The 56,479-nt window shown below is 70.3% G+C and carries 52 protein-coding genes and 2 pseudogenes (2 of these 54 running past the window's edge); 34 read left to right on the plus strand and 20 right to left on the minus strand.

Annotated elements, in window-relative coordinates; translation table 11 throughout:
* On the minus strand, positions 1-783 hold the 5' portion of the coding sequence (locus MOTC310_RS06895; RefSeq protein WP_331290736.1) for an ABC transporter substrate-binding protein. It extends 459 nt beyond the left edge of the window; only the first 783 of its 1,242 coding nucleotides appear in the window; the start codon lies at positions 781-783; the stop codon falls past the left edge of the window.
* Between the two features lie 119 nt (positions 784-902).
* Positions 903-1,529 carry a DUF938 domain-containing protein gene (locus MOTC310_RS06900; protein ID WP_331301250.1) on the minus strand — a complete coding sequence of 209 codons (627 nt, stop codon included), beginning with the start codon at positions 1,527-1,529 and terminating at the stop codon, positions 903-905.
* 245 nt (positions 1,530-1,774) lie between these two features.
* Between MOTC310_RS06900 and kaiC the strand changes: the two genes are divergently transcribed.
* The 4 genes from kaiC to MOTC310_RS06920 are packed head-to-tail and all read left to right on the plus strand — an operon-like array spanning position 1,775 to position 5,884.
* Positions 1,775-3,463: a circadian clock protein KaiC gene (gene kaiC / locus MOTC310_RS06905; protein ID WP_331290738.1), complete on the plus strand. Its 1,689-nt coding sequence runs from the start codon at positions 1,775-1,777 to the stop codon at positions 3,461-3,463.
* Positions 3,460-3,813: a circadian clock KaiB family protein gene (locus MOTC310_RS06910; RefSeq protein ID WP_331290739.1), complete on the plus strand. Its 354-nt coding sequence runs from the start codon at positions 3,460-3,462 to the stop codon at positions 3,811-3,813. Before kaiC ends, MOTC310_RS06910 begins: the two co-directional genes overlap by 4 nt.
* Complete coding sequence (locus MOTC310_RS06915) at positions 3,810-4,127, plus strand: circadian clock KaiB family protein (protein ID WP_331301251.1); 318 nt, start codon at positions 3,810-3,812, stop codon at positions 4,125-4,127. The genes MOTC310_RS06910 and MOTC310_RS06915 overlap by 4 nt, the downstream gene beginning before the upstream one ends.
* Entirely contained in the window at positions 4,127-5,884 is a 1,758-nt protein-coding gene (locus tag MOTC310_RS06920) for an ATP-binding protein (protein WP_331301252.1), read from the plus strand. Before MOTC310_RS06915 ends, MOTC310_RS06920 begins: the two co-directional genes overlap by 1 nt.
* Before the next feature lie 22 nt (positions 5,885-5,906).
* Here MOTC310_RS06920 and upp read toward each other — a convergent pair whose 3' ends face one another.
* Positions 5,907-6,542 (minus strand): uracil phosphoribosyltransferase, encoded by a 636-nt coding sequence (gene upp / locus MOTC310_RS06925; RefSeq protein WP_331290742.1) that lies wholly within the window; start codon positions 6,540-6,542, stop codon positions 5,907-5,909.
* 470 nt (positions 6,543-7,012) lie between these two features.
* Here upp and MOTC310_RS06930 point away from each other — a divergent pair, with 470 nt between their 5' ends.
* Positions 7,013-8,704, plus strand: coding sequence for a methyl-accepting chemotaxis protein (locus MOTC310_RS06930; RefSeq protein WP_331301253.1), 1,692 nt, complete (start codon positions 7,013-7,015; stop codon positions 8,702-8,704).
* A gap of 70 nt (positions 8,705-8,774) precedes the next feature.
* On the opposite strand, the gene MOTC310_RS06935 is transcribed toward MOTC310_RS06930, so the two are convergent.
* Together MOTC310_RS06935 and MOTC310_RS06940 are read right to left on the minus strand one after the other, a co-directional pair.
* On the minus strand, positions 8,775-9,236 hold the full coding sequence (locus tag MOTC310_RS06935; protein ID WP_331301254.1) for a DUF2852 domain-containing protein: 462 nt from the start codon (positions 9,234-9,236) through the stop codon (positions 8,775-8,777).
* A gap of 57 nt (positions 9,237-9,293) precedes the next feature.
* Positions 9,294-9,971: a TetR/AcrR family transcriptional regulator gene (locus MOTC310_RS06940; RefSeq protein ID WP_331301255.1), complete on the minus strand. Its 678-nt coding sequence runs from the start codon at positions 9,969-9,971 to the stop codon at positions 9,294-9,296.
* Between the two features lie 221 nt (positions 9,972-10,192).
* Here MOTC310_RS06940 and MOTC310_RS06945 point away from each other — a divergent pair, with 221 nt between their 5' ends.
* The 3 genes from MOTC310_RS06945 to MOTC310_RS06955 all read left to right on the plus strand — a co-directional run bounded on the left by MOTC310_RS06945 (position 10,193) and on the right by MOTC310_RS06955 (position 12,312).
* The gene (locus MOTC310_RS06945) at positions 10,193-10,507 is read left to right on the plus strand and encodes a hypothetical protein (protein WP_331301256.1); all 315 of its coding nucleotides are present in this window, start codon (positions 10,193-10,195) and stop codon (positions 10,505-10,507) included.
* Between the two features lie 121 nt (positions 10,508-10,628).
* Positions 10,629-11,036 carry a thioredoxin family protein gene (locus tag MOTC310_RS06950; RefSeq protein WP_331290747.1) on the plus strand — a complete coding sequence of 136 codons (408 nt, stop codon included), beginning with the start codon at positions 10,629-10,631 and terminating at the stop codon, positions 11,034-11,036.
* A gap of 94 nt (positions 11,037-11,130) precedes the next feature.
* Positions 11,131-12,312 (plus strand): glycosyltransferase family 2 protein, encoded by a 1,182-nt coding sequence (locus tag MOTC310_RS06955; protein ID WP_419539864.1) that lies wholly within the window; start codon positions 11,131-11,133, stop codon positions 12,310-12,312.
* 136 nt (positions 12,313-12,448) lie between these two features.
* Here MOTC310_RS06955 and MOTC310_RS06960 read toward each other — a convergent pair whose 3' ends face one another.
* Entirely contained in the window at positions 12,449-13,222 is a 774-nt protein-coding gene (locus tag MOTC310_RS06960; protein WP_331301474.1) for a zinc-ribbon domain-containing protein, read from the minus strand.
* Between the two features lie 181 nt (positions 13,223-13,403).
* On the opposite strand from MOTC310_RS06960, the gene ftsE reads away from it, so the two are divergent.
* From ftsE to MOTC310_RS06975, 3 genes are all read left to right on the plus strand, one after another.
* Positions 13,404-14,096 (plus strand): cell division ATP-binding protein FtsE, encoded by a 693-nt coding sequence (gene ftsE / locus MOTC310_RS06965; protein WP_020093599.1) that lies wholly within the window; start codon positions 13,404-13,406, stop codon positions 14,094-14,096.
* On the plus strand, positions 14,093-15,061 hold the full coding sequence (locus tag MOTC310_RS06970; RefSeq protein WP_331290749.1) for a cell division protein FtsX: 969 nt from the start codon (positions 14,093-14,095) through the stop codon (positions 15,059-15,061). Before ftsE ends, MOTC310_RS06970 begins: the two co-directional genes overlap by 4 nt.
* 149 nt (positions 15,062-15,210) lie before the next feature.
* The gene (locus tag MOTC310_RS06975; protein WP_331301258.1) at positions 15,211-15,987 is read left to right on the plus strand and encodes a YdcF family protein; all 777 of its coding nucleotides are present in this window, start codon (positions 15,211-15,213) and stop codon (positions 15,985-15,987) included.
* Positions 15,988-16,054: 67 nt separating this feature from the next.
* Here MOTC310_RS06975 and MOTC310_RS06980 read toward each other — a convergent pair whose 3' ends face one another.
* The 3 genes from MOTC310_RS06980 to MOTC310_RS06990 all read right to left on the minus strand — a co-directional run bounded on the left by MOTC310_RS06980 (position 16,055) and on the right by MOTC310_RS06990 (position 17,589).
* Entirely contained in the window at positions 16,055-16,366 is a 312-nt protein-coding gene (locus MOTC310_RS06980; RefSeq protein ID WP_331301259.1) for a hypothetical protein, read from the minus strand.
* A 17-nt stretch (positions 16,367-16,383) separates the two neighbouring features.
* Positions 16,384-16,851, minus strand: coding sequence for a PTS IIA-like nitrogen regulatory protein PtsN (gene ptsN, locus MOTC310_RS06985; protein ID WP_331301260.1), 468 nt, complete (start codon positions 16,849-16,851; stop codon positions 16,384-16,386).
* Between the two features lie 144 nt (positions 16,852-16,995).
* On the minus strand, positions 16,996-17,589 hold the full coding sequence (locus MOTC310_RS06990; protein WP_331290754.1) for a ribosome hibernation promotion factor: 594 nt from the start codon (positions 17,587-17,589) through the stop codon (positions 16,996-16,998).
* A gap of 167 nt (positions 17,590-17,756) precedes the next feature.
* Between MOTC310_RS06990 and MOTC310_RS06995 the strand changes: the two genes are divergently transcribed.
* The 3 genes from MOTC310_RS06995 (at position 17,757) to MOTC310_RS07005 (ending at position 21,915) form a co-directional block, all read left to right on the plus strand.
* Positions 17,757-19,325 (plus strand): glucan biosynthesis protein D, encoded by a 1,569-nt coding sequence (locus tag MOTC310_RS06995; protein ID WP_331301261.1) that lies wholly within the window; start codon positions 17,757-17,759, stop codon positions 19,323-19,325.
* A gap of 58 nt (positions 19,326-19,383) precedes the next feature.
* A complete protein-coding gene (gene mdoH / locus MOTC310_RS07000) occupies positions 19,384-21,537 on the plus strand; it encodes a glucans biosynthesis glucosyltransferase MdoH (RefSeq protein ID WP_419539876.1) in 2,154 nt (717 codons plus the stop codon).
* Between the two features lie 210 nt (positions 21,538-21,747).
* The gene (locus MOTC310_RS07005) at positions 21,748-21,915 is read left to right on the plus strand and encodes a hypothetical protein (protein WP_331290756.1); all 168 of its coding nucleotides are present in this window, start codon (positions 21,748-21,750) and stop codon (positions 21,913-21,915) included.
* Between the two features lie 23 nt (positions 21,916-21,938).
* Here the strand turns inward: MOTC310_RS07005 and MOTC310_RS07010 are convergent, their stop codons facing one another.
* A complete protein-coding gene (locus MOTC310_RS07010; RefSeq protein WP_331290757.1) occupies positions 21,939-22,139 on the minus strand; it encodes a hypothetical protein in 201 nt (66 codons plus the stop codon).
* Between the two features lie 306 nt (positions 22,140-22,445).
* Between MOTC310_RS07010 and MOTC310_RS07015 the strand changes: the two genes are divergently transcribed.
* The 3 genes from MOTC310_RS07015 to MOTC310_RS07025 all read left to right on the plus strand — a co-directional run bounded on the left by MOTC310_RS07015 (position 22,446) and on the right by MOTC310_RS07025 (position 26,608).
* Positions 22,446-22,802, plus strand: a complete 357-nt coding sequence (locus tag MOTC310_RS07015) for a hypothetical protein (RefSeq protein WP_331301262.1) — start codon at positions 22,446-22,448, stop codon at positions 22,800-22,802.
* A gap of 76 nt (positions 22,803-22,878) precedes the next feature.
* Positions 22,879-25,281, plus strand: a complete 2,403-nt coding sequence (locus MOTC310_RS07020; protein ID WP_331301263.1) for a Tex family protein — start codon at positions 22,879-22,881, stop codon at positions 25,279-25,281.
* A gap of 115 nt (positions 25,282-25,396) precedes the next feature.
* Complete coding sequence (locus MOTC310_RS07025) at positions 25,397-26,608, plus strand: ATP-grasp domain-containing protein (protein ID WP_331301264.1); 1,212 nt, start codon at positions 25,397-25,399, stop codon at positions 26,606-26,608.
* Positions 26,609-26,662: 54 nt separating this feature from the next.
* On the opposite strand, the gene MOTC310_RS07030 is transcribed toward MOTC310_RS07025, so the two are convergent.
* Both MOTC310_RS07030 and MOTC310_RS07035 read right to left on the minus strand, forming a co-directional pair.
* Positions 26,663-27,460, minus strand: a complete 798-nt coding sequence (locus tag MOTC310_RS07030; RefSeq protein ID WP_331301265.1) for a glycosyltransferase family 2 protein — start codon at positions 27,458-27,460, stop codon at positions 26,663-26,665.
* Between the two features lie 49 nt (positions 27,461-27,509).
* A complete protein-coding gene (locus tag MOTC310_RS07035) occupies positions 27,510-28,079 on the minus strand; it encodes a glycosyltransferase family 2 protein (protein ID WP_331290762.1) in 570 nt (189 codons plus the stop codon).
* 360 nt (positions 28,080-28,439) lie between these two features.
* On the opposite strand from MOTC310_RS07035, the gene MOTC310_RS07040 reads away from it, so the two are divergent.
* The 3 genes from MOTC310_RS07040 (at position 28,440) to MOTC310_RS07050 (ending at position 30,351) form a co-directional block, all read left to right on the plus strand.
* Positions 28,440-29,657: a flagellin N-terminal helical domain-containing protein gene (locus MOTC310_RS07040; RefSeq protein ID WP_331290763.1), complete on the plus strand. Its 1,218-nt coding sequence runs from the start codon at positions 28,440-28,442 to the stop codon at positions 29,655-29,657.
* 308 nt (positions 29,658-29,965) lie between these two features.
* Positions 29,966-30,211 carry a hypothetical protein gene (locus MOTC310_RS07045; RefSeq protein WP_331301266.1) on the plus strand — a complete coding sequence of 82 codons (246 nt, stop codon included), beginning with the start codon at positions 29,966-29,968 and terminating at the stop codon, positions 30,209-30,211.
* Positions 30,211-30,351 carry a hypothetical protein gene (locus MOTC310_RS07050; protein WP_331290765.1) on the plus strand — a complete coding sequence of 47 codons (141 nt, stop codon included), beginning with the start codon at positions 30,211-30,213 and terminating at the stop codon, positions 30,349-30,351. The genes MOTC310_RS07045 and MOTC310_RS07050 overlap by 1 nt, the downstream gene beginning before the upstream one ends.
* Before the next feature lie 60 nt (positions 30,352-30,411).
* On the opposite strand, the gene MOTC310_RS07055 is transcribed toward MOTC310_RS07050, so the two are convergent.
* On the minus strand, positions 30,412-30,642 hold the full coding sequence (locus MOTC310_RS07055; protein WP_331290767.1) for a hypothetical protein: 231 nt from the start codon (positions 30,640-30,642) through the stop codon (positions 30,412-30,414).
* 202 nt (positions 30,643-30,844) lie between these two features.
* Between MOTC310_RS07055 and MOTC310_RS07060 the strand changes: the two genes are divergently transcribed.
* The 8 genes from MOTC310_RS07060 to MOTC310_RS07095 all read left to right on the plus strand — a co-directional run bounded on the left by MOTC310_RS07060 (position 30,845) and on the right by MOTC310_RS07095 (position 38,453).
* Positions 30,845-31,135 (plus strand): hypothetical protein, encoded by a 291-nt coding sequence (locus MOTC310_RS07060; protein WP_331301267.1) that lies wholly within the window; start codon positions 30,845-30,847, stop codon positions 31,133-31,135.
* Positions 31,136-31,215: 80 nt separating this feature from the next.
* Positions 31,216-31,503, plus strand: coding sequence for a hypothetical protein (locus MOTC310_RS07065; RefSeq protein ID WP_331301268.1), 288 nt, complete (start codon positions 31,216-31,218; stop codon positions 31,501-31,503).
* 78 nt (positions 31,504-31,581) lie between these two features.
* The gene (locus MOTC310_RS07070; RefSeq protein WP_331301269.1) at positions 31,582-32,478 is read left to right on the plus strand and encodes a LysR substrate-binding domain-containing protein; all 897 of its coding nucleotides are present in this window, start codon (positions 31,582-31,584) and stop codon (positions 32,476-32,478) included.
* 224 nt (positions 32,479-32,702) lie between these two features.
* Positions 32,703-33,452 carry an SDR family NAD(P)-dependent oxidoreductase gene (locus MOTC310_RS07075; RefSeq protein ID WP_331301270.1) on the plus strand — a complete coding sequence of 250 codons (750 nt, stop codon included), beginning with the start codon at positions 32,703-32,705 and terminating at the stop codon, positions 33,450-33,452.
* A gap of 11 nt (positions 33,453-33,463) precedes the next feature.
* Positions 33,464-34,327 (plus strand): transketolase, encoded by an 864-nt coding sequence (locus MOTC310_RS07080; RefSeq protein WP_331301271.1) that lies wholly within the window; start codon positions 33,464-33,466, stop codon positions 34,325-34,327.
* Complete coding sequence (locus MOTC310_RS07085; protein ID WP_331301272.1) at positions 34,324-35,346, plus strand: transketolase family protein; 1,023 nt, start codon at positions 34,324-34,326, stop codon at positions 35,344-35,346. The genes MOTC310_RS07080 and MOTC310_RS07085 overlap by 4 nt, the downstream gene beginning before the upstream one ends.
* A complete protein-coding gene (locus tag MOTC310_RS07090) occupies positions 35,337-36,224 on the plus strand; it encodes an NAD(P)-dependent oxidoreductase (RefSeq protein ID WP_331301273.1) in 888 nt (295 codons plus the stop codon). The genes MOTC310_RS07085 and MOTC310_RS07090 overlap by 10 nt, the downstream gene beginning before the upstream one ends.
* 336 nt (positions 36,225-36,560) lie before the next feature.
* Complete coding sequence (locus MOTC310_RS07095; protein WP_331301274.1) at positions 36,561-38,453, plus strand: TRAP transporter large permease; 1,893 nt, start codon at positions 36,561-36,563, stop codon at positions 38,451-38,453.
* Between the two features lie 520 nt (positions 38,454-38,973).
* On the opposite strand, the gene MOTC310_RS07100 is transcribed toward MOTC310_RS07095, so the two are convergent.
* From MOTC310_RS07100 to MOTC310_RS07120, 5 genes are all read right to left on the minus strand, one after another.
* Positions 38,974-40,611 carry an acyl-CoA synthetase gene (locus MOTC310_RS07100; protein ID WP_331301275.1) on the minus strand — a complete coding sequence of 546 codons (1,638 nt, stop codon included), beginning with the start codon at positions 40,609-40,611 and terminating at the stop codon, positions 38,974-38,976.
* The gene (locus MOTC310_RS07105) at positions 40,611-41,645 is read right to left on the minus strand and encodes a TRAP transporter substrate-binding protein (RefSeq protein WP_331301276.1); all 1,035 of its coding nucleotides are present in this window, start codon (positions 41,643-41,645) and stop codon (positions 40,611-40,613) included. The genes MOTC310_RS07100 and MOTC310_RS07105 overlap by 1 nt, the downstream gene beginning before the upstream one ends.
* 263 nt (positions 41,646-41,908) lie before the next feature.
* Positions 41,909-42,421, minus strand: a complete 513-nt coding sequence (locus MOTC310_RS07110; protein WP_331301277.1) for an ureidoglycolate lyase — start codon at positions 42,419-42,421, stop codon at positions 41,909-41,911.
* Positions 42,418-43,257, minus strand: coding sequence for a bifunctional allantoicase/(S)-ureidoglycine aminohydrolase (locus MOTC310_RS07115; RefSeq protein WP_331301278.1), 840 nt, complete (start codon positions 43,255-43,257; stop codon positions 42,418-42,420). The genes MOTC310_RS07110 and MOTC310_RS07115 overlap by 4 nt, the downstream gene beginning before the upstream one ends.
* Positions 43,258-43,309: 52 nt before the next feature.
* Positions 43,310-44,620 carry a dicarboxylate/amino acid:cation symporter gene (locus MOTC310_RS07120; protein WP_331301279.1) on the minus strand — a complete coding sequence of 437 codons (1,311 nt, stop codon included), beginning with the start codon at positions 44,618-44,620 and terminating at the stop codon, positions 43,310-43,312.
* 208 nt (positions 44,621-44,828) lie between these two features.
* Between MOTC310_RS07120 and MOTC310_RS07125 the strand changes: the two genes are divergently transcribed.
* Together MOTC310_RS07125 and MOTC310_RS07130 are read left to right on the plus strand one after the other, a co-directional pair.
* Positions 44,829-45,710, plus strand: a complete 882-nt coding sequence (locus MOTC310_RS07125) for a LysR family transcriptional regulator (RefSeq protein WP_331301476.1) — start codon at positions 44,829-44,831, stop codon at positions 45,708-45,710.
* 193 nt (positions 45,711-45,903) lie between these two features.
* Positions 45,904-47,715: an acyl-CoA thioesterase gene (locus tag MOTC310_RS07130; protein WP_331301280.1), complete on the plus strand. Its 1,812-nt coding sequence runs from the start codon at positions 45,904-45,906 to the stop codon at positions 47,713-47,715.
* Positions 47,716-47,722: 7 nt separating this feature from the next.
* Here the strand turns inward: MOTC310_RS07130 and MOTC310_RS07135 are convergent, their stop codons facing one another.
* Entirely contained in the window at positions 47,723-49,933 is a 2,211-nt protein-coding gene (locus MOTC310_RS07135; protein WP_331301281.1) for a putative bifunctional diguanylate cyclase/phosphodiesterase, read from the minus strand.
* 429 nt (positions 49,934-50,362) lie between these two features.
* On the opposite strand from MOTC310_RS07135, the pseudogene MOTC310_RS07140 reads away from it, so the two are divergent.
* Both MOTC310_RS07140 and MOTC310_RS07145 read left to right on the plus strand, forming a co-directional pair.
* Positions 50,363-51,409, plus strand: a pseudogene (locus MOTC310_RS07140) (CHASE3 domain-containing protein); the annotation flags it as partial.
* Positions 51,409-52,199, plus strand: a pseudogene (locus MOTC310_RS07145) (methyl-accepting chemotaxis protein); the annotation flags it as partial. The pseudogenes MOTC310_RS07140 and MOTC310_RS07145, both read left to right, overlap by 1 nt.
* Before the next feature lie 536 nt (positions 52,200-52,735).
* Here the strand turns inward: MOTC310_RS07145 and MOTC310_RS07150 are convergent.
* Complete coding sequence (locus tag MOTC310_RS07150; RefSeq protein WP_331301282.1) at positions 52,736-53,536, minus strand: SGNH/GDSL hydrolase family protein; 801 nt, start codon at positions 53,534-53,536, stop codon at positions 52,736-52,738.
* 9 nt (positions 53,537-53,545) lie between these two features.
* Between MOTC310_RS07150 and MOTC310_RS07155 the strand changes: the two genes are divergently transcribed.
* A complete protein-coding gene (locus tag MOTC310_RS07155) occupies positions 53,546-55,270 on the plus strand; it encodes a lipase family protein (protein ID WP_331301283.1) in 1,725 nt (574 codons plus the stop codon).
* Between the two features lie 118 nt (positions 55,271-55,388).
* Positions 55,389-56,479, plus strand: the 5' portion of a protein-coding gene (locus MOTC310_RS07160; RefSeq protein WP_331301284.1) for a hypothetical protein. It continues 349 nt past the right edge of the window; the window shows 1,091 of its 1,440 coding nt (coding positions 1-1,091); the start codon lies at positions 55,389-55,391; its stop codon lies beyond the right edge, outside the window.

Genomic DNA, 56,479 nt, shown 5'->3' on the forward strand with positions numbered 1-56,479 from the left:
CATGCCGGTCATGGCGAGCGGCACCTGCTGGTTCTGCCACTGCACGGTCGGCTGCACGCCGACATGCGAGATGCCGGTGACGATCAGGTCCGGCTTGGCCGCCTCGATCTTGTTGTAGATCGGCGTGAAGTCGCCCGTGTCCGGCGAGAAGCGGATGTGGTCGACGACCTTCACGCCGATCTCGGGGAGGCATTTCTCGTAGCCGACGTCGAGCGGCCGGGTCCAGGCCGCGTCTTCGCTCATGATCGCGGCGGTCTTCACCTTCATCAGGTCGATCAGCATGTCCTTGGTCGAGTCGCAGATCGACTGGGCCAGGGCCGCCGAGGTCAGGTAGCCGTGGAAGGTGTACTTGTTGCGCGCGTAGTCCTTGTGGACCGCGAGGCTGATCTCGTTCGAGGCCGCGCCCGGCGTGATCATCGGCGTCTTCAGCCGGGCCGCCCAGGGCATCAGCGCCAGCACGACCTCCGAGATGTAGCTGGCGATGACGAGGTTGACCTTGTCCTCGGAGACCGCCCGCTGGAAGGCGCGGACCGCGTCGGAGGCGGAGGACTTGTCGTCGTAGGTGACGACCTGGATCTGGCGCCCGTCGATCCCGCCCTGGGCGTTGATCTCGTCGGCGGCGAGCTGCACCGCCTGCGGGATCGAGGCCCCGACCACGGACTGCGCCTCGGCGATCACCCCGATCCGGATCGGATCGGCGGCTCGCGCCTGGGTCGATCCCAACAATCCGGCCACTGCGAGCAGGGCCAGGGCCCGACTCGAAACGCTGCGTTCCATCGGCATGGGCTTCCTCCTGCGGCCCGTGCGGCTTTTGCCGTCGCATCGGGTCCAGGGCAGGATTGTGCAACAGGCGGGTGGCTGAATACAGTGTGCAGATGCGGAAAAACGTGACAGACGGCGGCTCACCTGTCCCGACGCTCGAAGATCACGCTCAGATTGTTGGCCGGCATGGCCACGCGCCGGACCAGGGTCAGACCGTGCCGCGCCGCTTCCGCCGCGACCGTCTCGAGGTCCCGCACGCCCCAGGCCGGGTCTCGTCCGCGCAGGGAGGCGTCGAAGGCGGCGTTGCTCTCCGCGAACGGCCGGCCGGCCTCGCGGAACGGGCCGTACAGGAACAGGATGCCCCCCTCTCCCAGGACGCGGCCGGCGCCGGCCATCAGCCCCTCGGTGGCGGCCCAGGGCGCGATGTGGATCATGTTGATGCAGACGATCCCGTCGACACGCGTCACCGGCCAGGGCGCGGCCGCGGCGTCGAGGTCCAGCGGCGGCCGGAGGTTGGCGAGCCCCGCTCGCCGCGCGTGCGCCGCGATGCTGCGCCGGGCGGCGGGTTCCGGGTCGCTCGGCAGCCAGTCGAGGCCCGGCAGGGCCGCGGCGACGTGCACCGCGTGCTCGCCGGAGCCGCTGGCGATCTCCAGAACGGTGCCGCTGCCGGGCAGGACCTCCCGCAGAACGGCCAGGATCGCGTCGCGATTGCGCGCGACCGCCGGCGCCGTCAGGGCGTCGTGGATGTCGGTCTCCCAGCCGAGCATGGATGCGCTCCGTCGATCCGCGCCCGCCCTCCGAACAACGCGTGGCGCGCGCGCAGCGCACCCATATTGCGCGGGCGGACCCATTGCCATACCGCATCCCAGCGGTGTTCTGCCCGTCCAACGCGCTGTGCGCGTCAGCCCCCGTGTCCGCGACGTAAGAACCGCGCCGACCGGCCCCTCGCGGGGCGGGCGTCGCCGCACTTCCGGACCCGCCTTTACCCGAGACGTCCAGGATTTCGCCCATCGTGCCTGACCCGCAAGCCGCCCCGACACTGCCCAAGGTCGCGACGGGCATCACCGGTTTCGACGATCTGACCTATGGCGGCCTGCCGGCCGGGCGGCCGACGCTCGTCTGCGGCGCGGCGGGCTGCGGCAAGACGCTGTTCGCCACGACGTTCCTGGTCAACGGCGCGACGCGCTACGGCGAGCCCGGCGTGTTCATGAGCTTCGAGGAACGCGCCGAGGATCTCGCGGCCAACGTCGCGTCGCTCGGCTACGACCTCGACGGCCTCGTCGCCGCCGGCCACCTCGCCATCGACCACGTGCGCGTGGAGCGGAGCGAGATCGAGGAGACCGGCGAGTACGACCTCGAGGGCCTGTTCATCCGCCTCGGCTTCGCGGTGGACTCGATCGGGGCCAAGCGCGTCGTCCTCGACACGATCGAGACCCTGTTCGCGGGCTTCACGGATCCGACCCTGCTCCGCGCCGAGCTGCGCCGCCTGTTCGGCTGGATCAAGGATCGCGGCCTGACCGCGATCATCACGGGCGAGCGCGGCGACGGGCCGCTCACCCGGCAGGGTCTGGAAGAGTACGTCTCCGACTGCGTCGTCCTGCTCGACAACCGCGTCGAGGACCAGATCACCACGCGGCGGCTGCGCGTCGTCAAGTATCGCGGCTCGGCCCACGGCACCAACGAGTACCCGTTCCTGATCGACCAGGCGGGACTCAGCGTCCTGCCGGTCACCTCGGCGGATCTCGACTACGCGGTGCCCGACGGCCTGCTCTCCACGGGGATCGCGGGACTCGATGGCATGCTGGGGCCGCGGGGCTTCCATCGCGGCTCCGGGATCCTGATCTCCGGCGAGGCGGGGACCGGGAAGAGCATGCTCGCCGCCTCGATTCTCGACGCGGCCTGCCGGCGCGGCGAGCGCTGCATGGCCTTCGTGTTCGAGGAGAGCGGCGCCCAGATCATCCGCAACGCGCGCTCCATCGGGCTCGACCTCGGCGCGCACGTGGCGAGCGGCCGCCTCCGCTTCGAGGCCGCGCGGCCCAGCCTGTTCGGGCTGGAGACGCATCTCGCGCGGATGCACCGCGATCTCGACCAGTTCCGCCCGGACGTGGTGGTGATCGACCCGATCTCGGCGCTGCGCGGGCCGTCGGGCGAGCTGCAGGCGACGCTCCTGCGCATGATCGACCTGATCAAGGTCCGCGGCATCACGGCGATCTTCACCACGCTGCGCGGCGACGGCTCCCTGATCGAGGACAACGATCTCGGCGTGTCCTCGCTGATGGACGCCTGGATCAAGCTCCAGAACATGGAGGCGAACGGCGAGCGGACCCGGACCCTCTACGTCATCAAGGCGCGGGGCATGAGCCACTCCAACCAGATCCGCGAATTTCTCATGTCGTCGGGCGGGATCCAGTTGGTGGATGCCTATATTGGTCCATCGGGCGTCCTCACCGGGACGGCACGCCTGGTTCAGGAGGCGCAGGAACGCGCTGCCGCGCAGCAGCACCGGGACGCGACCGAGCGCCGGCTCCGGGACATGGCGCGCCGGCGGTCAGCCCTGGAGCGCCAGATCGAGGAGCTGAGAGCGGGTCTGGAGGCGGCCGTGGACGAAGAGGAGAGCCTCCGCGCGGAGGATACGGCCCGCGGCGTCACGCTCGAGGCTGAGCAACAGGCGTTGATCGCACGACGGAGTGCCGCGGAATGAGCGATACGACCTCGGACGGCCAAGCACCCGAAGCGGATCCGGACCGCGATCCCGACCGCGATGCCGGCCACTATCATCTGCGCCTCTACGTCGCCGGACAGACGGCCAAGTCCGTCGCCGCCCTGACCAACCTGAAGCGGTTCTGCGAGGAGCATCTGGCGGGCCATTACGACATCGAGGTCATCGACCTCATGCAGAATCCGCAGCTCGCCGCCGGCGATCAGATCCTGGCGATCCCGACCCTCGTGCGCCGCCTGCCGTCGCCGCTGAAGCGGATCATCGGTGACCTGTCGAACACCGAGAAGGTGCTGGTCGGGCTCGATATCCGACCGAAGGCCGACCGACCTTGAACGCGGCCGCGCCCCCTCCGCCGGACGCGGATCGCGTCCGGTTGCGTCTGTTCGTGGCCGGAACCGCGCCCCGTTCGCTGCGGACCGTCGAAGTCCTGCGCCGCATCTGCGAGGCCCACGTCCTGGGCCGCTACGAGTTGGAGATCGTGGACATCTATCAGCAACCCGACCTCGCCGAACGTGACGGAATCCTCGCCGCTCCCACGCTCCTGAGACTCGCTCCGGGGCCGGAACGGCGCATCTCGGGCGATCTGCTCGACGAGGGCCGCGTGCTGCGAGGCCTGGAGATCGCGTCCGCCGCGGAGCCGCATTGATGGGCGTGGACGCATTGCTGCCCGACGACGAGCCCGGGCTCGACGCCTATCGCGCCCATATCCGCGAACTCGAGGCTCGGCTCGAGGAGAGCGAGGAGACCCTCGCGGCCATCCGCCGGGGCGATTTCGACGCCGTCGTGGTGGAGGGACCGAACCACGAACGCCTCGTCTACACGCTCGAGAACGCGGACCTCCCCTACCGGGCCCTGATCGAGCAGATGCAGGAGGGCGCCTTCACGTTGGCGCTGGACGGGACCCTGCTCTACTGCAACCGGCGTCTGGCCGAGATGGTCGGCGAGCCGCAGGAGCGCCTGACCGGCCGCCCGCTCCAGGCTTACGTGCACGCGGATGTCGAGCTCGACCGGCTGATCCGCCAGGCGATGGACGCCCCAGTCCGCGAGGAGATCGAGCTCCACGCGGCGGCGGGGGCGGAGAGCGCCACCTTCCTGTCGCTGAGCCGCTTCGCCTGCCAGGGCGACCAGCCGCTCCTCTGCGGGGTGCTGACGGATCTCACCGAGCAGAGACGCAACATGCTGGCCCTCGCGGAGGCGCATGCCCGCCTCCAGTCCGAGAGCGCCGAGCGCGAGCGCGTGGAGGAGGCGCTGCGTCAGTCGCAGAAGCTCGAGGCAGTGGGCCAGCTGACCGGCGGCGTCGCCCACGACTTCAACAACCTCCTGACCGTGATCAAGTCCTCCACGGACCTGCTCAAGCGACCGGAGCTGCCGGAGGAGCGCCGCCGTCGCTACGTCGAGGCGATCTCGGATACGGTCGACCGCGCCGCCAAGCTGACCGGCCAGCTCCTGGCCTTCGCGCGGCGCCAAGCCCTGCGCCCCGAGGTGTTCGAGTTGGGCGCGTCGCTGCGGGCCGTGGCCGAGATGCTGGACTCGGTGACGGGCGCGCGCATCAGCGTGGTGGCCGAGCTTCCCGACACGCCCTGCCACATCCGCGCCGATCTCAGCCAGTTCGAGACGGCGCTGATCAACATGGCAGTGAACGCCCGCGACGCCATGGGCGGTGAAGGCACCCTGACGCTGACGCTCTCGGGCGACCGGCCCATGCCGGCGATCCGCGGCCACGCGGGATCGCGCAGCACCTTCGCGGCGGTGTCGCTGTCCGATACCGGGATCGGGATTCCGCCCGAGGTGCTGCCGCGCATCTTCGAGCCGTTCTTCACCACCAAGGATATCGGCAAGGGGACCGGGCTCGGGCTGTCGCAGGTCTTCGGTTTCGCCAAGCAGTCCGGGGGCGACGTCGACGTGTCGAGCAGCCCCGGACAGGGCACGACCTTCACCCTCTACCTGCCGCAGGCCGAGGAGGCGCCGGACGTGTCCGACGCGCCGCGGAGCGAGGAGCACGGGCTCGAAGGCGCCAGCCTCTGCGTGCTGGTGGTCGAGGACAATATCGAGGTCGGCCGCTTCGCCACGCAGATCCTGGAGGATCTCGGCCACAAGACCGTCTGGGCGACCAACGCCGAGGAGGCGCTCGTCGAGATCGAGCGGATTCCCTTCCGCTTCGACGCCGTATTCTCCGACGTGGTGATGCCCGGCATGGGCGGCATCGCGCTCGCCCGCGAATTGCAGCGGCGCCTGCCCGAACTGCCCGTGGTCCTCACCTCGGGCTACAGCCACGTGCTGGCGCAGGAGGGCGTTCACGGTTTCGACCTGATCCAGAAGCCCTACTCGGTGGACCAGCTCGCGCGGACCCTGCGCCAGGTCGTCGGCAAGGGCCGCGCCAAATCGCGCCGGGCCGGGCGGTGAGGCCGGATCGCGGGGCTGGGTCCTAGCGGGTGCCGTACATCCGGTCCCCGGCATCGCCGAGGCCGGGGACGATGTAGCCGTGATCGTTCAGGTGGCTGTCGATGGCCGCGGTCCAGACCGGCACGTCGGGATGGGCGTCCTGGAACTTGGCGAGTCCCTCGGGCGCCGCCAGCAGGCAGACGAAGCGAAGATCCGAGGCGCCGCGGGCCTTGAGGCGGTCGAGGGCAGCGATGGCCGAGTTGGCGGTCGCCAGCATCGGGTCCAGGACCAGCACCGTCCGGTCGGCGAGATCGGACGGCGCCTTGAAGTAATATTCCACAGCTTCCAGCGTCTCGGGATCCCGATAGAGCCCGATATGCGCGACGCGGGCGGACGGGACCAAGGACAGCATGCCGTCGAGAAAGCCGACCCCGGCCCGCAGGATCGGCGCCAGGACCAGCTTCTTGCCCTGGATCTGCTGGCACTCCATCGGTTGGAGCGGCGTCTCGATCGTCACGGGCTCCAGCGGCAGGTCCCGCGTCACCTCGTAGGCGAGGAGCATCCCGATCTCGTTGAGGATCTGCCGGAAACCCTTGGTCGAGCGGTTCTTGTCCCGCAGCTGCGTGAGCTTGTGCTGCACGAGCGGGTGATCGACCACGATGACCCGAGCCGTCGACATGCCGAACCCCTCCCCTTGCGGTCGAGCAGCAATGCCGGACGGGAGGCCGAGGCGCAACTCGTCCCGTCGGCCCGCGCGGGAGGCTGAAGGGCGTGACCGGAGCAGGGAGGCGGAGCGGGCGCCGCGATCCCCTCGGACCATGTGAAGGGTCCGGTCGAGGCGCGGAGCGCGGCCATCGGGACCCACACGTGGCGCAATTCTCTTATTGTTGAAAACGGTTTCATTCGGATAAGAAAATTTTTTATCCGGATTAGATAGCTCTATTCGCAACAGGTAATATCGAGATATACGCGGTCACCGAATTATCTTCCGACATTCAGACGCCTATTTTGACCTCATCTATAGGTTCACTTTGTTAGAAAGTGATCGTCGAACTGACTTGCCACCGGATTTGGGGGCTATAAATGCAGTCGTCCGCGTCGGTCAGCCCGATGCGAACGTCCTGCCCTCCGACTTGGCCGACCGATTTCATGCGCCTGTCCCTCCCTCTCAAGGCAATACTGGCAGTTCTCTTCGCGGGACTCGCACTCATCTCGGCCGCACAAGGCGGCATGTCTCTCCGTCAGCTTGCCGCGATCGGCGAGGCGGCGACGGCACTCGCCAGGGATTGGGTGCCCTCCCTCGAGAAGGTCGGCGCGATCGAGGTGGCGGCCTCCGAGGTGCGCATCAAGCAGTATCGGCTCATCCTGCTCTCGGACACACCGGAGCATCGTGCGGTCAACGAGGCCGCCCTCGCCAGGACGCACGCGCATCTGCGCGAGGCGCGCAGCGCTTACGAGCCGCTGATCACCACGCCCGACGAACGGAGGCACTACGAGGCCTTCGACGCGTCCTGGGCCCGGTTCGAGAAGGCGGATCAAGAGGTGCGCCGCCTGATGGCCGCGGGCCAGCAGGCGGATGCCACCGCCCTGCTGATCAAACCCGACATCGTGGCCCTGTACGACACCGCCCGCGCGGCCCTGGCACGGCTGGTGGCCTATGACGAGAAGGCCGCGGCGCAGGATGCCGACACCGCGATGAACAGGGTCGACACCGCGTCCGTCGCGGCCGTCACCGGCATCGTCCTCGCGCTGGTGTCGGCTCTCGCCGCGGCGATCTTCGGCCTGTTCTACATCTCGCGGCCGATCGCCGCGATGACCGACGCGATGACGCGGCTGGCGCGGGGTGAGGTCGGAACCGACATTCCGTTCCAGCGTCGCCGCGACGAGATCGGCGCCATGGCCGCGGCCGTGCAGGTGTTCAAGGACAACCTGCTCCGCACCCAGCAGCTCGAGGCCGAGGCCGAAGCGGCCCGGCAGGATGCGGAGCGTCAGCGCAGCCTCGGGATGCGGCAGATCGCCGACCGGTTCGCCGACACCATCGGCGGGATCATCGCGCAGGTCTCGACCGCGGCCACGGCGCTGCAGGCGACCGCCCGGAGCATGACCGAGACCGCGGCCGAGACCGCCGGGCAGTCCACCACCGTCGCGGCCGCGGCCGAGGAGGCGGCCAGCAACGTCAGCACCGTGGCGGCCGCCGCCGAGGAGCTCGGCACGTCGGTCCAGGAGATCGGTCGTCAGGTCGACGGCTCGGCCAACCTCGCCCGGGCGGCCGTCGCGGAGGCCGATCAGACCGGCGCGCTGGTCCAGGAGCTGAGCGAGGCGGTGACGCGGATCGGCGACGTCGTCGGGCTGATCTCGACCATCGCGGGCCAGACCAACCTGCTGGCGCTCAACGTCACGATCGAGGCCGCGCGTGCCGGTGCGGCCGGTCGCGGCTTCGCGGTCGTGGCCACCGAGGTGAAGGCGCTGGCCGAGCAGACCGCCCGGGCCACGCAGGAGATCGCGGGCCAGATCGGGCGGGTCCAGGCCTCGACCGGCCAGGCCGTGGCGGCGATCGGGACCATCACGGCCCGGATTCGCGACATCGACGGCGTGGCGACGTCGATCGCGGCGGCGGTGGAGCAGCAGGGCGCGGCCACCCACGAGATCGTCCGCAACGTCGGGCAGGCCGCGGCCGGCACCGGCGAGGTCACCAGCAACATCGTCAGCGTCGCGAGCGCCGCCGAGAAGACCGGGACCGCCGCCGGGCTGGTTCTGACCGAGGCGTCGCGGCTCTCGGAGCAGTCCGAGCACCTGAACGCCGAAGTGGCGCGCTTCCTCGACAGGGTCCGCGCGGCCTGACACCGTGCCGGCAGCGCCCGCGCGGGGCGCGTCCGGGCGGACCCGCCCGGACGCCGTTGCTACGGAATGTTCAGACCGGGCGGCTGCCGCCCTCGGACCGGCGCTTGGCCATGAAGGCGTCGAACTGCTCCCGATCCCGGGCGCGCTTCAACTCCTCGACGAACTCCGAGAACGCGCGGCTCTCCTCTTCCAGGGCGCGGCGCTGCGCCTCCAGGCGGTCGAGCTCGGCCCGGCGGTACTCGTCGAAGGCGGCGTTCCCGCTGCTGTCACGGCGGTTGGCGGCCTCGAAGGCGCGGGCGAACCGGGACGCGGGACGCCCGCCCTCGAACTCGGAGACCGTCCAGCGCGCGGCGTCGCGCATCTCGGCGAAAGCCGGGTAGCCGGCGAGCTTCCAGGCGACCAGCGCGAGGCCGACCGGCCACCAGTAGATGAAGCCGACGACGATCGCGCCGATTTCGAGGGACCGGCGCGGGAACGGGCCGGACCGGCAGAGCCTGCCGGTCGCCCAGGGAGAGGAAGATTGAGAGGTCACGGCTGTGCTCCGCTGTTCATGTGAACGCGGTTAACATGCGGGTCCGGCGGGGGCCTTTCAAGGCCGCCCGGCACCGCCGTCGCGCTCGCCGGGGCGCCCCGCGCCGTGGACGAGAGCGAGCACGCCGGCCCGCAGCAGCTCGTACTTGTCGGGAAATCCGGGGCCGCGCGGCAGGTGTCCGGCGGCCGAGAGCGTCGCGAGGCCGTGGGCCAGGGCCCAGACCTCCAGGGCGATGAAGCGCGGCGCCACGCCCCCGAAACCGTCCGCGAAGGTCGCCTGAAGCGCCTCGACCAGGAGGTCGAAGGGGCTCGGCCGCGCGCCCGCCTCGGCGGCCGCGGGCGGCGTGCCGGACCCGGCCTCGCCGGCGGGCGCGCCGCGGGTCTCGAAAATCGCCGCGTAGTAGGCCGGCTCCTCCTCGGCGAAGGCGAGGTAGGTCTCGCCCATCCGCGTGAATCGCTCGAGCGGCGTGCCGCGCGACGTCAGGGCGCGCGCGAGGCGCGCGGCGAGCTCCGCGAATCCGCGCCCGGCGAGTTCCTCCAGAAGCGCCTCGCGGCCGCGGAAATGGCGGTACAGCGCGGCCGGCGTCACGCCGACGAGGCGCGCGGCGTCGACCAGGGTGAAGCCGCCGATCCCGCGCTCGGCGATGAACCGGCGCGCGGCCTCCAGGAGGGCCTCTTTCAGATTGCCGTGATGGTAGCTCCGCCGGTCGTCCGGTCCGTCCCGCCAGGGTCGCAAGATCTCACATCCTTCGCGCGCCGATGACACCTCACCGAACCCCTGCCCCGCTGTCGAGTCCGCAGACCGACGAAGTCGGGTTTTCGAGGTCGGCCTCTACATGACCGCCGAACACGACGGTTGTTTCAGGCGCATGGGGCGACGCTTGACCGCTCCGGGCGAGCGTAACATTATTACACCTGCGGCCCCGGACTTCCATCCCAGGACAACGAGCTTCGCGCATGGCCTTCGTGAGCCTCAAGGCGTGGCGCGCCCGCTCGGCGGAGCGGGCCGCGATCGCGGCGCGCCTGAAGGAGGATCTGCGGACGGCCCTCGGCCTCGGGGAGGCCGACGCGCTGGCGATCAACGAGATCGCCTGCGCCGATCCGGGCTGCCCCGACATGGAGACCATCGTGCTGGTGATGCGCGCCGGCGCGCCCACGCGCGCCCTGCGGATCAGGCGCCCCCTCGACGCGGTCGATCCCGCCGACGTCGCGGCGCTCGCCGACGAGGACCGGTCGGCCGGCGCGCCGCCCGGCGGCGTCTCGACAACGTGATCCGGCGCCGGGGCTCTCGGCAGGCCGGGGCGTTCAGGTCACAGGGACGCGCCGGCGCGCGCGACGTAGCATCCCTCCAACAGCGCGCCCCGCTCCGACGGGGTCGCGGGAGGAAAGCCCCATGAAGAGCCGCCGTCACGTCCTCGCGCTCATCGGCCTCGCCCTCGCCGGCCCGGTCCTGCTCGGGGCGCCCGTCACGGCGCGGGCGGGCGAGACCCGGCCGTTCTCGGACGCGGCCTTCGAGGCCGCGCAGAAGGGCGGCAAGCCGGTGCTGATCGCGGTCAGCGCCCCCTGGTGCCCGATCTGCCGCACGCAGAAGCCGGTCCTTGCGAAACTCTCGGCCGAGCCGCGTTTCAAGGATCTCCAGATCTTCGACATCGATTTCGACAGCCAGAAGGACCTGCTCCGGCGCCTGAACGTGCGGATGCAGAGCACGCTGATCGCCTACAAGGGCGCGACCGAGGTCGGCCGCTCGGTCGGCGAGACGCAGCCGGAATGGATCGAGGGCCTCGTCGAGAAGACTCTCTGATCGGGCAGGCTTCGCCCGGCCCGCCGGTCCGGTCCCGTTCAGGGAAGCTCCGGCATAAGCCCGGGCGCGGCCCCCGCGACGGGGCCGGCGGAGATTGTCACCGGTGTCGAGCACCCCTTTGTCAGACGTCCCGGGTCCCGATGCGATCGTGGCCGTGCCCGTGCGCAACGAGGAGGAGCGGATCGTCGCCTGCCTGAAGGCGATCGATGGCCAGGAGGGTCCGGGAGCGGAGCGGATTGGGGTCGTGCTGTTCCTGAACAACTGCACGGACGGCACGGAGGCCCTCGTGTCCGCGCTGGTTCCGACGCTGTCGATCCCGGTCCGGGTACGCATCGAGAATTTCTCCGGCGCCCATGCCGGATGGGCCCGGCGCAGGGCGATGGACGCCGCCGCCGCCTGGCTGGGTGATGCGGGGAATGCGGGGATCATCCTGTCGACCGACGCAGACAGCCGGGTCCCGCCCGACTGGGTGGCGCGCAACCGCGCGGCGATCGAGGCGGGGGCCGACGCGGTGGCCGGCCGGGTCGAGCTCGACGCGGCGGAGGCGGCGCTGCTGCCGCCGTCGCTCCCCGCCCGGGGCCGGCTGGAGGACACCTACGACGCCCTGATCACCGAGGCCGAGGCGCGGATCGATCCCGACCCGCACGATCCCTGGCCCTGCCACCGGACCGCGATCGGCGCGACCCTCGCGGTCACGCGCCGCGCCTACTGCGCGGTCGGCGGCATGCCGGAGATCCCGCTCGGGGAGGACGGCGCCTTCATCGCCCGGCTGCTGGAGCACGGCCTGCGGGTGCGGCACGCCACCGACGTGTGCGTGACCATCTCGGCCCGCCTCGCCGGGCGGGCCCCGGGCGGCGTCGCCGACACGATCCGCTCGCGCTGCGAGGAGCCCGACGCGCTCTGCGACGCCCGGATGGAGACCTTTCCGCGGTCCGTGCGGCGTTACCTCTGGCGCCGGCGTTTCCGCCGGATGCACGGGCTCGGGGCGCTCGCGGGGAGCGACGGCTGGGCGCGGGCGATCGGCATCGCGCCCGCCGAGGCGCGGCGCATCGCCTCCCTCCCCCTCGGGCAGGCCATCGCGGAGGCGGAGCGCGCCAGCCCGCGCCTGGCCTATCGCCCCATCGGCCCGCGCCAGCTGCCCGGGCAGATCCGGATCGCGCGGGTCGGCGTGGTCGCGATCCGTCTCGGCCTCGGGCTTGTCGGCATCGCGCAGCGGGTCGCGGGCGCGGCGGCGTCCGGCCGGGCTGTCTCCGACCCGCGCGGCAGCCGCATCTGACCTCGTCAGGAACGGCGCTCCGGCACGTCCCGCGGCGCCGCGCCGAACCGGCGGCGGAAGGCGCGGCTGAAGCTGGCCGAATCGGTGAAGCCGCGGCGGGTCATTACCGGACCGAGTCGGGCGTCGCGGATCCGCCTCAACGGTCCGCAGTCGCCAGCTTCGCGTCGGAGCGGGTCGCGGACCCGTCGGCGAAACGCAGCACCACGGCGCGCCCGGCGGCCGGCGGCGACGGGAGGCTCGCGCGGAACCGCGCGGTCTCGGACGCGGCGAGGACAGCCCGGGGCGGCGAGACCGAGAACGTCCTGATCGTCCGACCGCCGGCGTCGCGGATCTCGACACTCAGTGGCGCGACCGGCGCGTCCGAGCGCGCGACGCCGACGAGGTCGCCCTCGATGACGAGTTCCGCAGGGCTGTCGTCCTCCGGCGGGTTGCTGAAGGCGACGACGTCGCGGATCTCGATGCCGCGCACGTTCACCGGCAGGCCGATGCGGGCGAACAGGGAGGCGGTCTGCGGGACGGCCCGGACCACGCTGGTGCGGGCGAGGCAGACGAGCGGGATCGCCGCCAGGATCGTGAGGCCGAAAGCCAGCGAGGGTGTTAGGCCCGGGATCGCGCGGCGGGCCTTCCCGGCAGGCTTCCTGGGCTTGGCGGATTGTCGGGCCTTGGGGGCCGGGACGTCGGTGGCATTCCGCACCGCGGCGGTCGCCTCCTCCCAGGCGGCGTCCGCGAGGGGGTCGGTCTCGGTCTCGGTCTGCGCGGCCAGTTCCGCCTCGTGACCGGCGAGGACGTCGGCCGGCGTGATGAACCACGTCTCACGGCAGGCCGCACAGCGGACCGAGCGGCCCTCCATGCCGACCTTGCTGGCGTCGATGCGATATTCGCTCGCGCAGCTCGGGCAGGCGATCAGCATCGGCGCCATACTCGCATCGATCGGCCGCGACCGGGCCGGACAGTGAAGTTCTTGAAGAAGTGTCGCCGAACAGGGTTAAGGGCCGGTGAAATCCCCGAGGCCTTGAAAACGCCCGCCGCTCCGGCGATTCCCGAGGAATGGACAGACGAGACACGGCACGGCCTTGAACCAACAGGCGAGCATGAAGAGCCTGCTGCCCGGCGCGGAGCGGCCGGTGGTGCAGTTCGAGAATGTCGGCATGCGCTACGGCCTCGGGCCGGAAGTGCTGTCCGACGTGAGCTTCCGCATCGCGCCGCGCTCCTTCCAGTTCCTGACCGGCCCGTCCGGGGCCGGCAAGACGACGCTGCTGCGCCTGATCCTGCTGTCGGTGCGGCCGACCCGCGGGCTCGTCTCGATCTTCGGCGAGGAGGTCAGCGACATCTCCGCGAAGGCGCTGACCGGACTCCGGCGCCGGATGGGCGTGGTGTTCCAGGATTTCCGCCTCCTCGACCACCTGACCACCTACGAGAACGTCGCCCTCCCCCTGCGCGTCCAGGGCCGGGCCGAGGCCAGCTACCGGGCCGAGGTGGTGGAGCTGCTCCGCTGGGTCGGCCTCGGCGAGCGCATGCATGCCCTGCCGCCGCTGCTCTCGGGCGGTGAGAAGCAGCGCGCCGCCATCGCCCGGGCGCTGATCGCGCGGCCCGACCTGCTGCTCGCGGACGAGCCCACCGGCAACGTCGATCCGGGCCTCGGGCGACGGCTGCTCCGCCTGTTCCTGGAGCTGAACAAGCTCGGGACCTCCGTCATCATCGCCACCCACGATTTCGGCATCATGGACGCCGTCGATGCCCGCCGGATGGTCCTGGGCGAAGGCCGGCTGCGGATCGAGGAATGAGCACTCAGGCGATGCCGCGGACGAGGCCCGGTGGATCGGCCGCGCCGCCCGACCCGTCGATGCCGGCCAACCTGCGCCGCAACGCGCCGCTGGTCCCCACCGACACGGCGGCCGGCCGCTCCCTGGCGGCGGTGATCGCGATCCTCACCTTCCTGGCCGGCCTGTGCGCGGGCGCGGCCGAGATGGTCGCGACGAACGCCGCGCAGTGGCAGGGCGACGTGGCGCGGGAGGTCACGATCCAGGTTCGGCCCGGTCCCGGACGCGACGTCGACGCGGACGTCGCCCGCGCCGACGGCATCGCCAAGGCCGAACCGGGGATCGCGGAGACGCGGGTGTTCAGCAAGGCCGAGGCCGAGCGCCTGCTCGAGCCTTGGCTCGGGAGCGGGCTCGATCTCTCCGACCTCCCGGTGCCGCGGCTGATCGCCCTCAAGCTCGCGGGCGGTCAGGCCGCCGACCTCAGGCGCCTGCGATCACGCCTCGTCGAGGCGCTGCCAGGCGTCGCAAGCCTGGACGACCACGCCCTCTGGCTCCAGCGGCTCTCCACCGCCGCCAACGCCTTCGTGGGGATCGGGATCGGGCTGGTGCTGCTCGTGCTGATCGCGACCGGCCTCGCGGTGACCTTCGCGACCCGCGGTGCCATGGCGAGCAACCGCGAGGTCGTGGAGGTGCTGCATTTCGTCGGCGCCGACGACGACTACATCGCCCGGGCCTTCCAGCGACGGTTCTTCGGCCTGGGCCTGCGCGGCGGCGCGATCGGGGCGGGGCTGGCCCTCGTGGCCTTCGTGATCGCCGGGCTCCTGGCCCGGGCCGCGCGCTCGGGACCGGCGGGCCAAGAGGTCGAGGCGCTGTTCGGCGCGTTCCATATCGGGCTGCGCGGCTATGCCAGCGTGATCCTGATCGGCGTGATCGCCTCCCTCGTCACGGGCGTCGTCTCGCGCGTCACCGTGCGGCGCTTCCTGGCTTGACGGTCTGCTGGGTAATGAAAACGTGGAAATAGGGGGTCTTCCTAGCGCGTTTACCATCTGGAAACTTTATGGTTGCGGTGTGGAAACAGCCGACAGCGGCCTCCGAGCCGCCGCAATCGGCGCCGATTCTCCGGAGGATGACCACGCGTATGCTACGCGCATCGGATCCGCCCACGACCGACGCTGTCGGCTGGGCCTGGCACGAGTGGGGTTCCCCGCGCCGCGCCGTCATGCGCCCGCGCGGCCGGCGGCGGCTCGTTCTCTGGACCTGCAGCCTCGGTGCCGGGCTCGGGATGCTGGCCCTGTTCGCCGGATTCCTGATCTTCGTCAGCGCCCTCGCCCGACACGAGCGGACGCCGACCGACCGGGCCGACGGGATCGTGGCGCTCACCGGCGGTGCCCAGCGGATCGGCGACGCGATCGACCTGCTCGCGGGCGGCTACGGGCGGCGTCTCCTCATCACGGGCGTCAACGAGAAGACCAGCCGCGACGAGATCGCCCGTCTGAACCCGACCCAACGCGCCCTGATCGCCTGCTGCGTGGATCTCGATTACCGGGCGCGCAACACGATCGGGAACGCCATCGAGACGCGCCGGTGGATGCGCGCGCACCGGTTCAGCACCGTCGCGGTGGTGACCTCGAACTACCACATGCCGCGGACGCTGGTCGAACTCGACCATGCCCTGCAGGACAGCGACCGCGTCCTGCCGCACCCCGTCGTGACTGAATCCTTCGACGCCGGCCGCTGGTGGCAGAACCCGCCGGCCGCGCGCCTCCTGGCCTCCGAGTACATGAAGTTCCTGGTCAGCTGGGTCCGCACGCGCTTCGAGGCCGATCCCGAGCGCTCCCGCGCCGCGATCCTGATCGGGCGCGGCAAGCCGGTGAAGATGGTGGCCGAGCCGCTCATGCTGCGCGGCGTGGATTGAAGGCGCTCCCGAAACGTTGCGACGCACGCGGTCCCGGGGCAGCGCGCCGGGCGCACCCTGCCGGCTCCTACTGACCCTTGCAGCGGGCCTTGATCGCCGCCGAGAACTCGCGGTCCGATCCCTGGACCTGGGCGAGGCGCTCGCTGCGCTCCGAGCCTGACAGGCAGCGGCCGTAGACGCTCGCCACGCGGCGCATCGTCTCCACGTGACGGCGCCAGACGCGGCAATTCTTGGCGTCGTCGCCGTCGGCCTGCTCCAGCTGATCGAGGGCCTGGCGCTGCATCGACTGCGCCACCAGGACGTCGCGCGCGCAGGTGGTCTCGCTCTGCGCCGCGGCGGCACTCGACAAACCGGCCGCGAGCGTCACAGCGGCGGCCATTCGGAACCACGGGATCATCAGGCGGCCTGCGGCGCCGTCGAGCGCGTCAGCAGCGCGTAGAGCGCGCCGGCATCGCGGGCAGCGCGGATATGCGCGAGCATCCCGGGCTCGCGCAGGATGCGGGCCACCTGCGCGAGGGCCTTCAGATGGTCGGCGCCGGCGCCTTCGGGCGCGAGCAGCAGGAAGGCGATGTCCACGGGCTGGCCGTCCAGGGCCTCGAAATCGACCGGGCGGTCGAAGCGTGCGAACAGCCCGAAGAGACGATCGAGGCAGGGCAGCTTGCCGTGCGGGATCGCCACGCCGTCGCCGATGCCGGTCGACCCGAGCCGCTCGCGCTGGAGAAGGGTGTCGAAGACGGGACGCTCGCCGAGGGCGGGCAGCCGCCGCGCCGCCTGCGCGGCGAGATCCTGCAGCACCTGCTTCTTGGCGCGGGCGCGCAGGGCCGGCACGACCGACTCGGGGTCGAGGAATTCCAGAACTGGCATCGATCGACCGTTGCCCCGTCGCCCGCTCGCGAGGAGGCGGGCCTCGTCGCGAGGGCGTCGACGACCGATCCGGCCGCGCCCCCGCTGGATTCAATGGGCGGTGAAACCGGCCGGTTCCGGCTCCGTTCCTCCCGACCCGCAGCGTCACTCGGTGGCGTTCGGCGGGTCCACCCAGCCGATCGCTCCGTCGCTCCGCCGGTATACGACGTTGACGCGGCCGGTGCCAGCGTGGACGAACACAACCACTGGGGATCCCGTCATATCGAGGGCCGTCACCGCCTCGCCGATGGTGCGGCGCTGGAGGGTCTTGGTGCTCTCGGCGACGATCGGCGGGTGGGCGTCGCCGTCGGCGGCATCGTCCTCCTCCTCCTCGGGGGCGGCGAACACCGCGTAGGCGGCCTCCATCGCCGCGTCGTCGCCCGGGCCGGTCGCGTGCTGCTTCAGCTTGTGCTTGTAGCGCCGCAGGCGGGTCTCCAGGCGCTCGGCGGTCTGCTCGAAGCTCGACCGCGCGTCGTGCGCGAAGCCGTTCGCCTCGATCGTGAGCCCCGAGACGAGGTGCAGCACGCAATCCGTCCGGAACGCGGCGCCGTCCCGCCGGAGCGTGACGTGGCCGTTGCAGGAATCGTGCATGTGCGAGTCGAGATACTTGGCCTGGATCGCGGACATCCGTTCCTCGACGCGGCCGCGCAGACTCTCGCCGAGATCCACGCCGTGGCCAGTGACTCGCAACGATCCCATGCTGCCTCCCCCGTTCTGATGCAGTCGGCCGAATTAGAGAGCCGGCTCGGGTTAAGTCAACGGAGCGCCTTGCGGTTCAAGCAGTTGCTTAACCCTGGGTTCAGCCGGCCTGTCCGTATACACGGAGCCTCCCGCACCCCGACCCGCGACGCGAGACGACCGCCCGCATGACGATCGAGACCGGATTCACAGCCACCGCGACGCGCCGCGCCGTCCTGGGGGGCGCGCTGGGCGCTGCCGCGGGACTGCTCCCGGCGGCCGCGCGGGCGGCCGAGCCGGACAAGGTCATGGCCCTGCCGGGCAGCGGCGAGGCGTTCGGGGCGAACACGCTGATCGACCTCGCCCGCGCCCGGGCCGCCGCCCTCTACGCCGCACCGAAGCTCGGCGACGTTCCGGCCGTTCTCAAGACCCTGTCCCGCGAGGCCTACGAGGCGATCCGTCCCGCGGAAGGCCGCGCGACCTGGGCCGACCGCGATGCCGGCTACGTCCTGGAGCCGCTGCTGCGCGGCTCGATCTTCGAGACGCCGGTCTCGCTCTTCGTCGTGGAGAACGGGTTGGTGCAGCCGGTCGGGTACGACAAGGCCGCCTTCGCGGCCCCGGGCCTCGATTTGCCCGACCTGACCGCCGACACGGCCTTCTCGGGCTTCCGCCTGCGCGCCCGGTTCGAGGGCGCCGACGGGCTGTCGAACTTCGCCCTGTTCCAGGGCGCCTCGTTCTTCCGGCTCGTCGCCGAGGGCCAGGATTTCGGCATCAACGCCCGGGCGCTCGCCCTTCGGCCGGCCGATTCCCGCGGCGAGGAGTTCCCGCTGTTCCGGGCCCTGTTCGTCGAGACGCCGCGGGCGGGTCAGCCGGTGGTCGTCCACGCCCTCGCGGAGTCGGAATCGGCGACCGCGGCGTTCAGGATCACCCTGATCCCGGGCCGCGACGTCTCCACGGCGCAGATCGACGGGACGGTCTTCGCCCGCGCCGAACTCGACCATATCGGGCTCGGCGGCATGCAGGGCAGCTACCTGTTCGGTGCCCTCGACCGGAACCGCGTGGACGATCTGCGCGCCGCGGCCTTCTCGGTGGAGGGCCTGGCGATCCACAACGGCTACGGCGAGCCGATCTGGCGCCCCGTGCACAATCCCGAGGCGCTGCAGGTCTCGGCCTTCGTGGATCGCGGCCCCAAGGGCTTCGGTCTGATGCAGCGCGCCCGCGCCTACGATGATTTCGAGGACGACCGCCGCCACTGGGAGCAGCGCCCGTCCCTCTGGCTGGAGCCGCTCGACGACTGGAACGAGGGCGCGGTGACGCTGCTGGAGATCCCGAGCGATTCCGAGCTGAACGAGAACGTGTTCGCCTACTGGCGGCCCAAGGCGAAGCTGGCGAAGGGCGCGGAGATGCGCTTCCAGTGCCGCCAGCACTGGTCCAAGGGCTGGCCGGACCCGTTGCCGCCGGCGATCGCCCGGGTGCGCGACAGCCGCTGCGGGCACGGCAGCACGGGCAACCGCCGGCTCTTCGCGGTCGATTTCGAGGGCGACGCGCTGTTCCAGCCCGGCGACATCGACGTCGATCTCGGCGCCTCGGCCGGGACGATCACGCGCCAGGAACGGTTTCGCTATCCCGACCGTAAGACCCTGCGGATCCTGTTCGAGCTTGACCCGGGCAGCGAGCGCGCGAGCGAGCTGCGTCTGGCGCTCAGGCGCGGTCAGGTCCGGGCCAGCGAGACGTGGCTGTTCCGCTGGACACCCTGATTCCGATTCCGACAGCTGAGGACCGGCCTTTCCCGTGCGATTGGACGACACGACGACCCTGCCGCCGGCGCCGGACGCCGTGTCCGTGCGCGAGCCGCGACCCGACGGCGGCCGCCACCTGCCGCCTGAGGCACCCCTGCCCATGCCGGTCCAGGATCTGGCGCGCTGGGATCCGGGCCTCGGGCATCGGCCGGAGCGCCGGGTCCGCACGCCCTGGCCGGAGCGGGTTCTGGTCTTCGGCGGCGCCCTGGCGCTGACGGCCTATGGCGGCTGGCAGATGGTCGAGACCGTGTCGGTCTCGGGCAGCCCGACCGCGCTCCAGCTCGTGCTGGTCATCCTGTTCTGCCTGACCTTCTCGTGGATCGCGCTGGCCTTCACCAGCGCGGTGCTCGGCTTCGCGACGTTGCTGCGACGGCCCCGGCCGGCGCCGATCCCGAGCGCGCTGCGCACGCGGACCGCGATCCTGATGCCCGTCTACAACGAGGCGACGGCCCGCACCTTCGCGGGCATCGAGGCCATGCGCGAGGCGGTCGAGGCCACCGGCCTCGGAGACCATTTCGACTGGTTCGTCCTCTCGGATTCGACCCAGCCCGATGCCTGGATCGCCGAGGAGCGGGCCTATCTCGACCTGCGCGGCCGGCTCGGACCCGACGCCCGGCTCTACTACCGGCATCGGCCGAAGAACCATCACCGCAAGGCCGGCAACATCGGCGACTTCGTCGCCCGCTGGGGCGGCCGCTACGACCACATGCTCGTCCTGGACGCCGACAGCCTGATGAGCGGATCGGCAGTCGTGGCGCTCGCCGCCGCCATGGAGGCGGATCCGGATGCCGGCATCATTCAGACCCTGCCGCTGATCATCAACCGCAACACCCTGTTCGCCCGGCTCCAGCAATTCGCGGCCCGGATCTACGGTCCGGTGATCGCCGCCGGCCTCGCCGCCTGGTCGGGGCGGGACGGCAATTACTGGGGTCACAACGCGATCATCCGAACCCGCGCCTTCGCGGATTCCTGCGGCCTGCCGGACCTGCGCGGGAAGCCTCCGTTCGGCGGACACATCCTGTCCCACGACTTCGTCGAGGCGGCGCTGATCCGCCGCGCGGGCTGGGCGGTGTACATGCTCCATCGCCTCCCGGGCTCCTACGAGGAGAGCCCGCCGTCGCTGATCGACGTGGCGGTGCGCGACCGGCGCTGGGCGCAGGGCAATCTCCAGCACGCGCGCGTCATCGGTGCCGCGGGGCTGCACCCCGCCACCCGCCAGCACTTCGCCACCGGCATCGCCGGCTATCTCGCCTCGCCGCTGTGGCTGCTGCAGCTGGTCGTCGGTATCCTGCTCGTGCTTCAGACGGCCACGGAGCGGCCGGACTATTTCGGCGGCGCCGGCTTCTCGCCCGTCTTCCCGCGGTTCGATCCGGTCCGCGCCCTCCAGCTGTTCGGCCTCACCATGGCGGTCCTGCTGGCGCCGAAATTCCTCGGCCTGATCCTGGCCCTGCTGGACGGCCCGGTGCGGCGTGCCTGCGGGGGCGCGGGGCGGCTGGTCGTGTCGAGCCTCGTCGAGATCCTGCTGTCCGCCCTCGTGGCGCCGGTGGCGATGGTGATCCAGTCGGGCTCCGTGATAAGCATCCTGCTCGGACGAGATACCGGGTGGAACCCGCAGCGACGCGACGACGGCTCGATCCCGCTGCCCGACATCGTCCTCCGCCATCGCTGGCACACGCTGCTGGGACTCGTGGCGGGCGTCGCCGCCTTCGCGATCGCCACCTCGCTGTTCCTCTGGATGAGCCCGACAATCCTGGGTCTGGTGCTGGCGATCCCGATCTCCTGGGCGAGCGGCCAGCTCGGTCTCGGCCTGGCGCTCAAGCGCCGCCTGCTCCTCGCGACGCCGGAAGAGGCCGCGCCGCCGGAGATCGCGGTGCGCGCCGCCGCCCTCGCGGCCCGCAACGCGACGCGCGGCTTCGACGACGCCGATTCCCTCGTCGCCCTCCACGCCGATCCCGACCTCGCGCTGGCGCACAGCCGTATGCTTCCGGTCGGGCACCGGCGGCCCCGGGGCGCGATCGACCCGGACCACACGCTGGCCACCGCCAAGATCTGCGAGGCCGAGACGGTCGCGGAGGCGCAGGCGTGGCTGTCGCCGAAGGAGCGGATGGCCCTCCTGCACGATCGAGCCCTGATCGACCGCCTCGTCCGCCTGGACGAAGCCCGAAGATGATCGAAGTCCGGCCGCCCGCGCCAGTGACGACGCGGTCGCGCGAAGGGCGCGAGGCCGGGAACGGCCCCGCTCCGCTCGCGGAGACGTGTCGTCCCAGGCATCGTGCGCCCCCGGGACGACGGGCCGTGCGGCACCTCAGGCGGTGTCGGCCCGTGAGAACTGGTTAACCATTCGGATCCTAGTCTCGATCATCGTCATTCGGATCCGGTCATGACCCTGCTGCTCGTGTTCCTGCTCCTGCCGCTCGCGGTGGCCATCGTCCTGGCCCGCGGCGAGCCGATCCGCACCATCAGCTGCCTCGGCGCGATGGGCGTCGGCTGCGTCATCGCCTGCACGAGCGTCATCAGCCTCGTGCGCCACCGGATCCGGACCACCTGACGCCGAACCGGCACGCGGTCGCGTCACAGAAAGCCGACCTGGCGCGGGCCGCCGCCGAGGCTGCGCCCGGCGCGCGCGACGAGCTGGGAGAAGGCGAGGGCCGCCGCCGTGGCCTGGGCGCGGGAGGGAAAGCTTCGCCGCGATTCGAGCACGGGCTCGTCGGTCTCGTTGACGAGAACCCAGGACCAGAGCGACCGGCTACGCTCTCGTATCTCGAATTGCACGGGCGCCTCCCTGTCCGGGACATGCGAAGCGAAGGTCTTACATCGGACAGTGACATCCCGATGACGTCGCGTTCCGGTCGTCAAGGCGTGCCGGCCAAGAGGCATCTCGGGTGAAGACTTGCTTCACCGCGCGTGGATCGCCGGAAGATTGATGCTCCAGCGTCGTGCCTGCTCTCCGTCGCGAGCTGATCCGCACAGGCGGCCGCGAAACCCGTGCCAGGAAAACCGAGCGGCCGCCCCGCCATCCACAGAATCGGCGCTCTGCCCGGGAGGACGCGCTCGGCTTCCGGAGACCCGGCGCGTCTCGTGACGGCGGGGCGCGGACTTGACTGGATTGTCTGGATCCCGATGTTCCGAAGGGTCGCGGGCGGGGCCGTGGGTTTTCTGACGGCGGCGCCCGTTGGCGCTGCGAGGCGGGTCGACGTGATGGCGAACCACAGCAGGGTTCCGGATGGACGGTCGCGCCGGATCCTCGGCGATCTGGCCGAGACTCTCGGATGTTCGGTCGACCTCTTCTTCGACCCGGGCCAGCACGATGACCTCTCGATGACCGAAGAGCTGCTCACTCTGTGGTTCTCGATCGAGGATGCGGACGCACGGCACCGCATCCTGGACTGCGCCCGGGCCGTCAAGGCGGAGGCGGAGCTGCAACTGCGCGTCTGACCGGTGCCTTGTTTCGGGCGGCTTGGCGCTCCACGCAGATACCCTGTCCCTCGCCGCCCCCCCTGCCGGAGAATCCATGAAAGCCCTGAACGCTCTGATCGCCGACGAACTCGGTGTCGGGGAGGCGCAGGTTGCCGCCGCCGTCGCGCTCCTCGATGGTGGCTCGACCGTGCCGTTCATCGCGCGCTATCGGAAGGAGAATACGGGCGGCCTCGACGACACGCAGCTGCGCAGGCTCGCGGAGCGACTGTCCTATCTGCGCGACCTCAACGAGCGCCGGGCCGCGATCGTCGCGAGCATCACCGCTCAGGGCAAGATGACCCCGCCCCTGGCGGCGGCCCTCGAGGCCGCCGACACCAAGGCGCGTCTGGAAGACCTGTACCTGCCCTTTCGACCCAAGCGGCGCTCGAAGGCGCAATCCGCCCGCGAAGCCGGCCTCGAACCCCTCGCTCAGGCCCTGCTGAGCCGGCCCGACCGCGCGCCCGAGGCGGCCGCGTCCGATTACGTGTCGGACGCGCGCGGCGTGCCGGACGTCGAGGCCGCGCTGGAGGGCGCCCGCGCCATCCTGATCGAACGCTTCGCCGAGGATGCCGACTTGGTCGGGCGCCTGCGGGCGGATTACTGGCGGACCGGCCAGCTCGTCTCGCAGCTGCGCAAGGGCAAGGCGAGCGAGGGGGCCAAGTTCTCGGACTACTTCGACTGGAGCGAGCGGCTGGAACGGATGCCCTCGCACAGGATTCTGGCGATCTTCCGGGGTGAGCGGGAAGAGGTGCTCGACGTCGGCTACACCGCGGTGGGCGAGGATTCGGCGCCGGGCCTGCCCGGACCGTTCGAGGTGGCGATCTGCCGCCGGTTCGAGATCGCGTCCCGCGGTCGGGCCGGGGATGCCTGGCTCCTCGACACGGTCCGGACAGCGTGGCGGACGAAGATCCGAACCGGGATCAAGCAGGACCTGCGGAGCCGGCTGTTCGAGCGGGCCGAGGACGAGGCCGTGACGGTCTTTGCCGGGAACCTGAAGGACCTGCTCCTGGCCGCGCCGGCGGGCGGTCGAACGACGATGGGCCTCGACCCGGGCTATCGCAACGGTGTGAAGGTCGCGGTGGCGGACCGCACCGGGCGGATCGTCGCGGTTGAGACGACCTACCCGCACGAGCCGCAGCGCCGCTGGCGCGAGGCCGTCGCGACACTCGGTCGGCTGTGCCGCCTCCACGGCGTGGAGCTCCTGGCCATCGGCAACGGCACCGCGTCCCGGGAGACCGAGCGCCTCGCCGCGGAGATCGTCGCGGCCAATCCGGACCTGCCGCTCGCGAAGGTCATGGTCTCCGAGGCGGGCGCCTCGGTCTACTCGGCGTCCGAAGTTGCCGCCAAGGAACTGCCCGACCTCGACGTGTCCCATCGCGGCGCGGCGTCGATCGCCCGCCGCCTACAGGATCCCCTGGCGGAACTCGTCAAGATCGATCCGAAGTCGATCGGCGTCGGGCAGTACCAGCACGACGTTAGCGAGGCGAAGCTGTCGCGGTCGCTCTCGGCGGTGGTGGAGGACGCGGTCAACGCCGTCGGCGTTGACGTCAATACGGCGTCCCCGGCCCTGCTCGCGCAGGTCTCCGGTCTCGGCGGCGCGATGGCGGCGCGCATCGTCGCCCATCGCGATACCCAGGGCCCGTTCCGGACGCGCACGGCGCTCAAGAAGGTCCCTGGGCTCGGGCCGAAGACCTTCGAGCTGGCCGCCGGCTTCCTGCGGATCCGGGGCGGCGACGACCCGCTGGACGGGTCCGGCGTCCATCCCGAGGCCTATCCGGTGGTCCGCCGCATCCTCCAGGCCACGAAGAGCGACATCCACGTCCTCCTCGGCAACGCCTCCGTCCTCGGACGCCTGGCGCCGGAGCCCTTCGTCGACGCGCGCTTCGGCCTGCCGACCGTCCGCGACATCATCGCCGAGCTCGAGAAGCCGGGGCGGGATCCCCGGCCGGAGTTCAAGACGGCCCGCTTCCAGGAAGGCGTGGAGACGATCGGAGACCTCAAGCCCGGCATGCAACTGGAGGGCGTCGTCACCAATGTCGCCGCCTTCGGGGCCTTCGTGGATATCGGCGTCCATCAGGACGGGCTCGTCCACATCTCGGCGATGGCCCGGCGGCGGATCGCGTCGCCCGCGGAGGTGGTCCGGATCGGCGAGGTCGTCCGGGTCCTGGTCCTCAACGTCGACGTGCCGCGCAAGCGCATCGCGCTGTCGATGCGGCTCGACGACCCCATCGAGCCGGTGCAGCCGGCCCGGCGGACCGGCGAGCCGAAGCAGGAGGTGCCGCGAAGCCGGCCGAATCCGAGCGCGGATGCAGCCCCGGGCGGGGCGCTGGCCGAGGCCCTCCGGCGCGCGGGCGCGGCGCCGCGGCNCGCCGCGGCGCGACTGATCGACACCGCACGGTCCGCGTCGGCCCCGCGGGCGCGGCGGGGCGGTGCCCGCCCCGCCCGCGAACATGGTTAGCGCTTCGTAAACCTCCGTGCGGTCAGAGTGCGGGCGTCGTGCCGCGGAGCGCGATTCCAAACACCTGATCGCGGTTCCGGAATCGCTGCGGCGGTTCCACGGCTCGGAGGCTCTGATGCAAGCGCACGTTGCGGGGATCGACAACCCGAACCCGATGATCGGCCCGGCGCGCCTCATCCGGGCGGCCTTCGAAGGGGCCGACATGGCGGCCCTGGCCTCCGAGATCCTCGCGGAAGGGGGCGACACCGCCCTCGACGCCGGGACGGCGCTGGACATGGCGACGATCCTGCTGCTGAAGCACCGCTTCACCGAGGGGCTCGCGCTCCAGAACGAGGTTCTCGACGGGCAGCGGCTGTTCTCGCTGCGCTCGAACCCGGATCAGGCGCGTATCCGCGTCCTCGTGCTGGTCACGGCCGGCGATCTCATGGCCAACACGCCGATCGACTTCCTGCTGAACGACGCCGATTTCGGCCTCACCTATCTCTATCTCCGCCCCGGCGAGCCGGTGCCGCACGATCTGCCCGCGCACGACGTGATCGTCACGGGCATCGCCTATTCGCGGACCGCCGAGCCGCTCCTGGAAGCCCTCGCGGCGGCGGCCGAGCACTGGGCGCGGCCGATCGTCAATCACCCGCGCCACGTCCTCAGGACTTCACGGCACGGGATCTCGGCGGCGCTCCGCGGCACGGAGGGCGTGCTGGTGCCCGAAATCGTCCGCGTGAACCGCTCCGTCCTGAGCGCGGCCGCCTCGCGCCAGGCCGAGGGACCGACCTACCCGCTGCTCGTGCGGCCCCTGGACACGCATGCCGGCAACGATCTTCGGAAGGTCGAGCGCGCGGAGGATCTGCAGCTCTACCTCGCGGACACGGCCGCCGAGGCGTTCTACGTCACGCAGTTCTGCGACTATCGCGGTCCCGACGGCCTCTTCCGGAAGCTCCGCGTCGTCCTGATCGACGGCGTGCCGTTCCTGTGCCACATGGCCATCCGCGACCATTGGATGATCCACTACCTCAACGCCGGCATGCTCGAGGACGCGGCGAAGCGGCAGGCCGAGGCCGCCGCCATGGCGACGTTCGACGTCGATTTCGCCGCGCGCCACTGCGCCGCCTTCGCCGAGATCCACCGCAGGATCGGGCTCGATTACCTGATCATCGACTGCGCGGAGAGCGCGGACGGCCGGCTGCTGGTCTTCGAGGCGGATACCGGCATGGTCGTCCACGACATGGATTCGGTGGACCTGTTTCCCTACAAGCCGCCGCAGATGCGGCGGGTCTTCGCGGCGTTCCAGGATGCCCTGCGCGGGCGGGCCCAGGGGCGCCCCGTCTAGGGCGCCCGCTTCCGGGACGTCACGCCGCGGGCGCCGGGTGCTTCACCCGGCCCATCACCACGGGATCCGGCCGAAGCGGTCGATCAGCCGCTGATACTCGGCGTTGCTCTCGGCCTTCGAGGTGCCGCCCTGGCCGACATCCGAGGTTCCGGAGCCCGGATGCACGAGGCGGCACACCAGCGGCAGGACGAAGCCGTGGCGCACGAGCTGCACGTTGGGCCCGCCGTTGCGGAGGACATTGGCCAGCCAGGGGCGGACCTGGATCGCGTCCTGCAGCGTGACGGGCGCCGTCGCCTCGACGAGGTGGGCGCGGCGCAGGCCGGTCTCGGCGAGGCGGCCGAGCCACTCGTTGTCGTAGTGCCACTTCGCGGCCGGGCTGATCGCGCCGACCTGCGCGAAGGTGGTCCGCCGCATCAGCCAGCCCGACGGCGTCGCGAAGTCGTTGATCCGCACCACCGCGCCGGCCTCGTCCGTCTCGAGCTGGGTCGAGGAGACGAAATCGAAGCTGTCCAGGGCGCGGAGCGCGAAGCCGAGATAGGGCGGCAGCCAGTGGTCGTCGTCCTCGAGGAAGCCGACCAGGTCCCAGCTGGCATCGACGGCGCGGAGGGCGGCGTTCAGCGCGGGGATCTGCCCCCTGTGCTCGCCGCGCGCGAAGGTGATCTGCGGGTGCCCGGCGAGCCGCGCCGGGATCTCGATCCCGGGATCGGTCCCGACGAAGAAGTGGATCGTGGCCGGCCTGTCGAGTTCCTGGGCGTTGGCGCTCTCGATCGCGTGTTCCAGGAAGTACTGGCCGGATTTTCCGGCCAGGGTCGAGGGCTTGAGCCTCGACGGCGTGATGATCGCGATCCTCATTGCCACGCCTCACCGTGTCGGGCGTCGCGCGCCGAAGCGCGAGACGCGGTCAGAGCTTGAAGGACTGCTCGCCGATATGGCCGAGCTCCTTGCTGAGATACGGGTCGCACCAGATGCGGAACCCGGCGGCACGGACCCGATCGCTGAAGTCGAAATCCTCGCCGATGTTCACGCCGGCTTCCTCGTCGACCCGGAAGCGGAAATAGGGCTTCTTCAGCTTGTCGAAGACCGTGGACTTGATCAGCAGGAAGCCGGTGGGGATCCGCGACATCTCCAGCAACCCCTTCGGCGCGTCGGCCGGTTGCTCCGGCAGGATGTCGCCCAGGAAGTGGAACGGGGCCGTGCGCCGGGAATAGGTCGCGCCGATGATGTCGACCTGCCGCACGAGGAGCTTGAGGAGGGCGTCCTTCGGGAAGGTCATGTCGCTGTCGATGAACAGGACGTACTCCGCCCCGTACTTCTGCGCGTATTCGAGGCCGAGGTTGCGGGCATCGGCGACGATCGACGACTTACCGACGACGATCGACATCGGCATCTCGCCGAGCGAGTGCATCATCGATCCGAGGCTGACGGCGAAGTCCGCGTGGACCATGGTCCCGCAGGGGATCGCGATCGCCACATGGGGAAACTTCGCCGTCGCGGAGGGGGTCGCGTCGCCAACATCACCAGACGCTTGAGCGATCACAGCTGAGCTCCCTACAAGGTGCGCCTCCCCCTGCCCTCACCGGCCACGTCGGATCGGCCGCTCGGGCGGGTGCGACAGAATTGGTTAGCGCCACAGCTTATGGCTGCGGATGGTTAAGAGATCTTGAACAGCGCCCTCGATCGATAAATACTTGATGGATTTGGGAGCGACTTCATTAACGATCACTTCGGACACGCCCGGAGTCGGCAATTGATTTAACCCACGCGAAACGTTTGGGAGCCGATTACTGGCGTGCCCGAGAAACGGGCGCATCAAATCAGAAAGATACGACCCATGTCCTCCATCACCCTGTCGGCCGCCACGCGTCAGAACCTGCTCTCGCTGCAGGACACCGCCCAGCTGATGGCGACCACCCAGAACCGCCTCGCGACCGGCAAGACGGTCAACTCCGCCCTCGACAACCCGACCAACTTCTTCACCTCCCAGGCCCTCGACGGTCGTTCCTCGAGCCTGAACACGCTCCTCGACGGCATCTCCAACGGCGTCCAGTCGATTCAGGCCGCCAACCAGGGCATCACCTCGATCCAGAAGCTGGTCGACCAGGCCAAGTCGATCGCCAACCAGGCGCTCTCGACCCAGCTCTCCACCACCGGCACCGCGGCCAGCGCCTACAGCGCCAGCACCGCCTCCCAGACCGTGCTGCTGACCATCAACGGCACCTCGGTCTCCGCCACGGTCGCCGCCTCCTCGAGCATCAGCGCCACCGTCGCGGCCCTGAACTCCGCGGTCAGCTCGGCCTCGACCTCGTCCAGCGGCTCGTTCGGCGCCGGCGCGATCTTCTCGATCGACAGCACCGGCACGAAGATCGTCCTGAATGCCCAGGCCGACGTGGAGTTCCAGAACTCCGGCAGCCAGACGGCGCTGGGCTTCACCGCCTCGGCCACCACCGCCTCGACCTACGGCACCGCCGCCAGCACCGTCGTGTCCAGCGACCTGTCGATCTCGGGCGTGTCGCAGCGCTCCTCGCTGGCGAGCCAGTACAACAACCTGCTCAACCAGATCACGCAGCTCGCCGGCGACGCCAGCTACAACGGCGTCAACCTCATTGCCGGCAAGGGCAATGACATGAACATCAAGTTCAACGACACCGGCAGCTCGAACCTGAACGTCGCCTCGGTGGACGCGACGGCCAGCGGCCTCGGCCTGTCCTCGATCACCAGCTCGAACAACTCGTCGAGCCAGAACGGCCTCGGCAACTTCCTGCTGAACTCGGACGTCAACAAGACGCTGGCGACCCTGACCAGCGCCGGCAACACGCTGAACTCCGCGGCGAGCACGCTGGGCTCGAACCTGTCGGTGGTGCAGAACCGTCAGGACTTCTCCAAGCAGCTGATCAACGTGCTGCAGACGGGTTCGGCCAACCTGACCAACGCCGACCTGAACCAGGAGGCGGCGAACTCGCAGGCGCTGTCGACCCGCCAGTCGATGGGCATCTCGGCCCTGTCGCTGGCCAACTCCGCCCAGCAGGGCGTCCTCCAGCTCCTGCGGTAATCGCCACGCATGTCGGATAGAGGGGCCGGCCGGGGAAACCCGGCCGGCCTTTCTCATTGGTCGAGCTCGCGACCGGCGCGCCCGAAGCCTGAGCCCGATGCCACGCGGCGGCCGTCCCGGTTCGATGGCGCGAGCCGCACGACCGACGCGGCGGTACGTCCCCGAGCCGGAGGCTTCGCCGCCTCGTCGCCGAGAGCGTGCCCAGCATGATCCAGAGGCAGTTACGACCGCGGGGTTGCCAAGCTTAACCGTATCGGTCAGCCTGTCGGTAGTTGCTGCGTACCGATCCGAGCAGAGCCGGAGTGCCGATGCGGGTGAACCACGAGCGCCGTCTTCTCAACAAGGCAGCCGAAGCCGGAGATTGCCGGATCTCGGTCCGGCAGAGAGCGGACGCCTCCTGGCCCGGCGACCACAGCCGGCTGACGGCGCTCGAGAGCACCGGTCGCCTCCAGCGGATCCATCTCCACGATGGTCCGGAGGGCTCCGTGGCGGTCTGGCAGATCACCGCGGCCGGTCTCTCCCAGCTCCAGGCCTTGACGTCGGGAGCCGCGTGATGGCGTCGGTCAAGATCCGCGCGACGGACGACGGGACCTTCGCGGTCTACCGCGACGGCGCGGCTGTCGCCTCGGGGTTGACCCGCGAGCAGGCCGAGCGCTGCGCGACGGTACTGGGGTGGATCGCGCAGGGACGTTGACCGCGGCGGCCGTCATCCCCTCTCCCTGACGAGACTTTGCGACCGGCAACGGCGCTACCCTCATTCGGCAGCCTTCGCGACGGTCGCTCCGCCATAGACTTCGCGCCGAGCGCTGTTCAGGACGCGCTGACGGCCTTGTGGCTCCTGTATCGCGTGCCAGAGGCGGAACAGCTCGGAGGTCATGCCCGCGTCGCAAGCCGCGCCGTCCGGCGCGTAGAAGGCTTCGACCGGACAGCCCAAGACGGCTGCGATCTCGCGCAGGCGCGCTCCAGCTCGAACGTCGACGGCCATCGGAGACAGTGATCCCACACGCCACTCGCGCCGGGGCTATCATCGCTCCACCCAGAGCAGCAAGGGTTCGTCCTGTACCAGACCTGATCCGATCGTATCAGTTTGAACGCATGGGCGTATGCGGTCGGCGCGCCGAGCGGTCAGCGCGAGGTATCGAAGCGCCACGAGGCGTGATCGGTGTTGACAGTCTCCGAACCGGTCAATGGCGGCGCGTTCTTCAACCTTCGGGCGGCAGTCCGAACAGATCCGATCCGCAAGATCAGTCACGCTCGGCGATACCTGTGGCATCGTCACGGACATCGACCCGGATATTGCCCGCGGCGCCGATGCCGATCCTGGCGCCGTGTCGCTCATCGAGCCGTGGCGCGCGGGAGACATGCGCGGCCGGCACAAACCTTCGGGCCGACCTGCTCACGCAACCGTCGAGTTGCTGATCGCGAAGCACTCGGCGCGCCGTCCAGCGGAGATTCATCGGACGGAAGCTTCCCGTTAACGAAGCGTAAACCTTTGTGACGCGATCCTGAGACGGTGAAGGGGCGCTGGACCCGGACACACAGATCGGGCGAGGCTCCGATGATCGTCTTGATAGCCGCAGCCCTTGTCAGCGGCCTCGCGACAGCCGCGATGCTGGCGCCGGTGAGCGCCCTCGCCGCGCTGATCATCGCTCCCCTGGCCGCCAGCGCGTCGGCCATCCTGGCCTGCATCTTCATCGCTTGGCGCAACACCCGCGGTGATCTCGGGCCGCCCGACCTCGAGACACAGGCCGACGCCATGGTGGCCGTCCTGTGCGACGTCGCCCAGCAGGGCAAGATCGCCCCGGTCGCCGCGCCGGTCCGGATCCGCGGCCAACGGTCGGCCTGAACTCGCCACGGCCGCGACGCCTGCCCGATCGTTGCGTCGCCGTTGCCAGGACCGCCGATCGCGGCCCATTCTCCCGGGATGAGGCCGCCCGTCTCCCTCTCCGCCGTCCGGATTTTCGAGGCTGCCGCGCGGCGACGCTCGTTCAAGGCCGCGGCGGGCGAACTCAACCTCTCCCCGAGCGCGGTCAGCCATGCGCTGCGCAAGCTGGAAGAGACGCTGGGCGTCGCGCTGTTCGAGCGGGTGGGCCAGGGCATCGCGCCGACACCCGCCGGAGAGGCGCTGTGCGACCATGTCGGGCGCGCCTTCGCGGAGCTGAACCGCGGTTTCGACCTAGTCGCGAATCGTGGGCCGCAGCTGCTCAGGCTGCACTGCGCGCCGAGCTTCGCCGCCCAGTGGCTCGCACCGCGGCTCGCTCGGTTCCTCAGCGTCCATCCGGGCTTCGAGGTGCGCCTCGCCGCCGGCATGGACTACGCCCGGTTCCTCACCGACGAGTTCGACGCCGACATCGTCTACGGACCGCCCCGCGGTGAGGGACTGGTGCGGATGCCGCTTGGCCCGGAGACGGTGACGCCGCTCTGCGACCCCGCGCGGGCGGCCCGGATCCGCGAGCCGTCCGAGCTGCTGGCGCAGCCCCTGATCCAGAGCGACAACAAGCAGGTGCGCTGGACGCACTGGTTCGCGCAGAATCAGCTCGCCGCGCAGCCGAGCGCGGGCATCCGCTTCGACCGGAGCTTCCTGGCCCTGGCGGCGGCCGCGGACGGTCTCGGCGTCGCGCTCGAATCCACGCGCCTCGCCGAGCGCGAGATGGCCGCCGGGCGCCTCGTCGCGCCGCTGGCCGGACGGTCGCGCGACATCAGCTACGTCGGCCACCACTTCGTCTGCCCGGCCGACGCGCGCCGGCGGACGCCGCTGCGGGTCTTCGCGCGGTGGCTGGCAGAGGAGCTTGGCGTGCCTCTGAACCCCGACCTCGCCTGACCCGGCGAAAGATGAGTGTGATTCAACTGCGGGTGCAGATTCCGCGTTTGTCGCGGGCGCGTGGCGCCGTCAATCTCCTGTCCGCGAGGCAAGCGGGAGGAGACGGCGCCGGACCGCTCGATCCGTGGGCTCGATCCCCGGAGGCGCGACTCCCGGCCCGGCGCCCCTGCCGTCGCGACGTCAGGTCCGGCCCACGCTGTCGCGGGTCGCCGGGAGGGCTCTCCATGCTGCTGAACGACCGGGTGTGCGTGATCACCGGGGCGGCCTCCGCCCGCGGCATCGGCAAGGCCACGGCACGCCTCTTCGCGGCCCACGGCGCCCGCGTCGCCGTCCTCGACCTCGACGCCGGACAGGCCGAGGCCGCCGCCCGCGACGTGGGCCCGGGCCATCTCGGCCTCGCCTGCAACGTCACCGACCGGGCGGCCTGCGCGGCGGCGGCGGAGGAGATCGTCGGCCGCCTCGGACGCATCGACGTGCTGGTCAACAATGCCGGAATCACCCAGCCCCTCAAGATCATGGAGATCGGGCCGGAGAACTACGACGCGGTCACCGACGTCAACCTGCGCGGCACGCTCTACATGAGCCAGGCGGTGATCCCGGCGATGCGCGGCCAGGGCTCCGGCACGATCGTGTGCATGTCGTCGGTCTCGGCGCAGCGGGGCGGCGGCATCTTCGGCGGCCCCCATTACAGCGCGGCCAAGGGCGGCGTCCTCGGCCTCGCCAAGGCCATGGCGCGCGAACTCGGCCCGGACGGCGTGCGGGTCAATTCCGTGACCCCCGGCCTGATCCAGACCGACATCACGGGTGGCCGACTCACGCCCGAGCTGAAGGTCGAGATCGCCAAGGGCATCCCGCTCGGGCGGCTCGGCGTCGCGGACGACGTCGCCAAGGCCTGCCTGTTCCTCGCCTCCGACCTGTCCACGTACATCACCGGCGCGGTGATCGACGTGAACGGCGGCATGCTGATCCACTGAAGGCGGCCGCCATGGCGATCGACGTCCCGACCGAGCGGCCGCGCGCCGGCTCCAACGTGCCGCTCGGCGAGCGCGCCTACCGCATTCGCCGCCACGCCCTGCGCATGGGCGAGGTCCAGGGCCAGGGCTACATCGCCCAGGCGCTCGGCATCGCCGACGTGCTGGCGGTGAGCTACTTCCACGCGCTGAGCTACCGGCCCGAGGATCCGGAATGGGAGGGCCGCGACCGCTTCCTGCTGTCGATCGGCCACTACGCCATCGCCCTCTACGCGGCGCTGATCGAGGCCGGGATCCTCCCCGAGGACGAGCTGACGAGCTACGGCGGCGACGACAGCCGCCTGCCGATGTCCGGCATGGCCGCCTACACGCCGGGCATGGAGATCACCGGCGGGTCGCTCGGCCACGGACTCGGGATCGCGGTCGGCATGGCGCTGGGGCTGAAGCGGAAGCGCTCCCGGAGCTTCGTCTACAACCTGTTCTCCGACGGCGAGCTGGACGAGGGCTCGACCTGGGAGGCCGCGATGTCGGCCGGGTCGTTCAAGCTCGACAACCTGATCGGCCTCGTCGACGTGAACGGCATGCAGGCGGACGGCGCCTCGCAGGGGGTACTCAACTTCGAGCCGCTCGCGCCGAAATTCGAGGCCTTCAACTGGTTCGTGCAGCGGGTCGACGGCAACGACATCGACGCGCTGGTCCGGGCCTTCGACGCCGCGCGTCATCACCCCAGCACTCAGCCCCGGGTCATCATCTGCGACACCCGCATGGCGAAGGGCGTGCCGTTCCTGGAGGCGCGCGAGCGCAACCACTTCCTGCGGGTCGAGCCCGACGAGTGGCAGCGGGCCCTGGCGATCCTGGACGAGGGGAGCGTGCGGTGAGACGCTCCAAATACGAGAAGCCCGCCCCCCGCACCGGCGGCGGCGCCAAGACCTCGGCGATGATCGCCTCGCTCGCCGCCCCCGGGCAGCGCACCAAGGCCGCGCCCTTCGGCCACGCCCTGGTCGAGCTCGCCGAGACCCGGCCCGACATCGTCGGCCTCTCGGCGGACCTGTCGAAGTACACGGACCTGCACATCTTCGCGCAGGCCCATCCCGAGCGCTTCTACCAGATGGGTATGGCCGAGCAGCTGCTGATGAGCGCCGCCGCGGGCCTCGCCCGTGAGGGGTTCACGCCCGTCGCGACAACCTACGCGGTGTTCGCGGCACGGCGCGCCTACGACTTCATCTGCCTCGCGATCGCGGAGGAGAATCTCAACGTCAAGATCGCCTGCGCCCTGCCCGGCCTGACCACCGGCTACGGCCCGAGCCACCAGGCGACGGAGGATCTCGCGATCTTCCGCGGGATGCCGAACCTCACGATCGTCGACCCGTGCGACGCCCACGAGACCGAGCAGGTCGTCCCCGCGATGGCGGCCCACAAAGGACCGGTCTACCTGCGGCTCCTGCGCGGGAACGTCCCGCTGGTGCTGGACGAGTACGGCTACACGTTCGAGCTCGGCAAGGCCAAGATGATCCGCGACGGCCGCGACGTCCTGGTGATCGCCTCGGGCCTGATGACCATGCGCGCCCTGGAGGTCGCCGACGCCCTGCGCGACGACCGGGTCGAGGTCGCGGTGCTGCACGTGCCGACGATCAAGCCCCTCGACGCGGCGACGATCCTGCACGAGGCGGGGCGCGGCGGCCGGCTCGTGGTCGTGGCCGAGAACCACAGCGTGATCGGCGGGCTCGGCGAGGCGGTGGCCGGTCTCCTGATGCGCGCGGGTGTCATGCCCGGGCGCGGCTTCCGCCAGATCGGCCTGCCGGACGAGTTCCTCGACGCCGGCGCCCTGCCGACGCTCCACGACCGCTACGGCATCTCGGCCGCCGCGATGGCGCGGAGCATCCGGTCATGGCTCTGAGCCACATCGCCCTCGTGGGCCTCGGCGCCATGGGCCTGCCGATGGCGACCAACCTGGTCGCGGCGGGCTTCGCGGTCCGCGGCTACGATCTGCGGCCGGAGAGTCGCGCGGCCCTCGCGGAAGCCGGCGGATCCGCGGCGGAGACGCCGGCCGGCGCCGCCGCGGGCGCCGACGCCCTCCTCCTCATGGTGGTGAACGCCGCGCAGGCCGAGGACGTGCTGTTCGCCCAGGGCGCCCTCGACGCGCTCGCGCCGGACGGGATCGTGGTCCTGACGGCGACCTGCCCGCCGCGATCGGTGGAGCACCTCGCCGAGCGCGTCGCGGCGGCCGGACGCCGCTTCGTCGACGCGCCGGTCTCGGGCGGCGTCGTCGGCGCGCAGGCCGGCTCCCTCACGATCATGGCGGCGGCGCCCGCGGCGACGCTCGCCGCGCTGAGGCCGGCCCTGGACGCCCTGGGCGACCGGATCTTCCATGTCGGCGAGCGGCCCGGACAGGGCGCCACCGTCAAGGCCGTGAACCAACTCCTGTGCGGCGTGCACATCGCCGCCGCCGCCGAGGCGCTGGCGCTCGCCGGGCGGGTCGGCGTCGACCTCGGCGTGGTGCTGGAAATTCTCTCGGGCTCCTCGGCCGCCAGCTGGATGCTGCGCGACCGCGGTCCGCGGATGCTGGAGGACGCGCCGCAAGTCACGAGCGCCGTCGACATCTTCGTCAAGGACCTCGGCATCGTGCTGGAGGCCGGCCGCGGCGCCGGGGCGGCGCTGCCGCTCGCCGCGCTGGCCCATCAGCTCTTCGTCTCGACCTCCGGGCGCGGCGACGGCGCCGCCGACGACAGCCAGGTGATCCGCGCCTACCGGCGGCTCAACGGCGACGGCGCCTGACGCGCCGCGCCACGGCGTCGCCGAGCTCAGCGTCGCCCTCCGGGAGAGCCTGACCGCGAAGGCCATCACGGTCGCCGACGTCGACCGGGCGCGATTCCGCGCGGCCTCCGGGCGGACGAGCTTCTACAAGGACTGGAAAACGAAGTTCGTCGACGTGGCGTGGTCGCATCTCGCGGACGTGTCGGGCAAACTAACCTGACGCGCTTTCCGCCGGACCGGGTAACGGTAGCGGAGAACGAAGGCGCGCCGAGACGCACCACAAGAAACACGCGAAGACGCACGTGGGGCCGGTCCCGCCGCCAGCGGCATCGGGACCGGCCTCGACGGGAGGGCGCCATGCAGATCGATATTGCAGCCGTCGAGACGACGGCGGGGATTGAGGTGTCGGGTCCGCCGCTGCGCGCCCGGAGCTGGCTGCGCCGGCTGGATACCGGGCTCGGCTACCTCGTGGAGATCCCCGCGGCTCTGCTCGTCCTGGCCGAGATCGCGGTGCTGCTCGGCGGCGTCGTCAGCCGCTACGTCTTCCGCGAACCCCTCGTCTGGTCGGACGAGCTGGCCTCGATCCTGTTCCTGTGGCTCGCCATGCTGGGCGCCGTGGTCGCCTTCCGCCGCGCCGAGCACATGCGCATGACCGCCTTCGTGGCCATGAGCGGCCCGCGCCTGCGCGCCTTCCTGGAAACGGTCGCCCTGGTGGCCGGCCTGATCTTCGTCGCCCTGCTGCTGGAACCCGCCTTCGAGTTCGCCAGCGAGGAGACCTTCGTCCAGACACCGGCGCTGGAACTGAACAACGCGTGGCGTGCCGCCGCGCTTCCGATCGGTCTCGGCCTCATGCTCGTGGTCGCGGTGATCCGCCTGCTCGAATCCGCCGACTGGCGGCTGACCGGGGGCGCGCTCGTGCTGGGTGCCGGACTCGCCGCCGGTCTCGTGGCGCTCCAGCCCTGGCTCGCCAATCTCGGCAATCTCAACCTGCTGCTGTTCTTCGTCCTCGGCGTCGGCGCGCTGGTCTTCTCCGGCGTGCCGATCGCCTTCGCGTTCGGCCTGTCGACCTTCGCCTACATCGCGCTGACCACCGACGCGCCGTCCATGGTGGTGGTCGGCCGCATGGACGAGGGCATGAGCCACCTGATCCTGCTCGCGGTGCCGCTCTTCGTGTTCCTCGGCCTCCTGATCGAGATGACCGGCATGGCCCGCGCCATGGTGGGCTTCCTGGCCTCGCTGCTCGGCCACGTGCGCGGCGGCCTGCACTACGTGCTGGTCGGGGCAATGTACCTCGTCTCGGGCATCTCCGGCTCGAAAGCCGCCGACATGGCGGCCGTGGCGCCCGTGCTGTTCCCCGAGATGAGGGCTCGCGGCGCCAAGGAGGGCGACTTGGTGGCCCTGCTCGCCACCACCGGCGCGCAGACCGAGACGATTCCGCCCTCGATCGTGCTGATCACCATCGGCTCGGTCACCGGCGTGTCGATCACCGCCCTGTTCACCGGCGGCCTGCTGCCGGGCCTCGTCCTCGCCGCGACGCTGTGCGCGCTGGTCTGGTGGCGCTACCGCCGCGAGGACCTGAGCCACGTCGCCCGCCCCTCGGGTCGCGTCATCGGCCGCGCCTTCCTGGTGGCGATCCCGGCGCTCGCCCTGCCCTTCGTGATCCGCTTCGCGGTGGTCGAGGGTATCGCGACCGCGACCGAGGTCTCGACCATCGGCATCGTCTACGCGGCGCTGGCGGGCCTGCTCATCTACCGACAGTTCGACTGGCGGCGGCTCTACCCGATGCTGGTCACCACCGCGACCCTGTCCGGCGCGATCCTGCTGATCATCGGCGCGGCCACCGGGATGGCCTGGGCGCTGACGCAGTCGGGTTTCTCGCAGACGCTCGCCGAGGTGATGAAGAGCCTCCCGGGCGGCGCGCTCGGCTTCCTGTTCGTCTCGGCCGTCGCCTTCATCATCCTGGGCTCGGTTCTGGAGGGCATCCCGGCGATCGTGCTCTTCGGGCCGCTCCTCTTCCCGATCGCCCGGGCGGTGGGCGTCCACGAGGTCCACTACGCCATGGTGGTGATCCTCGCGATGGGCATCGGCCTCTTCGCCCCGCCCTTCGGCGTCGGCTACTACGCGGCCTGCGCCATCAGTCGGATCCATCCCGATGCCGGGATGCGCCCGATCCTCGGCTACATCGTGGCGCTACTGATCGGCCTCCTGGTCATCATCCTTGTCCCCTGGTTCTCGATCGGCTTCCTCTGACGACCGCCACCGTGGGGTGCGCGCCGAGCGCGATCAGATCATGCCGGCGCCGCCGGTCCGCACGATCCGCTCGCGCTGCTCGGCGTAGCGTTCGGCCGCGGCGCGTCGCACCGCGCCCTCGAGACGGCTGACGAAGTTCGCGAGGGCTGTCATCGGCTGTGGATCCCGGTCCGGACCGGGCGGGGGCCCGGTTTGCTGCGATGCAATATGCGCCGCCTGCCGGGACATGTCAGGGGCTCCGCACCTCCGAGCTGTCATGCAGCGAAATCATGCTGCGCGCGCAGCGACGTGCGCCGGTCCGTCCGCCTCGACCGAACGGCCCCCGCCGGCTGGGTGCAGTGCGTTGACGACGCATGTCCGGAGCCCCATGACGAGCCGGTTCGGGCTTCGACTATCCCGCCTGCGCGAGGGGATCGGCGCCATCCGGCGGCGCGAGGCTGACGGGCGAAGAGCGGTCCTGATCTCCGTGGCTCGCGAGGACGCAGAGCGCCGCATCAATCGAGAGTGAACGGCGGTAGCCTTACCGGCGCCGTGCGCCCGCCGTCCCGTCGAGGGGCAGATCGCCCCGCTCTGCGAGTTCCTCGCGAATCGCGCGCTTCGTCACCTTGCCGTAGCCCGATTTCGGCAGCGCCTCCCAGAAGAAGACGCGCCGGGGTAGCTTGTAGCGCGCGACGGCGGCCGACAGCCACGCGATCAACTCCCCCTCCTCCACCGACGCCCCGGGACGCGCGACGCAGACCGCGACGCCGACCTCACCCCAGGCGGGATCCGGCACGCCGAGGATCGCGGCTTCGGTGATCGCCGGATGCGTCAGGAGCTTCTCCTCGATCTCGCGCGGATACACGTTCGAGCCGCCGGAGATGTACATGTCCGAGGCGCGGCCGGTGATGAACAGGAAGCCTTCCGCGTCGAGATGGCCGAGATCGCCAGTCCGGAACCAGCCGTCGCGGAACGCCGCCGCATTCGCCTCCGGGTTGTCGTAGTAGCCCGCGAAGACGGCCGGACCGCACACGCAGATCTCGCCGGTCGCGCCGGGCGGGCATTCGCGGCCCTCCGTGTCCTGGATCTGCACCTGCATGCCGGTGCGCTCGAACCCGCAGGTGCCGACCTTCACATCGGACCCGTCCTCCACCGCGTGGAGGCGCGGCGGCAGCACGGTGATGTTGCCGGTCACCTCGCCGAGGCCGAAATACTGCACCAGCACCGGGCCGAGCACCCGAAGCGCGTGCTGCTGGTCCGCCCGGTACATCGGGGCGCCCGCGTAGATCACGTGCCGGAGGCTCGAATGGTCGTGCGCCGCCACGGCGGGGTGCTCGGTCAAGAGCTTCACGATGGTCGGCACGGTGAAGAGGTTCGTGATGCGCCACGCCTCGACGAGGGCCCAGACCTCCTCGGGATCCAACCGCTCGCCGGCGGTGAGCACCGTCTTGGCGCCGGCCGCGACCTGCGCGAGCTGGTGGATGCCGGCCCCGTGCGAGAGCGGCGCCACGACCAGGGAGGCGTCGGCCTCCGTCGTGCCCGGCATCAGGTCGCAGAGATGGTTGGTGATGACGAAGGCCATCTGGCCGTGGGTGAGGACCGCCGCCTTGGGGCGGCCCGTCGTGCCCGAGGTGAAGAAGAACCAGCAGGGATCGTCGTGCGCGACATCGGCGACGGGAGCGGCCGCGCCCAGATGGTCGGCGACGAGCGTGTCGTAATCGTCCCCGAAGGCCGCGCCTCCGATCTCGACGACGCGGTTCAGGTCCGGGCAGGCCGCGCGCACGGCGGCGGCGTGGTCCGGGAAACCCGCGCCGCAGATCAGCGTCGAGGCGCCGCTGGCGCGCGCGAGATAGGCGATCTCCGCGGGCGTCTGCCGGAAATTGGCCGGCACCCAGACGGCCCCGAGCCGGAAGCAGACGAACATCGACTCGAACAGCTGGTTGCTGTTGCGCGCCTGGACCAGCACGCGGTCACCCTTGATCACGCCGCGGGCGGCGAGCGCCGCCGCCATCGCGTCGACCCGGGCGTCGAGCTCGGCCCAGCTCCAGCGCCGCGCGCCCCAGGCGAGCCCCACCGCGTCCGGAAACCGGCGGGCGGCACGCAGCAGGAAGTGGGCGAGATTCATCACCCGCCGGGAGCACGGCGCGACCCCGCCGCGCGGCGCTCCCGCGGCGCTCATCAGGTGAGCTTCCCGCAGGCCTTCTCGAGCAGCGACCAGCCCTCGTCGCCGTACCGGCCCTTCCACTCGGCGTAGAAACCGGCCTTGCGCAGCTTTTCGCGGAAGGGTTCCGGGTCGGGCTTGTTGAAGACCATGCCGTTCTTCGAGAGCTCCGCCTGCAGGTTGGCGTTGAGCTGGGCGACGTCGGCCCGCTCCTTCATCCCGGCAGCGTTGATGTGGCGGGCCACCGTCTCGCGCAGATCCGGCGGGAGGCGCTCCCAGGCGCGGCGGTTCGCCAGGAACCAGTACCCGTCCCACATGTGATTGGTGAGCGAGCAGTACTTCTGCACCTCGTAGAACTTCGTCGTGGAGATGACCGCGAGCGGGTTCTCCTGGCCCTCGACGATCTTGGTCTGCAGGGCCGAGTAGGTCTCGTTCAGGTTGATCGAGGCCGGAGCCGCATCGAAGGCCTTGAACATCGAGGTCCAGAGCGGCGAGACCGGGACGCGGATCCGGAAGCCCTTGAAGTCGTCGGGCACGGCGATCGGCCGGGTCGACGAGGTGGTCTGGCGGTAGCCGTTGTCCCAGATCTTCTCCATGGCGACGAGGCCGGCCTTGGCGATCTGCTGGCGGACCCAGGCGCCGAGCTCGCCGTCCATGGCCGGCCAGACGGCGTCGTAGCTCGGGAAGGCGTAGCCGATGCCGTTGATCGACGCGTTGGGCACCAGGGTCGAGAGGATCAGCGGCGACATCGTGAAGAACTCGACGCTGCCCGAGCGCAGCTGGCTCAGCGTGTCGGTGTCGGAGCCGAGCTGGCTCGTCGGGAAGATCTTGAGGTCGAAGCGGCCGCCGGTCTCCGTGCGCAGCGCCTCCGCCATCTCGCGCGCCCGGATGTTCATCGGGTGCGTGTCGGGCAGGTTGTTGGCGTATTTGTAGGTGAACTCCGCCTTCTGCGCCCGCGCCACGTGCGGTGCCGCCACGGTGCCGGCGATGAGGGCCGTCGAGCCGGTCGCCAGGAAGCGCCGGCGGGACAGGGGCGTGCGGTACAGCGACATGGCGGCCTTTCCGGTGCGGGCCTGCGGCCCGGCGTTTCCTCGGGTCCGCGTTGGTGCGGACTCCCTGGTTGCGGCCTCGATAGCCTCTGACCGGTGCCAGTCAACGGACTTTCGCGCCCGCGCCCCCGGGATTGATTGCATCCGGGCGCCCCTGACACGCCGTGCGCCGCCGGAACCGGTCCGGGCGTCGCGGGACGGCCCGGGATTTGGGCGCGTCAATAATTGGCCGCCGCGTGCGCGGACGGCGCGATCCGCGTTCGACCTCAGTCCCGGCCGGGCAGACGCACCGTCCAGGGCTCCGCGAAGATGTGCTCCTCGAGGTTCACGCCCGGACCGCCGCGGTCGATCACCACGAAGTCCTGCGGCTGGCCGTAGGGCGTCAGCACACCGTGCCACGTGTTGCGCGCGTAGCAGATGCCCTGGCGCGGCGCCGTGACGAAGGCCTGCGGCGGCCCGGGCCGGCCCTCGGCGTCCGGGCACACCACCACCAGGAACGGCGCCGCGCTCAGCGGCAGGAACGCCTGCGCGCCCAGCGGGTGCCGCTCGACGAGGCCGAGCCGCAGCGGAACCGGGTAGGGCTGCGCCTCCACGAGCCCGATCACCACCCGCGCCCCCTCGCCCACGACCTCGACCGCCGCCAGATCGTGGAAGCGGCGCGCCATCCCGGCATTCATCGGCCGCGGCGCCACCGCGGCCGCGTCGATGACCGTGCCGAACGGCGCGAACGCCTCGGCCGTCAGCGGCCGGGCGACGATGTCGCGAATCGCGGCGCTCACCGGCCGAGCCCGCGCGGCGCCAGCGCCGCGTGGCGGTTGACGTCCTTGTACAGGAGGTAGCGGAACGGGCCCGGCCCGCCCGCGTAGCAGGCCTGCGGGCAGAAGGCGCGCAGCCACATGAAGTCGCCCGCCTCGACCTCGACCCAATCCCGGTTGAGCCGGTAGACCGCCTTGCCCTCCAGCACGAACAGCCCGTGCTCCATGACGTGGGTCTCCTCGAACGGGATCGAGGCGCCCGGGCGCAGGCTGACGATGTTGACGTGCATGTCGTGGCGCAGGTCGTCGGAGGCGACGAAGCGCGTGGTCGCCCAGGCGCCGTCGGTGCCGACCATGCCGGCGGGCTCGACCGCCGATTCGTGGGTGACGAAGGCGGTCGGCGCCTCCAGGCCGGCCGCGGGCTGGTAGGCCTTGCGGATCCAGTGGAAGCGTAAGGGCGCGTCGCCGTCGTTGTGCAGGGCCCAGGCCGCGCCGGGAGCGAGGTAGGCGTAGCTGCCCGGCCGCAGGGCGTGGCGGGCGCCGTCCAGCGTGAGGCTGGCCGTGCCGGCGACCACGAACAGGACGCCCTGGGCCTGCGGCTCCGGCTCGGGGGCCTGGCTGCCGCCGCCGGGGGCGACCTCCATGAGGTACTGGGCGAAGGTCTCGGCGAAGCCCGAGAGCGGACGGGCCAGGATCCAGGCCTGGGTCCTGTCCCAGCCCGGCAGCTGGCTCGTCACGATGTCACTCATCACGCCGTGGGGAATGACCGCGTAGGCCTCGGTGAACACGGCGCGGCCGGTCATCAGCCGCGTCTGGCCGGGCAGGCCGCCGCACGGGGGGTTGTAGGCTCCAGCGCTCATGGTCGGTCTCCGGGATTCGACTTCAAGCTGTAAACGTCGGGCAGGGAACCCGTCACGCGGTGTGCGGCTCCGCGACCGGCGCCTCGAGGATCTCCGCGGTGTCGGCGGTGTCCTCGCCGTTCAGGACGCGGGCGGCCTGCGCCCGGTCGATGTCGCCTTCCCAGGCGGCGATGACCACGGTCGCCACGCAATTGCCGATCAGGTTTCCGAGCGCGCGGGCGATGCCGACGAACCAGTCGACCGACAGGACGAGGACCAGCCCGATCACCGGGATCTCGGGCACCGCCGAGAGCGTCGCGGCGAGGACGACGATCGCAGAGCCGGGCACGCCGTGGGCGCCCTTGGAGGTCAGGAGCGCGATGCCGAGCATCAGCATCAGGTGGCCGAAGGACAGGTCGGTGTTGGTGGCCTGCGCGATGAACACGGTCGCGAGGGTCAGGTAGAGCGAGAAGGCGTCGAGGTTGAAGGAGTAGCCGGTCGGGATCACGAGGCCGACGGTCGATTCCCTGATGCCGAGCCGCTCCATCTTGCGCATGACCTGCGGCAGGACGCAGTCGGAGGAGGCGGTCCCGGCCACGACGGTCAGTTCCTCGCGCAGATAGGCGAGAAGCTTGAAGATGCTGAAGCCGGCGAGCCGCATGATGCCGCCGAGCACCACGACCACGAAGAGCGCGACACCCGCGTAGAACAGCACCACCAGCATGCTGAGCTGCTTGAGCGAGCCGACGCCGTACTTGCCCACCGTGAAGGCGACCGCGCCCAGCACGCCGAGCGGCGCCAGCCGCACGATGAAGCCGATGATCCGGAACAGGACCTCGGTGATCCGCTCCAGGCTGTCGGCGAGGGGCTTGCCGCGCTCGCCGAGGAGCGAGAGGCCGGACCCGAACAGGATCGCGAGGAGCAGGACCTGAAGGATGTCGCCCTTGGCGAAGGCGTCGACGAAGGTCGTCGGCACCAGCTTCATCAGGAAGTCGACGGTGCCCGTCACCTGCCCGACCCGGTCGGTGTAGCTGGAGAGCGACTTGGCATCCAGCGTCGCCAGATCGACGTTCATGCCGTGACCGGGCGCGAAGACGTAGGCTAGGACGAGTCCCAGGGTCAGCGCGACGGTCGTCACCACCTCGAAGTAGATCAGGGATTTGAGGCCGACGCGCCCGACCTTCCGGAGGTCGCCCGCGCCGACGATGCCGTGCACGACGACGCCGAAGACCAGCGGCGCGACCACCATCTTGATGAGCTTGATGAAGACGTCGCCCAGCGGCTTCAGGGTGACGGCGAAGTCGGGCCAGAGCCGGCCGACGAGGATCCCGAGAACGAGGGCGGCCACGACCTGCCCGAAGAGCGACCCGAACACGCGCTTCATCGCAACCTCTCCGGAACGCCCCGCCCGCACACGGCCGCGACCGCCCGCCTACACTGCGGCGGGTCGGACCGAGACCAATCGCGGTGCGCGGCCGCCTCGTGCAGCGCAAGGCCAGTCCGGCCATCCGGGCGGCAAATTCCTTCCCCGCTATCTAGACGTCAAATATCTTTTTCGTTTGAATTGAAACATGCAGCATTATAATCTCGTCATGGAACTGCGCCACCTCCGCTACTTCGCCGCCGTCGCGAAGCACCTCAGCTTCACCGCCGCGGCCGAGAGTCTCGGCGTGGCGCAACCGCCGCTCAGCCAGCAGATCCGCGATCTGGAGGAGGAGATCGGGACGGCTCTGTTCGAGCGGACGACCCGTCGCGTCGCGCTGACGCGGGCCGGTCAGGACTTTCACATTCAGGTCATCGGGATCCTGGAGCGGGCAGCCGAGGCCGCCGAGCGTGCCCGAGCGATCGGCGCCGGCACCGCCGGCATCATCAATGTCGGGCTGACAGGCTCGATGCTCGCGGGGCCGCTCGGTCCCGCGATCCGGGATTTCGCGCAGGTCTATCCGAGGGTGGATCTTCGGATCCACGAGAGGTCGCCGGATCGCCAGATCGCGATGCTGAAGGCGGGTCAGACCGACGTGAGTTTCCTACGGTCGCCGCCGCAGGATGCCGATCTGGTCCGGGTCCGCGCCTGGAGCGAGACCGTCCAGGTTGTCCTGCCGCGCGGACACCGCCTCGCGCGGCGGAGGCTCCGTTTGCTCGACCTGCGCGACGAGCGGTTCGTGTTCCTCCGGATGTCCGACTCGCTGTTCGCGAAGTACCTCTGGGACTGCTGCGTCGAGGCCGGGTTTATCCCGACCATCACCCATCAGGCCGTCGAGGCGGCCTCGCTGACGAGCCTCGTCGCAGCCGGGCTGGGGATTGCCCTCATCCCGGAACACGTCGCCCGGCTGGCGCATCCCGACGTGGTCTACCGGCCGCTAGCAGGGCCCCGTATCCGCGCCGATGTCTTCGCCCTGTGGACCGCGACGAAGGCTCCGCTGATCCGCAACTTCGTCGATCTTGTTCGGGACAGCCAGAAGACGGTCGATTAGCCGGATCGTTCGGGCCCTGGTGCTCGGCGCCGGCCGGCGAAACGGCGCGCTTCAGTGTGTCGGCCGCGGGCCAGAAGCCCGATGCTTTTCCCGCCATGCATATCTTATATCCGCCACCTTTTTCGACGGCCATATTCCCGAAACGAATCTGATACGCTATTACAGTGTCAGGTCCGGAGCGCTTGCAGACACAATGCCTTCCCAGTTCATCCGCTCCGCGGCCTGGGCGCCCACGATTGCTTTGTCGTGGTTCTGGGGGTTGGGGTTCTTCTACGCGATCCATGTGACCCTCACATATGGATGGCTCGGGTTTCTTGCCTTCGCCTTGCCGAATGCGACGGGTCTCGGCCTGTTCGGCTGGGTGCTCGGCGCGCCGCGTCGGAACCTCGACGCGATCGTGGCCGCCGTGCAGGGCCCCTACGCCCTCCTCTTCATGGGAGCTCAGTTCTTCGCGGTCGCCATCACGATCTTCGGCTTCGCGGCCTATGCGTGGCTTCCGCTGTTCGGCCACGACGCCGCCGTGGGCGTGATCGCCCTGGCCCTCATCGCCTGCTCGATTGGGCACGCGGTCCCGCTGCGCGGCATCCGGATCATCCATAGTGCGGCGCTGCTGGTGGGGCTCGCGGCGAGCGTGATCCTGATCGCCGAGCTGCCCGCGCATCGGGACGGCTGGGAAGTGCCGCTCCAGGCCTTCGACGAGCGCTTCTACGGGTTGGTCGTTCCCTCGCTGGTCGGCTTCCTGCTCGGTCCCTGGATGGATATCCAGCAATGGCAGCGGGCCGTCGAGATCCGGCGGTCGGGCGGATCCGTGCGCGCGGCCTATGGCGCCGGCGCCCTCCTGTTCCTCGGCCTCCTGACGATCAACGCGCTGCTCGCCGCGCGGGCGGGCCTCGGCACGCCGGTCGTCGCGTCGGATGGGCTGTCGGGTGCCTACGCGGCTGTGGCGCAGGCGGTCGCGCGCGAACCCGCGACCACCGCGGTCACGGCGGCCTTCGTCATCTGGACGGCAATCGCCGCGGCGACCACGATCGACAGCTTCTACAGCGCCACGCGCTGGCTCGGAACATCGATCACGGCGCGCAGCAACTCGCCGCTCCTCGCCTTCGTGCCGGCCGGACTCGTCGCGTCCCCGGTCTGGATCCTCGCGGGAGCGCTCGCCACCGCGGCGGCGGCGATCTGGGCGAACCTCTCGCTGCTCTACCTGATGATGCCCTTCGCCACGCTCCTCGTCGGGGCGGCGGCCTGCCTCGTATGCGAAACGCTCGGCGCGAAGCGCCGCTACGATTCGGTCCTCACGTCGATGATCGGCGCGACGGCGTGCCTGATCTTCGTCACGGGTCATCTGGCCCCGAGTTGGGCGCTGCTCGCGATCGCGCCGCTCATCGGCCTGATCGGCGCCCTCCCGATGATCGCGCAGATCCTCGGATGGCGCGCGCCGCCGCCGGTCGAGGAATTGATTCCGGCGGCGGAGCGGGCGCCGCGGGCGGCGCCGGTGCCCGTCGCGGTGGACCAGACGGACGCGGTCGCGTCACACGGGTTCGACGGGCACTGGTTTGTCCTGCGCCTGATCCCGACCTACGACGACACCAACTCGGTCGGGAACGTCTATTTCGCCAATTACGTGCGCTGGGTCGGCAAGGCGCGCGAGCTGTTCTTCAACATCTGCATGCCGAATTTCGACCTGAAATCCACGGATTTCTACGTCCTGACGAAGTCCTTCCATCACGACTTCCGCCGGGAGGCGATGGAATTCGAGCCGGTCACTGTCCGGATCTCCATCGCGAGCCACAACCGGAAATTCGTGACCCTGGCGCACGAGATCCACAGCGAGGTCAACGGCCTGCTCGGGCGTGGGGAGCAGTCGCTGATGTTCGTGGACACCGTCCATTACCGGCCCCTCGACATTCCGCGCACCATCGTCGAGGGCTTCCTGCCCTATTGGCCGAAATCGTCGCCGCACGCGGTCGCGTCCGACCCGTCCGGCATCGCCCCGCTCGGCGTCTGACCGCGTCTCACGCCGCCCGGACCGCCCTCGGGGGCAATTGCCGGCTGCGCGCCAGCGCCGCCGCCTGCTCGGCCGGCAGCGGCTTGCTGAACAGGTAGCCCTGGAATTCGTGGCAGCCCTGCTCGAGCAGGCAGACGCGCTGCGCGTCCGTCTCGACGCCCTCGGCCGTGATCGTCATGTCGAGGCTCGTCGCCATGTCGATGATCGCGTTCACGATCGCCGCCGCGCTGCGCTCCTGCGGCAGGTCCCGGACGAAACTCTGGTCGATCTTGATCTTGTCGAAGGCGATCCGGCGCAGGTAGCTCAGGCTCGAGTAGCCGGTCCCGAAATCGTCGAGGGACAGCCGCACGCCCATCTCGCGCAGCTTGGAGAGCGTGGCGTTGATCGCCGGCGTGGCCTCGAGGAACACCGATTCGGTGACTTCGAGCTCCAGGCGCGCGGCGGCCAGCCCGCTCGTGCGCAGGGCCGAGCGGACGAGTTGGGTCAGGTCCGAGTGCCGGAACTGCCGCGGGGACAGGTTGACGGCGATGCGGACATCTCCCGGCCATCCGGCCGCGATCCGGCAGGCCTCCCGGAGGATCCACTCGCCCAGGGGTATGATCACCCCGGTCTCCTCGGCGAGGGGAATGAACTCGCCGGGCGAGACGAAGCCGCGCACGGGGTGCTTCCACCGGAGCAGCGCCTCGAAGCCGCGCACGCGGCATTCCTGGGCCGCCACGATCGGCTGGAAGTAGAGGATGAACTCGTCCCGATCGAGCGCGCCCCTCAGGTCGGCCGTCAGGGCCCGCCGCGCCTCGATCCGCTCGTCCATCTCGGCTTCGTAGAAGCGGTAGCCGTTCCGGCCCTCGCTCTTCATGCGGTAGAGCGCGAGATCGGCCCGCCGCATGATCTCCTGGCACCCGTCCTGCGGCGCGATCGCGATCCCGATGCTGACGCTGACAGTCAGCCGGATGCCCTCGATGGTGAACGGCGACGCGAGCGCCTCGACGATGCCGTGCGCGAGCGCCTCGATGGCGTGCAGGTCGCGGGCGCTTCGTCCGGTTGCGAGGACCGCGAACTCGTCGCCGGCCAGACGGGCGAGCTGAACATCGGAAGCCTCGAAGCTTCGGAGCCGTTCGGCGACCGATTTCAGGAGCTTGTCGCCGGCCGCGTGGCCGAACGTGTCGTTGACGCTCTTGAACTCGTCGAGGTCGAGGGCCAGCACGGCGAACCGTTCGCCCTGGGCGAGCCGCTCCCGCGCCGCCTCCTGGAGCTGATGGAACAGGACCCGGTTCGGCAGGTCGGTCAGGGAGTCGTGCAGAGCGAGATAGGACAGCCGCTCCTCGGAGCGCCGCTTCTCGGTCACGTCCGAGCCGACGCCGCGATAGCCCGAGAAGGCGCCCGTCCGGTTGAAGGTCGGCTTTCCGCTGAGGCACCACGTCCGCCGCTCGCCGGAGATGTCGAGTTGCAGGTGGAGATTGCGGAAGGCGCGCCGCTCGGCGATGCAGCTCCAGAGGGCGGTGCTCGAGTGGCTCCTGGGCGGCGCCAGCGGCGGCAGCAGCAGCCGCTCGAGCGGCAGACCCATCAGCTGACGCTCGGAGGAGCCGGCGACCTCGATCAGCCGCGGCGAGACGTGCTGGAGGCGCAGGTCGGCATCGGTCTCCCAGAGCCAGTCGCTCGCACTCTCCTCGAATTCGTTGAGCAGGAGGTGGGTGAATTCCTGCTGCCGTTCCAGCTCGATCTGCGCGATCACCCGCATCGTCAGCAGCCGGCTGAGATGCAGGATCGTGAAGCAGATGAAGATCGCGTAGAAGAACAGCAGGACGGCGACGTAGATGTAGAAGGGCTCCCCCGTCGTCGCCAGGGCGATGAACGAGCCGAGGATGATCAGGCCGGAATAGCCGATGGCGACCCGGGGCAGCACAGCCGCGCTCATGCCGGTCGCGATCAGGCCCGCGATGCTGGACGCGATCAGCAGCCGCCCGTGCGCGTCGGCGCCCGCGAACAGCATGACCGGGATGGAGGCCAGGAGAAACCCGTAGGCCTGCGCGGCGAGGACGGTGCCCTGGACGAACGAGGACGGCACCGCGAGGGGTTTCGGGCGGGAGCGCCAGCGCCAGCACTGCTGGAGCGAGAGGACGGCCAGCGGCAGGACGAACGCCTCCAGGGCGGCGAGATAGGCGCGGTTGTCCGGTTTCCAGAACAGGTAGACGATGACCTGTACGACGCTGAGACTCACAAGAATCGTGAAGGGGACCAGACGAAGCGCAACGTCAAGCTGCTCGACACGGGCGCGTGCCCGAAGGTTCGCGTCGAGTGGATCAGCCTTGCGGTCGGTATCGATCAGGAAAGAAATCAACATCTCGCGCGACGCAACCGCCTACTGCAAAACCTTTACGATCGAGAACTGCGGCTCTCGCTGTTTAGATGCATACACGGACGCTCGCTTGCACAAGTACAAGTCGGTTGTCGGTTTACAATTCGTAAATATCGGGCCGGACCCGTCAGCGGCCCGGCGCCGCCGCGGCGGGCCCCGCGTCGGCCGGTGGCCGAGACGCGGGCCGAGACGGTGGCTCGCATCGGCCGGGCGGCGGCGCTAAGAGGCCACCGTGCCTCGGTCGCGGTCTAGCCGGCGCCGGCCGCAGGTCCGAGCAGGATGAAGCAGACCATGCCCCAAACGCTGGGACTCAACCGCATTCTCGGCGGTGCGATCGGTGTCATCGCGCTGGTCTCGGTCCTGAGCAGCGGTGCGGTCCTGGTGACCGGCGACCAATTGCGGGAGGCGACCGATGCCCGGAGCCGCTCGAACCAGCTGATCCGCGCCCTCGACAACTTCCGCGCGGCCATGCTCAATCAGGAGACCGGGCTGCGCGGCTACCTGATCACGGGGCGCGACGGCAGCCTGGAGCCCTACCACGCCGGTCGTCCGGCGCTGGATGAGGCGATCGACAGGCTCAGAAGCCTGATCGGCCAGGATCCCGAACGGACGCGCCTGCTCGCCGACGCCGTGGCGGCGGCCCGCGGCTGGCAGACGGAAGTCGGTGAGGTCGCCCTCCGCATCGCGGCCGATCCGGCGAAGCGGGACGAGGCCGTCCACATCGAGGCGGACGGCCAAGGCAAGCGCCTGTTCGACACCTTCCGCGAGAAGCTGGCCGCCATCGAGAGTCTCGAGGGGGCGGTGCGGGCCGCGCTGGCCGAGCGCGTCGCGCGGGGCGAGCGCAACGAGAGCCTGGCCCTGTGGGGTGGAACGCTCATCACTTTGTTGATCTGCTTGGGCATCGGCATCGGCATCAACCGGCTGATCGTCCGGCCTCTGGTCCGGGTGATGGGTTTCGTGGGGCGGGTCGGCGAGGGCGACCTGTCGAGCAGGCTCGACGTCCGCAGCGGCGGCGAGGTCGGCCGGCTGGGCGCGACGCTGAACACGATGGTTGCGGGTCTTTCGGACCTGGCGCGGACCAACCGTGCGGCGACGGCGGACCTGAACGCGGCCGCGGCCGAGATCCGGGCCTCGGCGCAGGAGCAGGCCGCCTCGGTCGAGCAGCAATTCGCCGCCGTGCAGGAGACGGCCGCCACGGTCGACGAGATCACCCACTCGGGCGCGCAGATCTCCAAGCGCGCCACCGAGGTGATCGCCACCGCCCAGGCGACCGCCCAGACGTCGCGCCAGGGTCTGCGCGCCGTCTCCGACACGGCCAAGGCCATGGACGCGATCCGCTGAACACGATGGTTGCGGGTCTTTCGGACCTGGCGCGGACCAACCGTGCGGCGACGGCGGACCTGAACGCGGCCGCGGCCGAGATCCGGGCCTCGGCGCAGGAGCAGGCCGCCTCGGTCGAGCAGCAATTCGCCGCCGTGCAGGAGACGGCCGCCACGGTCGACGAGATCACCCACTCGGGCGCGCAGATCTCCAAGCGCGCCACCGAGGTGATCGCCACCGCCCAGGCGACCGCCCAGACGTCGCGCCAGGGTCTGCGCGCCGTCTCCGACACGGCCAAGGCCATGGACGCGATCCGCGAGCAGGCCGAGGCGGTGGCCGGCAACATCGTCAGCCTGTCGGAGAAGACCCAGACGATCGGCGACATCATCGAGACGGTCAACGACATCTCGGAGCGCACGCACCTGCTCGCGCTCAACGCCGCCATCGAGGCGGCCGCGGCCGGCGAGAGCGGGCGCAGCTTCGCGGTGGTGGCCTCGGAGATGAAGCTGCTGGCCGAGAGGAGGCGGTCAAGCGCGCGGCGGCCGGCAAGACGCGCTCGGACACGACGCAGCGCACGATCGAGGAGATCACCGGGCGCGTGGAGGAGAACGTCCAGACGTTCCAGCAGATCGTGGCCTCGACCAACCAGCAGCAGCTGGGCATCGAGCAGGTGATGGGGGCGTTGCAGAACATCCGGCAGGCCAGCCAGCAGACGGCGGCGGGCACGCGGCAGGTGGAGGCGGCCTCGGCCAACCTCACCGAACTCGCCCAGGCCCTCATGGCGCTGGCCGAACGCTACCGGCACTGAGGCGGGCGGCACAGCGATTTCGCGGACCCCGCGTCCCCGCCCGACCGAAGGGCCCCGCGGGGCGCGCAACCGGGCGGCCCGGGAGAAGAACCCCGGCTCCCGTGACGCACTCGGGCCGCCAGGACGGCGTCTTCGCCGCCGCCTCGGGCCGCTCCGGATGACCGGAGCCCGGAGAACCTCAGCCGCGATGCGCAGGCCGATGCGGTGCCTGTCGGCGCGACGCGGTGTCCGCGCGCCTGCGGGCCGCCCGGACGCGCACGATGTCGGCCATCCCGACCGGTCGCGGCGGAGCCTCTCCGGTAAACGGCATCCGGCTGCGGACATCGCCGTAATAGTCCGACCCGCCCATCCCGAATCTACCGGCGACGACGGGGCCGTCGAGGCGTGGCTCCCCGGCCGCGGCTCCCGTGGCGATGAGGGCGAGGAGTGGGCCGGCGAGGAGGAAGCGCATGGTCGCATGCGTACACCGATCTGCGGCAGCTTCGCGACGCTTGCGCTCACGAAGGCGTGCGCGCGGCCGGCAGGAAGCGCCGCTCTCAGGTAGCGGGGCCGACGCCGCGATAGCGCGTCGGATGCGTGTGGGCCTTCTGCCAGCCGGTCCGCCCCTCGGCGAAGCCGACTTCCAGGAAGTGGACCAGCGGATTGATGCCCGCGACGCGGACATCGGGATTGGCATCGAGATAGCCGTCGGTGCTGAAATGCCCGCTCGGATCGCGACCCTCGCGCCAGCCGAGGTCGAGGTAATGGCGCCTCAGTCCATGTGGGTACTGGCAAGTATCGGCATACCAGCTCCTGTAGTAATTTTCGTCGAAGCCAGGGAGGGTGTTCTCCAAGTATTGCTCGAGCCCGTAGTGATCACGGATATGGCCGGTGATCCGCGCGGCGACGGCGGCGTAATCGCGCAGATGCATCCCTTCGACGAAGGCGTCATCCTCGGCCAGCCCGAACCGGGCGGCGCGCAGCGACGCGAACGGGTCGAAGAACGAGACGCCCCGGCGCGCGCACACATCGCGGAGAAGATCCGAATAGACCTCGACCGTCGCGGGCTCGCGCTCGGATGCTCTCGAGAACGGTGTGGGCGGCAGCGCCGACACAAGCGTATCGAGGGTCCAGGCCTGGAGGCGATCGACGATGTGATCCGCCTGGCTGAAGAAGTCGTCGGTGGCCGGTTTCGAGAGCGCCGACGGTGATCGGATATCGTTGGTCCCGATGATCAGGACCGCGAGGAAAGCCGGCAACGGCGCGCTCAGCAGGTCGAGGGCGCGGCGATAGGAGCGTGCCGTCGCTCCGGCGAGACCGGCATTCAGGACGGGACGTGACACGACCGGTCGCGGCATGAGAGCCGCGTGCGAGTCGCCGGCGAGGACGATGCAGCCGCTCGGCGCAGCATCGAAGACGGCCTGGATGTGGCCGATCTTGTGACGTCGGAGGGCGCCGCTGCGAAGCGCCCTCACGGCCTTGGAGAAACCCATACGAATCTTGAACACCGCCCCCGCGTCCCGCACCGTAGGGGCCTCAGTTTTCTCAAGTCCAGTCTTTCTCGACCCCGACACCGATTTTTGACGCTGTCGGTGTTGCCGGGTGACAGAGGCCGTCGCGCTGCCGGGATGATGAGTGGTGGCCGGCGGCGGAACCGAATTCGCCGGCGCGCTGTTGTGGAGCCCGCCGCGATCGGGCAATGCAGCCACCCCTGCCGGCGCCGTCGACCGCCGCGAAGCCTCCTCGTGCTCTCGCCCTTGTTCAATCAGATGGTTCGCGGCTACTTATCGTTCACGCCCTTCAAGCTGAGAGACCTTCATCCGCCGCCGGTCGCGCGACGGCACGTCTTCTTCATCCACGGATTCGACGCGCGCAGCGGCATCCGGTTTCCCGCCTTCTTCAAGCGGGAGCTCGACCGTCACACGACCCGCTTCGGGTCGATGCCGCGCGCGGTATCGGCGATCCGGACCGACCCCGATGGTCTGAGCCGGAGCTGGACTGTCAGCGCGCCGGCCGACGGCGACGGGGCGGCCGTCCGCTGCGAGACGCTGATCTGGAGCGACATCGTCCATGCGGATCTCGCGCGCCCCATGCCGCGCAAGCTGGCCCTGCTGGCGCGGAGCGTCGCGTCGGGGCTCGCACAGGGATTGTTTTTCAAGACCGCCCGCTTCGGATGGCCCTACACCCTGCTGAGCGCCTTCCCGTTCTTCGTCGCCTTCGTGGCTCCGGCACTGCTGATCGTGCTCGGCACCGCAGTCTTCGCCGCCGTGAACCCGTCAGCGGGGACTGAACGAGTCTGGGTGGCGCTGCTTCTCGCCACCGCCGCGATCGCGGTCCTGTACGTCACCAGGAAGGCGCTGGGTCGCCTGTTCTTCTGGCACATCCTCAGCATTCGCATCTTCTTCTGGCAGCATGCGACGGGCCGGCGGCCGGATTACGAGGCCAGGATCGCGGTCTTCCGGGAGCGTGTTCTGGCCGAACTGTCCCACTGGCGGGCGCATCCCGCGGACGCGCCCGACGAGGTCATGATCGTCGGCCATTCCCTCGGCGCCGCCATGGCGGTCGAGGTCGCCGCCCAGGTCCTCGCGCAACTCGGGACCGACGATCGACCGCATCCGCAGCTGTCCCTCGTCACGCTGGGCTCGGGTCTGCCCTTCGTCGCCCTCCAGAATGAGGCCCGGAGACTGCGCGAAGACATCGCGACCCTCGTCTTCAGCGACCGCATCGTGTGGTGCGACTATCAGGCCCCACAGGACTGGCTCAACTGCTACGGGTTCAATCCCCTCTTCGATCTCGGAATCGAACGACCGGCATTTCTTGCCTGGAATCCGCTCATTCGGTCCGCAGGGGTCAAGGACAGGATACCGGAGGACGACTACAAGCGCTTGCGCCTCAAGCCCTTCCACATGCACTTCCAGTTCCTCAAAGCCAATTTCCGGCCGGGCGAGTACGATTTCTACGAGATGATCCTCGGCCGGCAATCGCTGCTCGACCGCGCCCTTCGGCCGATCTGCCGACGCCCCGCGCCGCCGAGCCCGGGCGGAGGACGTGTCACCCTGTCCCAGGATGAGGGGCCGCGTCCGGATCTGTGAAGGATCCGGGCACGGTCCGGCGGACCGCGCCGACGGATATCAGACGGCCACATTCCGGTCGTCAGCCTCGCCCGGAGAGCCCAGTCGTCAAAGGGGCGGGAGCGGACCGGAGCGAGGGATGAGCGTGAGAGTGTTGCCGGGCCGCGCCGCGCCGAAGGGCGGCCTCGTCGGGACGGTGCTGGCGCTGCTCGCGCTGCCGGTCGCGGGCGAGGCCGGGTGGAAGGGGCCGGAGGCACAGCCGCTGTTCGTCAACGAGGCCAATCCCGCCGGCTACAACTACGCGCCGAGCGTCATCACCGAGAACGGGACAACCGATATCTGGTGGTGCGGCCAGGGCAAGACCGACGTCATCTTCCATCGCTCCTACACGCCGCAGAACGGCTTCTCGCCGGCGCGGATCGTATTCCAGCCAACGCCCGGCTCCTGGAACCGCCAGTATGTCTGTGATCCCAGCGTGGTCCGGGGCCGCTTCATCAACCCGGCGGACGGACAGACCTACGCCTACGCGATGTATTATTCGGGAGCCGACAATCTGCCCGGAAACAACAACCAGACAGGTCTCGCCTTCTCGAACGACAAGGTGACCTGGGTCGACTATCCGGAACCGGTCATCAAGCCGATCAACCCCGTGGTCGCGCAGGGCAACTACGGCACCGGGCAGCCCGCCACCTTCTCGGACGGACGGTCCGGCCTCTTCGTCTTCACGACGGATCTCACCGGGCCGCAGGGCGTGCGGGGCTTCGGGGACCTCTACCTCCGACACACGGCGGACGGCGTGCATTTCGGGCCGCCGGCTCGGGTTCCCAACGTCACGGCCGACGGCGCGACCGTCAACCCGAACTCGGATTTCGCCTACGATCCCAAGGCCGGCGAGGTCTACGTCATCACCGGACTGCCGGGTCGCGCCTGTCAGCAGGTGGCCTGCAAGGATCCGGGCCGCAATCCCGATCGCGAAACCTACCAGATGGGCCTGTTCAAGATGCCTTTGAAGACCCTGCTGAGCGGGGCACCGGCCGCCTGGACGCCCCTGGGCTACCTGAATTCCGACGTCACCGGCTTCTACCTGAACCACAGCCCGGGCTTCCAGCGGGACGGAACGGGGTATCTGACTCCGTTTCTGCCCGACATCACGGTCTTCTTCTCGGGCGGCGGCCCCTACCCCGGCACCTGGCGGATCGCTGAGGCGCGCAGGTTGAACGGCGCCGATCG

Source organism: Methylobacterium oryzae (assembly GCF_036441375.1).
GTDB lineage: Bacteria > Pseudomonadota > Alphaproteobacteria > Rhizobiales > Beijerinckiaceae > Methylobacterium > Methylobacterium oryzae_A.

Coding starts and splice junctions, on each gene's coding strand:
- MOTC310_RS07075 (WP_331301270.1), top strand. CDS start 32,703: ATGCTGCTGAACGACCGGGTGTGCGTGATCACCGGGGCGGCCTCCGCC.
- MOTC310_RS07125 (WP_331301476.1), top strand. CDS start 44,829: ATGGAACTGCGCCACCTCCGCTACTTCGCCGCCGTCGCGAAGCACCTC.
- ftsE (WP_020093599.1), top strand. CDS start 13,404: ATGAAGAGCCTGCTGCCCGGCGCGGAGCGGCCGGTGGTGCAGTTCGAG.
- MOTC310_RS06950 (WP_331290747.1), top strand. CDS start 10,629: ATGAAGAGCCGCCGTCACGTCCTCGCGCTCATCGGCCTCGCCCTCGCC.
- MOTC310_RS07120 (WP_331301279.1), bottom strand. CDS start 44,620: ATGAAGCGCGTGTTCGGGTCGCTCTTCGGGCAGGTCGTGGCCGCCCTC.
- MOTC310_RS07050 (WP_331290765.1), top strand. CDS start 30,211: ATGGCGTCGGTCAAGATCCGCGCGACGGACGACGGGACCTTCGCGGTC.
- MOTC310_RS07070 (WP_331301269.1), top strand. CDS start 31,582: ATGAGGCCGCCCGTCTCCCTCTCCGCCGTCCGGATTTTCGAGGCTGCC.
- upp (WP_331290742.1), bottom strand. CDS start 6,542: ATGTCGACGGCTCGGGTCATCGTGGTCGATCACCCGCTCGTGCAGCAC.
- MOTC310_RS06930 (WP_331301253.1), top strand. CDS start 7,013: ATGCGCCTGTCCCTCCCTCTCAAGGCAATACTGGCAGTTCTCTTCGCG.
- MOTC310_RS06980 (WP_331301259.1), bottom strand. CDS start 16,366: ATGGCCGCCGCTGTGACGCTCGCGGCCGGTTTGTCGAGTGCCGCCGCG.
- MOTC310_RS07115 (WP_331301278.1), bottom strand. CDS start 43,257: ATGAGCGCTGGAGCCTACAACCCCCCGTGCGGCGGCCTGCCCGGCCAG.
- MOTC310_RS07005 (WP_331290756.1), top strand. CDS start 21,748: ATGACCCTGCTGCTCGTGTTCCTGCTCCTGCCGCTCGCGGTGGCCATC.
- MOTC310_RS07105 (WP_331301276.1), bottom strand. CDS start 41,645: ATGTCGCTGTACCGCACGCCCCTGTCCCGCCGGCGCTTCCTGGCGACC.
- MOTC310_RS07100 (WP_331301275.1), bottom strand. CDS start 40,611: ATGAGCGCCGCGGGAGCGCCGCGCGGCGGGGTCGCGCCGTGCTCCCGG.
- MOTC310_RS07130 (WP_331301280.1), top strand. CDS start 45,904: ATGCCTTCCCAGTTCATCCGCTCCGCGGCCTGGGCGCCCACGATTGCT.
- MOTC310_RS06975 (WP_331301258.1), top strand. CDS start 15,211: ATGCTACGCGCATCGGATCCGCCCACGACCGACGCTGTCGGCTGGGCC.
- MOTC310_RS07025 (WP_331301264.1), top strand. CDS start 25,397: ATGCAAGCGCACGTTGCGGGGATCGACAACCCGAACCCGATGATCGGC.
- ptsN (WP_331301260.1), bottom strand. CDS start 16,851: ATGCCAGTTCTGGAATTCCTCGACCCCGAGTCGGTCGTGCCGGCCCTG.
- MOTC310_RS07095 (WP_331301274.1), top strand. CDS start 36,561: ATGCAGATCGATATTGCAGCCGTCGAGACGACGGCGGGGATTGAGGTG.
- MOTC310_RS07030 (WP_331301265.1), bottom strand. CDS start 27,460: ATGAGGATCGCGATCATCACGCCGTCGAGGCTCAAGCCCTCGACCCTG.
- MOTC310_RS07090 (WP_331301273.1), top strand. CDS start 35,337: ATGGCTCTGAGCCACATCGCCCTCGTGGGCCTCGGCGCCATGGGCCTG.
- MOTC310_RS06990 (WP_331290754.1), bottom strand. CDS start 17,589: ATGGGATCGTTGCGAGTCACTGGCCACGGCGTGGATCTCGGCGAGAGT.
- MOTC310_RS06970 (WP_331290749.1), top strand. CDS start 14,093: ATGAGCACTCAGGCGATGCCGCGGACGAGGCCCGGTGGATCGGCCGCG.
- MOTC310_RS06910 (WP_331290739.1), top strand. CDS start 3,460: ATGAGCGATACGACCTCGGACGGCCAAGCACCCGAAGCGGATCCGGAC.
- MOTC310_RS07060 (WP_331301267.1), top strand. CDS start 30,845: ATGGCGGCGCGTTCTTCAACCTTCGGGCGGCAGTCCGAACAGATCCGA.
- MOTC310_RS07150 (WP_331301282.1), bottom strand. CDS start 53,536: ATGCCGCGACCGGTCGTGTCACGTCCCGTCCTGAATGCCGGTCTCGCC.
- MOTC310_RS07080 (WP_331301271.1), top strand. CDS start 33,464: ATGGCGATCGACGTCCCGACCGAGCGGCCGCGCGCCGGCTCCAACGTG.
- MOTC310_RS07040 (WP_331290763.1), top strand. CDS start 28,440: ATGTCCTCCATCACCCTGTCGGCCGCCACGCGTCAGAACCTGCTCTCG.
- MOTC310_RS07045 (WP_331301266.1), top strand. CDS start 29,966: ATGCGGGTGAACCACGAGCGCCGTCTTCTCAACAAGGCAGCCGAAGCC.
- MOTC310_RS06920 (WP_331301252.1), top strand. CDS start 4,127: ATGGGCGTGGACGCATTGCTGCCCGACGACGAGCCCGGGCTCGACGCC.
- MOTC310_RS06960 (WP_331301474.1), bottom strand. CDS start 13,222: ATGCTGATCGCCTGCCCGAGCTGCGCGAGCGAATATCGCATCGACGCC.
- MOTC310_RS06995 (WP_331301261.1), top strand. CDS start 17,757: ATGACGATCGAGACCGGATTCACAGCCACCGCGACGCGCCGCGCCGTC.
- MOTC310_RS07065 (WP_331301268.1), top strand. CDS start 31,216: ATGATCGTCTTGATAGCCGCAGCCCTTGTCAGCGGCCTCGCGACAGCC.
- MOTC310_RS06945 (WP_331301256.1), top strand. CDS start 10,193: ATGGCCTTCGTGAGCCTCAAGGCGTGGCGCGCCCGCTCGGCGGAGCGG.
- MOTC310_RS07055 (WP_331290767.1), bottom strand. CDS start 30,642: ATGGCCGTCGACGTTCGAGCTGGAGCGCGCCTGCGCGAGATCGCAGCC.
- MOTC310_RS06900 (WP_331301250.1), bottom strand. CDS start 1,529: ATGCTCGGCTGGGAGACCGACATCCACGACGCCCTGACGGCGCCGGCG.